Below are 57,671 nucleotides of genomic sequence, written 5' to 3' on the forward strand. Positions count from 1 at the left end.
ATCTAAGATTTCCGATGCAGAACTGATGGAGCGGATTGTTCCCTTAAAATTTCCAATGTTTGTTAAACCCGTAAGTGGAGGGTCCTCTCTTGGCATCACAAAGGTTTCGCAAGAGAGCGAACTTCAAGGTGCGATCGCTGTCGCCTTTCAGTATGACAATAAGATCCTCATAGAGGAAGCAATCAATGGATTCGAAGTTGGTTGCGCTGTCCTTGGCAATGATTCACTTACTATTGGAGAGGTGGATGAGATAGAACTGTCGAATGGGTTTAATGATTATATCGAAAAATACACCCCGAAAACCTCCCAAATTCATATGCCTGCCCGCATTGACGCAGATATGGCTGTGCGGATCAAGCGGACATCTGTCATAATTTATCAGGCGCTGCGATGTTCCGGATTTGCACGGGTAGACCTATTTTTAACACCGGATAGAGATATCATTTTTAATGAAGTCAATACCATTCCCGGGTTTACTTCTCATAGCCGCTATCCCAATATGCTTAAAGGAATTGGTATGACTTTTGATAAAATTGTAGATTCCCTAATAATGCTGGAGATGAGACGATGAGGACACTAACATTAGACCCTAAAGATACTGCGAACCTTAGCAGTATGATTTTAAAAAAAACGAAAAGAATGGAATTTAATTCAAAACAAACACATATGGACAGAGCGTGGATTGAAATCAATTTAACCAACTTAAAACATAATGTGAAAGCCTTAAGTGAGGTTCTTTCAGATGGATGCGAATTGATGGCTGTTGTGAAAGCCAATGCCTATGGGCACGGCGATGTGGAGGTAGCAGCCAATCTAAACCAATTGGGCGTTAAATCTTTCGCTGTTGCCACAATAGACGAGGCTATCCATTTGCGGATGCACGGAATTGAAGGCAATATACTGATTTTAGGTTATACCTCACCGAAGAGGTCTAGAGAAATGCTTTGTTACAATTTGATGCAGACGATAACCGATTATGACCACGCAAAACAGCTTAATGTGTTCGGAAAACTTATACAGGTTCACATCAAAATTGATACTGGTATGCATCGTTTGGGTGAACGCTGCAACAACACGATGGAGATTGATAAAATCCTGGGATGCGAGAATTTGAAGGTTTGTGGAATTTTCACTCATCTATGCGTCGCAGATAGCACAAAAGCAGATGATACTGAATTTACCATAAATCAATTTCATAGTTTTTATGCACTGTTGCATCGGCTTGAGAAACTTGGGCATACATTACCTAAAATTCACATTCAAAGCAGTTATGGAGTCTTGAACTATCCAGAACTCCAATGCGATTATGTCAGAATCGGAGATGCACTATACGGTGCATTAAGTTCGCCCGATAATAAAACAAGAATGCAGATAAATTTGCAACCTGTTCTGGCTTTAAAAGCGAGAATTGTACTCGTAAAAACAATTTATACAGGAGAAAGTGTCAGCTATGGCCGTCAATTTATTGCACAAAGGGAGACCCGCGTTGCCATTCTTCCTATAGGTTTTGCAGATGGCCTGCCGAGAAGCCTTTCCTGTGGAGTGGGTTATGTCTTGATTCACGGCTGCTTTGCACCAACAATTGGCCGGATTTGTATGGATCAACTCATGGTTGATGTCACCGATATTCCTGATGCTCGTAAAAATGAAATTGCTACATTGATTGGTTGTGATGGCCCAGAGAAAATTACAGCACAACAATTAGCTAAAAATGCTGGGACAATTGCCAGTGAACTGCTAAGTCGTTTAGGAGGTCGGTTGAAAAGGGTAATTTTATGAATCTGCAAAAATTTACAAGTAATTACAATTGAAATTAATATAATTATTTAAAAAAAAGGAATAGTATATACCTGTACGTTATAAACAAAGCAAGGATCAAAATGGCTAAGCAGTTTCAGTACACTTAGAAAATAATAATGTATGCATAACATTTATTGATCATGAAAATAATTTTACTTCTGAACCAGAATTTGAACCTATGAAATAATAGGGAAATGCTGAGAATAAGCCCGAGCCGTTATTGATATTCTGTACGGGAATGGGAAGCTTTGGGCGGCCATTTTAATTGTCCCTGTGAGAACTAAAGCGATAAAATTCATAACTAGATTATATGAGGAGAAAAAATAATGCAAATAACACAAATGATAAGAAGAAATAGGCGAAAAAACAAAGGCCTTGTAACAATAAAGAATATTTTAATATTATCCTTAATTATTGGAAGTTTTTCTGGGGGTTATAAGGTATATAATCATTTTTATAATAAAGATGGACAAGCTAGTAGGGTAGAAATAGTTAAGGATGTTGAAGAAACTAAACCTAAAAATGAAGGTAGTACAACGGATAGAGGTCTTATCAAGGGGTCAAATGTGAACGAAAAAGGGGATAAGTATACCTATGATATTTCAAAATTAAAGGGTTTAATGAGTAGTAAGAAAGATGGTAAAAAAATGGTTTTTCTTACTTTTGATGATGGGCCATCTGTCACGGTGACTTCTAAAATATTGGATGTATTAAATGAAGAAGAAGTGAAAGCAACTTTCTTTTTAATTGGGAAAAGCGTAGAAGCTGATGAAAAAAGTAAGCAGATAGTAAAAAGAGCTTTTGAAGATGGTCATGCCTTAGGAAATCATACATATAGCCACGATTTAAAAAAGATATATCCTGGGAATAAGATTGATATAGGAACCTACATGAATGAAGTTAATGAAACCAATGAGGTAATAAGAGGAATTATTGGACAAGATTTTCATACAAGAGTTCTGAGAATGCCAGGTGGATATATGTCTAGAAAACACTATAATGACCCTAATTTGGATGAGTTTAGTACTAGATTAAAGGAAAACAATATGTATGAGATTGATTGGAATGCCTATGATTTTGATTCAGAGGGGAAAAAGAAAACTGCAGATGAAATATTCGAGTTAACAAAAGCATCTATAGGAACTACTGAAAAGGTAGTCCTTTTGATGCATGATACATATGGTAAGGAAGAAACGGCTAAAGCATTACCTAGAATCATAAGGTATTTAAAAGAAAAAGGATATGAATTTAGAACATTGAGATAGGGCTAAAATTCATTTAGTAGCTAAAAAAAAGCTAAGAATAATTATTAATCTTCCGTAGCTTTTTCAATATCTAATAGTCCGCTTATTTTAGTGTACAGAACATCATATCGATTAGCTTCCATGCACCATTAAATAAATCAATAGAGGAATAAATGGAGGTATTATGAATAAACGAGAGAGAATTAAAACAGTCTTTTTATATGGTGTTTTCATTTGTTACATACTTTTATTAAGTAAAATATTGTTGTTATCAAGAATTTCGCATTTGGAGCATAGGTCAATCAATCTCATTCCTTTTTATAGTATAATGCAATATATATCTGGCAGTTCTGCGAATATAAAAGCATTTGCTTTTGGTAATGTGGGTGGCAATATAGTTATTTTTATTCCACTTGGTACATATTTGTCATTATTCAAAAATGATAAAAGAGTAATAACCAATTTGTTGTTTATATTTATAGTGAGTTTGTTTGTTGAAATCATTCAGGGGCTTTTAGGCATTGGAGCATCAGACATTGATGATATATTTCTAAATTGTTTGGGTGGATTGATTGGTATTTTAGGGTATAAGTTTTTATTGTGTATATTACGAGATGAGAAAAAAGTACATACTGCAATCACAATACTATCTGCCATCGGATTACCTTGTATATTATATTATTTATTCATGGTGAGAATGAGATTCTGAATTTCTTTATTGCCTATTCCTTTCTATCATATTAGTTAATGCTGGCATGCCTGTTATATTTTTACATGCAGCATCCAAAAGGTGGATTAAGGACTATTTCATAAAGTATACTTTTTGAAATAGTCCTTAGGCGTTTGTTTTGTGTACCAAAAGTACATCTTATTTATTTCTGACATATTTCAAATGGTGACTACATGTTTTGAAAGACAAACATAGAGTTATAAAATTCATAAAAATGTCGAATAAATCCTATTGAAATTTACATAACCTTGCAGTATACTAAATGTGAAAGCGGTAACATATTTCAGAAAATTGAGTCTTAAGGGTATTTATTTAGAATTTTACAATCGTTTTCCTGAAAGTGAGGATGGCTAAAATGACAGTGACAATAAGTGATATTGCGCAAAAGTCTAAAGTATCACATGCAACAGTGTCAAGAGTGTTAAACAATTCAGGTTATGTAAAAGATGAAACAAGAAAAAAAGTTCAAAAGGTAATAAAAGATCTAAATTATACACCTAGTGCTATAGCTAGAAGCCTATCCAAAAGTAAAACTAATACTATTGGAGTTATAGTTCCTGATATAAACAATTTGTTTTTTGGGGAGATTATTAAAGGTGTAACTGAAATTGCGGATGAACATAATCTAAATATAATTCTTTGTGATACTGATGAGAATAAAGATAAGGAACTAAAAGCTATTAATGTTCTTAAGCAGCAAAGGATTCAAGGACTCCTTATAACTCCAACGTTCTACAAAGATTCAGGTAATAGTGAAAACTTAAATGCTCTTAAAAGCTTAGAAATTCCAATAATTTTAATTGATGGGCATGTTGAGTATCTTGATTTTAGTGGAGTTTTTATAGATCATATAAAAGGGGCTTATGCTGGAACAACTACTTTAATAGAAGCAGGTCACACAAAAATTGCTATAATTACAGGAAATATGAATTCTAGACCTGCAAAAGAACGATTGCTAGGATATGAAAAAGCATTAGAAGCTAATAATATTCCTGTAGCAAAGGAATATATTTTTTATGGTGACTACAAATATGAAACTGCTTATGAAATCACAAAGCAAATATTGAAAATGGATAATAGACCTACTGCTATTTTTGTAAGTAGTAATACCATGATTTTGGGATGCATAAAAGCTTTTTATGAAGAAAAAATAGATGTACCGCGTGATATGGCGATTATTGGGTTTGATAAGCTTGATATGTTAAATATAATAGGGATGAACATTAGTTTTATTAATGGGCCATCTATTGAACTTGGCAGAATTGGTATGAGAATGTTATTAGAATATTTAAATAGTAACAAGCCTACCGAAATTAAAAGAGTAACTATTTTGCCAGAGATTCTCTTAAAAGGATCAGAAAAGTATATAGGAAATAATTTTATAAAAAATAAAGGAGAAGATTAATATGAAAATAGAACAATATATAGACCATACACTATTAAAACAAGAAGCCTGCGAGGACCAAATTATAAAAGTTTGTTCTGAAGCTAAAGAATACGGATTTGCTTCAGTATGTGCTAATGCATATTACGCATCACTTGTAAGAAGAGAATTAGAAGGAAGTAACGTAAAAACTTGTATCGTTGTTGGTTTTCCACTGGGAGCTACAACAAAAGAAGTTAAAGCATTTGAAGCAAAACAAGCAATTGAAAATGGTGCGCAGGAAATAGATATGGTAGTTAATGTTGGTGCTATAAAATCAAACAAGTTTGATGTAGTAAAAGATGAAATTAAAGCAGTAGTTGGTGCTTGTAAAGGATACGCACTAGTAAAGGTAATAATAGAAACTTGTCTTTTAACAGATGCACAAAAAGTTAGGGTATGTCAAATAGCTAAAGAAGCTGGAGCGGACTTCGTAAAAACTTCAACAGGATTTTCAACAGGTGGAGCAACAATTCATGATGTAAAATTAATGAGAGAGACTGTAGGACCAGAAATGGGAGTTAAAGCGTCTGGAGCAGTAAGGACAGCTGAAGATGCAAAAGCTGTTATTGAAGCAGGCGCTAGTAGAGTAGGAGCTAGTAGTTCTATAGCAATAGTCCAGGGATTTAAATAGTCAAATTATAATTATTAAATTTGAAGACATATAAATATATTTAAAATGAATAATTAGGGGTGATTAGTATGAGAATGAATGATTTAATAATAAAAAAAAGAAATGGCAACGAACTTACTACAGAAGAAATTAATTTTTTTGTTGGCGGATATACAGATGGAACTATCCCGGATTATCAAGTTTCAGCATTGCTTATGGCTATATACTTTCAAAAAATGAATAAGAGAGAAACTAAAGATTTAACAATGGCAATGGTGAATAGTGGTGAAACTATTGATTTATCGTCTATTGAAGGTGTAAAGGTTGATAAGCATAGTACTGGTGGTGTAGGTGATACAACTACTTTAATTCTTGGGCCTATTGTTGCAGCAGCAGGCGTGCCAGTTGCTAAGATGTCAGGAAGAGGACTCGGACATACTGGTGGAACTATTGACAAGCTAGAATCTTTTGAAGGCTTCTCAGTTGCCATGTCAATTGAAAAGTTTATGCAAAATGTAAACAAAGCCAAAATTGCTATAGGTGGTCAAACTGCTGATTTAGCACCAGCAGACAAGAAAATATATGCACTTCGTGATGTTACCGGGACTGTTGATAATATGTCTTTAATTGCAGGAAGTATAATGAGTAAAAAAATAGCTTCTGGAGCAGATGCCATAGTACTCGATGTAAAAACAGGTAGTGGTGCATTTATGAAAAATGAGGATGATGCCTTTGAACTTGCAAGAGAGATGGTTGATATAGGAACTAATGTAGGTAGAAATACTATTGGTGTAATAACTGATATGGACCAACCATTAGGTTACGCAGTTGGTAATGCTTTAGAAGTAAAAGAAGCTATAGATACATTAAAAGGTGAAGGTCCAGAAGATCTTACAGAACTTTGTTTAACCTTAGGAGCACATATGCTTGTATTAGGAGGAAAAGCAACGGACGCGCAGCAGGCGAGAAAAGTGCTTGTGGATATTATAAAATCAGGAAAAGGTATCCAGAAATTAAGAGAACTTGTAGTATCACAAGGTGGAAATCCAGCTTACGTAGACGATCCATCTATATTCCCAGTGCCAGCTATTATAGAGCCCATTATATCAATCCATGAAGGCTATGTGAAAGGAATAAAAGCTGACGACATAGGAAAGGCTGCTTTAGTTTTAGGGGCTGGGCGTGAAACTAAAGAAAGCAAAATAGATTTATCAGTGGGAATTGTTCTTCATAAGAAAATCGGAGATTTTGTAAACAAGGGTGAGGCTATTGCAACTGTTTATGCAAGTAGTGTTGAAAAACAAAAATTATCTGTAAAAATGGTATTAGATGCGTATGAAATAGTACAAGAAAAAATAATAGCTAAGTCATTAATCAAAGGTATTGTTACGAAAGACGGTACGACAAGATTTTAACGACATTTCAGAAGGAAAGTCTCCCACATATATAAGTGGGAGTTACATACCCTAACAAATAGAAAACTTCAGTGGGAGTCTAAATCTCCTTCTGAAGTCGTTAATATTGCAGCTCCGCAGGAGATGATTTAATAAAGTAAAGAATAGAGGGGGAATACCCTCTATTCTTTTTTCATTAGAAATTATATGATTTACATTATTTTAGCAGGCTGAGAAAGGTATATATTATGGAAAATGCATTTGAGCAAGCACCAGTAATATATACTTTTTTCTTTTTTTATTTGAGTTAAAGTGCAGTTTAGAGGTACAATGTATATAAGCTGGGGGGAGATATATGATGAATATTCTAATTGTAGAAGATGAACAGGATATTAGAGAATTGCTAGAGATTCATTTATCAAAAGAAGGATATCAAATATTCACAGCAGAAGATGGTATGCAAGCTTTAAATATATTTGAAAATAAAGATATAGATATTGCACTACTTGATGTTATGATTCCGAAAATTGATGGATTTAAGGTTTTAAAAAAGATTAGGGAAACTAGCGAAATACCGGTGATTTTTATTACTGCAAGAGAAGAAGAGTCGGATAAAATCCTTGGTCTTGGACTAGGGGCTGATGATTATGTATTAAAACCTTTTAGTCCCATTGAAATAATTGCACGAGTTAAGGCTCAGCTACGACGGTATTATAAATATTCTAATAAAACTTATAAAACTGGAATAATAATTGGAGAGTTGATGCTAGACAAGGAAAGTTGTATTATTTATAAAAACAATATAGAGATAGTTTTAAATCCAAAGGAATATAGGCTACTTGGGTTTATTTTAGAGAATCCAGGAAAGGTATACACCAAAAAACAGTTATATGAAATAGTTTGGGGTAATACATATTATGGAGATTCTAATACTATTATGGTGCATATAAGCCATATTAGAGAAAAAATTGAAGACGACCCTAAAAATCCTAAATATTTAAAAACAATAAGAGGTATAGGATATAAAATGGAGAAGAACCATGATTAATAGAAATAAATTAAAAAAGATAGCAACATATTTTAAAAGTAAGAAGATGGAAACTCAATTGTTTAAAAATTACATTTTATTTTTGGTTATTATAATTGCAATATTTATGCTAGCCATGGGTGCTTTATTTTTTTACATTTCTATTGATTATGTTGATCCATCAACGGATAAGGCTACAGCACAGTATATGATAAAACAAAATTATAAGGATATTAATGTAACGAATTTTATAAAACATAAGGGATATGTTGAAGTGCTTGATAAAAACCTAGTTATTGTGATGGAAAATGGAAGTAACCATAAAGCAGGATTTAAGTACTCACTAGATTATTATAATGATATGATTACTAATAATTTAAAAGATGGTTATTTTTATTCTAGTAAATATGGAGAAAATAAAGACTTTATTTTAATAACTGCTATGCCTGACAGTATTTTTGACGCATATACCTGGGGGCTTGAACATAAAGATCAAATAGAAGAAGCCGCTAAACCTAAAAACACAAGACATATTTTTTTAAATATATTTCCCTTTATAATATTTATATTTTTAATATCTACAATGGTACTTTATTCTAAACTCACATCAAGGATTTTTGTTAAACCATTAAAAAAACTATTACAAGGGGTTAATACTATAAAAAATGGAGAATATTCAGCGAGAGTTGAAATTAATTCTTTGAATGAAATAGGTCAACTAAAAGATGCATTTAATCTAATGGCTGAAAAAATACAGCAAGAAAAGCTACTAAAGAAAAAAGCGGAACATAACAGGAAGAGGATGATTCTTGATATATCTCATGATTTAAAAAATCCATTAACAAGTATATTGGGGTATTCAGAATTCTTATTAGAAAATGAGGATATCTCGTCAGAAGATAAAAATAAGTTATTAAAAGTTATTAATAATAATAGTAGACGAGCAAATGACTTAATTCAAGATCTTTTTGAATTTTCTCGTGTTGAAAGTACGGAATATAAATTAGATATAGGAAATCATGATGTAGGCGAGTTTTTAAGAGAACTTATTGCCGGGTATGTACCAATGATGGAGCAAAAAGGTGTTCAATATGAATTTGATATTACCGAAGATGAAGTTGAAATACCGTTTGATAGAAAAAATTTAGATAGAGCTATAAGTAACATTATACTAAATAGTATTAAATACAATGGTCCAGGGATTACTATTAGTATCAAGCTGTTAATAGATGATGGCACGGCTGTAATTATTATTGAAGATGATGGAGTAGGAATATCTAAGGAATTTGAAGGAGATATTTTTGAGCCTTTTGTTAGGGTAGACTCTACAAGAAACTCTAAAAATGGTGGTACAGGACTTGGACTTGCAATATCAAAGGCAATAATTGAAAAGCATGGAGGAAGTATATATTTAGGGCGCGATATAGATAAAGGTTGCAAATTTATAATTAAATTAAATTAAAGGGGTACGGAGATAATGCATCGACGACTTCAGAAGGAGATTTATACTCCTTCTGAAGTTTTTTATTTGTTATAGTCCGTAACTCCATCTTATAGAAGAGGAGGACTTTTATTCTAAAATATCGTTAAACTAATTTGTAATATTATATACTTTTTTGTATTAATGATAGCTTTTGTGATAAGATTATATAATTATACATACGAGGAGGAGATTTTTTGGATAGCTCAAAACAATTAGGAGAGGAAAATATAGGTAAATTACTTATGAAGTTTTCAATTCCTGCCATTATAGGGATGCTAGTTAATGGTTTATATAATGTTGTAGATAGAATATTTATAGGAAGAGGAATAGGAAAACTTGCACTATCAGGAGTTACAGTTACATTTCCTATTGCTATTATGATTATGGCGTTTGCAATGCTTGTGGGAATTGGAAGTGCCGCACTTATATCTATTAAACTTGGACAACAAAAAAAAGAAGAGGCAGAACATATCTTAGGAAATGCCTTTACTCTTCTTATTATACTTTCAATTGTAGTAACTATTTTAGGGCTTATATTTTTAGAACCCCTGTTACTTAAAATTGGAGCGAGTAAAGATATATTGCCATATGCTAAGGAATACATAACAATAATACTTATAGGCGGAATATTTCAAAGTGTAGGATTTGGACTGAATAATATAATAAGGTCTGAGGGTAACCCGCGAGCAGCTATGGTTACAATGTTGATTGGGGGAGTATTAAATACAATTTTAGATCCAATTTTCATTTTTGTTTTTCATATGGGAACTAGAGGTGCAGCTATTGCAACTATTCTTTCTCAGGCTGTAAGTATGATATGGGTATTATCCTATTTCTTTGGTGGGAATAGTGTGCTAAAAATACGCTATAAAAATTTAAAATTAGATGCTAAGGTTGTAAAAAGCATTTTTGCTATAGGTATGTCGCCATTTTCAATGCAACTTGCTGCAAGTATAGTGTCTATTATTTCTAATAGAAGTTTAGTTAAATATGGTGGGGACATGGCACTCGGAGCCATGGGAGTTATTATGAGTGTGGTGATGATGGTGTTAATGCCTACTTTTGGAATTAACCAAGGGTGTCAACCAATTATCGGATACAATTATGGATCAAAAAACTATGGACGAGTAAAACATGCCCTAAGATTAGCAATAATCGCAGCTACAACTATTACTACAACTGGATTTATAATTATACAGGTATTTCCAAAACAAATTATAAGTTTGTTTAATAAGGATCCAGAACTAATAGTAATAGGTAGCCATGGCATTAGAATATACCTGTTTATGCTCCCTATAATAGGATTTCAAATAGTTAGTTCGAACTACTTCCAAGCTATAGGTAAAGCTAAAATATCCATATTTTTAGGATTAAGCAGACAAGTAATACTCCTCATACCATTACTATTTATTCTGCCAAGGTTCTTTGGATTAGATGGTGTATGGTTATCGGGACCTAGTTCAGATGCATTAGCTTCAATTATAACAGCCGTGTTTATTTTTGTAGAGATAAGACATTTAAATAAACTACATGCTGAAGGCATGGATGTAATTACATAACAGGGTACGTTAAAATAAATAACAAATATTTTCATGCGCAAAACAAAGTATATATTACGTATAATGCATTGAAATTAGTAGTTCATAGCGAAATGAATGCATTAATAGTAATATATACTTTTTTATTTATTTTTTATTATCAATTTTATTGAGCTTTTTTTCTAGATTTTTTATTCGGGCTTCTATTTTTTTTAATGTCTTACAATAATCTAAAAGGGAGTCATCAATGTGATTATTAGTTTTAAAAATTGCGTACAGTTCTTTTCCTATATCTTTGTAGAGATCTTCCATACTGTTCTCTTCAGAATGGATTTTATATTTAAGTTTTGATATTTCAATAAAATATTCAGACTTGTTTGATATAATATCTAAACTATTGCTTATTGAATCTTTAATTTTGTCCAAATTGGGTGCGGAAGGCATAATATTCCTCCTTTTTATGGGGCAGTCTGAATTTAATGCATAGACTTAATAATATATTATTTAATATAATGTGTATTTGTGACTAAAAAACATGAAGATGTTACATATTTTATTTTGAATTAAGTATAGCAATATCATGACTATGAGAATAGACTAAACTATACAAAGAACAACAGAAATAAGGTGATAAAATCAGAGTATTTCAATTAAAAAATAATAATGAACACCATATAGGTCAGGATATATTTAATATGGAAATTGAAGAATCAAAAAAAATTAATTGTATAATTATCAATAATCCAGTTCAAAGTGATTGTTTATGTATTATAAATCATCTAGTATGTAAATCCGAAGAAAATAAAAATATCGCACATTTAATCATTGCAAATGAGGATAAACAGTTAGAAAATATAACTAACTTTGGTAGTTTAAACATTGGATATGAATACAATATAGCGGAGGCTTACGGAAACTTAGAAATAGATACAGTAAATATTGAAAAAAATCGAGAGGTAGACATGCTAGATGAACATTTTCTAATAATACTTCCTGGAGGTAACATTCATATAAAATTAGAGAACCCTCAAGAAAAAATGATTTTGCAAATAAGTGTCGGTCATCAAGTTATTTAACTTTTTACAAGGCGCATCATCTAAAAAAATAACTAGGGAAGTTACTAGTTATTTTTTTAGATTACTAAATATACGGCTTATATATATAAATTAGTAAATAACATAAAATGTGATATAATTTATAATGAATACATAATAGAAGGAGAGATAAATATATGAATCCAATAGTAACAATTAATATGGAAAATGGAAAAGTAATAAAGGCTGAATTGTTCCCAGAAGTTGCACCTAACACGGTAAATAATTTTATAAGTCTTATAAACAAGGGATTTTATAACGGACTTACTTTTCATAGGGTAATTCCAGGATTTATGATTCAAGGTGGCTGCCCTGAGGGAACAGGTGTTGGTGGACCAGATTATTCAATAAAAGGTGAGTTTTCTTCTAATAAATTTAAAAATGATTTAAAGCATTCAGTTGGTGTTCTATCAATGGCTAGATCTAATGATTCAGATTCAGCAGGAAGCCAGTTTTTTGTTATGGTAGCTAATTCTTATCATTTAGATGGAAGTTATGCAGCTTTTGGAAAAGTAACTGAGGGTATGGAGCATGCTTTAGAAATAGCTAAGGTAGAAAGAGATTTTAGAGATATGCCACGTAAGGTGCAAAGGATAAAAAGCATGAGCGTTGATACTTTAGGAATTGAGTACGATCAGCCAGAAAAAATGTAATAAGAATATTAAATTGTAGGGGGTATATATTGTGGAGCTTATTAATGAAAAACTTATCCTTGCATATGGACTAAACGAGGATGAAGAAGAAAAACTTAATAGTTTACTATCAAAACAAAATATGTTACCTTGCAAAGTAATTGAGAAAAATATGGGCAATGTAACAATTAAAGAAGTATTAGAGAATATAGAAAGTGAAAAAAATAAAATCGAACTACCCCACGAAAAATTACTTCTATTTAATAGTTATAAAGATAAGGAACTGTATGATTTAATTGATAGTATAAGGCAAATTAAAAGCAGTAATACTATACTAGCCGCTGTAACACCAACATCTATAAACTGGACGGTTAATTATCTTATGCAACATCTAATTGAAGAAAGAGAAGCCTATAGAAAAATGGAATAAGGCATGTGGCACAAAATATAAATCTTCTGCAAGATAGCAGGAGATTTATATTTTACGGAAAATTATTCAACTGGAAAGGTGGAGAATTATGAGCAGAGTAGGAGATAGAATTAAAGAGGTAAGAGAATCAAAAGCGATAAGTCAAAAACAATTAGGTAAAAAAATCGGAGTTTCTGAAAATTTTATTAATGAAGTTGAAATGGGAAAAAAGATTATAAATGAGAAATTTTTAGAAAAAATCTCTAAAATCTTAGGGGAAGAAATTGAAGATACATCTGTATCATTTCAAGCCGCTGAGTATGTAGAAGAAAGAAAACCAAAGCTCGAAAGACCTAGCGTGGGAAAAGTAAACGAGGTATGGAATGATGCGTTTAGCTCAGTGTTAAAAGATGTTTCTATTTATAAATATGATTTAGCTAAAGCAATAGGTGTAAAACAAATGCCAATAATATCAAATAAAGTAGAAGGATATGCTCAAGATAAAGTATTGTTTTTAGAAATAGAGAATGACGATATGCTTGGGTTTAGAATTTGTAGTGGGGACATTGCTTTTGCTCATTTGACACATGAAATAGAAAATAATGCTATTTCGCTAGTGGATTACAATGGAGAAAGAGTGTTAAGACAAATAAAAAAATTAGATAGTAATAAAATATTGTTAATAAGCAATAGAGTTTCATTAAGAACAGATACAGTTAAACATAATGACATTAAGATAATTGCAAGGTTAGATAGAGTAGAGTTTAAGGTATAAAATATAGCTTTTATTAAGGAGGGAAGGAGGAGATAAAATGGAACAACTACAAAAGAAGGTAGCGCTACAAGAATGGAAGGATATTATTAAAAGAGGCCTACTGGGACTAAGTATACCATTAATAAGTATGACATATCCAATGTTAAATCAATATAGAGGAGATACTAACGACCTATTTACTTTTGTAGATAAGCTCATCCCCTTTAATAAATTTTTTATATTACCTTATATATCTTGGTATATATTTATAGCAATTTTTGCGACTATCCTATGTATAGTAGATAAAGGAAGGTATCTAAAGCTACTTATAACTTTAAATATAGGTATGATTACATGTTATATAATATATTATTTTTATCCAACCTGTGTTCCAAGGCCCATGATAACAGGAACGGATTTCTTCAGTAATTTGGTTTTAAGCTTATACATGGCTGATAATCCTTATAACTGTTTCCCAAGCATTCATGTTTTAAATTCAGTGTTAGTAGCTTTATATATTTATGAATCGGAAAAGGTTTGTAAATCTATTAAAATGATCTGTGTTACTGCAGCTGTTTTTATAATTCTATCTACTATGTTTATAAAGCAACATTATTTTGTAGATGTGCTTGCAGGCATAATATTCGCTTGTGTATTGTATTTTTCTTTTAAGAATATAAAGTTTGATTTTAATGACATTTCAGAAGGAAAGTCTCCCACTTCTATAGGGGGGAGTCCTATACTGTAATAAAGAAAGAACTTCAGTGGGAGTATAAATCTCCTTCTGAAGTCATTAATCCAGCTCCGCAGGAGATGATTCATAAAGATCAAAGCGCAACCTATATGGAATGATTATATGCTAAAAGGTCCCCATGATTAAAATCATGGGGACCTTTTAGCATTATACTCCGCTTAAATCAAAGTCAGGTACGAAAGTCGAAGATGAGCTTTCGCTTTCTTGAATAAAGCACTTGGTGATGCCTAGGTTTAAGCAGTACTCAATTAGAGCATCATAATGATTAGGGTTTACTTTCTTGTTTATTTCAGGATAATTAATTGCGACTTGCATAGGGGTATATTGATTCATTAAGCTGATATATACTGAATCATTAAAGGTGTTATATATAAAATCTATTATTTTCTTAGAATCAAATAATAAGCCTGGTAGCATAAGGTGCCTAATGATTACTCCCTTTTGAATTATACCATCAGCATCAAATTTGACTTCTCCTACTTGCGAAACCATTTCAGTAATAGCGGCAGAAGCTACAATAAAATAATTAGGCGCTTTTGAATATTTAATAGCATATTTATTGCTACAATATTTTAAGTCTGGTAAATAAACATCAATAAACCCTCGAAGCATTTTAATGGTATCTATATTTTCATAGCCACTTGAATTATAGAGAATAGGAATATTAAGGCCTTTATTTTTAGCAAGTTTCAAGGCTTCTATTATTTGGGGTACATAGTGAGTAGGGGTAACTAAATTTATATTAAGGGCCCCTCTTTCCTGCTGCTCCAAAAAAATTTCACTAAGGCGATAGATAGATACCGTTTTCCCAGCATCTTCATGGCTTATCTTATTATTCTGACAAAATACACATTTCAGATTACAATTGGAAAAGAATACAGTTCCAGAGCCATTTACGCCAGAAATACAGGGCTCTTCCCAGTGATGCAGGGAAGCTTTAGCTATTTTTACATCCTTAGAAGCTCTACAAAAGCCTAATTCTCCACCTAATCTATTAACAAAACATTTCCTAGGACATAAATTGCATTTTTTTAACAATTTTAAAAAATATGAACTATCTAATTCTCTAGTGCCTTTATTAATCATCTTTATCTCCTTGTTTTATAATTTAAATCTTTAGAATATATAAGAACTGTACAGCGCAATATATATAATGTCAATTCTGATTTTTAGAAGTTTTTCTATAAAATAGAATACATTGAATTAAAAAAATAAAACTTATTGCACCGAAGCCAGGATAAAGGACTTTAATTAAAGTTTTAAAGCCAATTTGAGAAATAGGCAAAGATATAATAAGTATTAATATGACCGCTTTTTTATAAGAAATATTAAACTTTTTCTCAAGGGTCTTGCCTACGCTATATATATTAGAAACTTCAGTTGAAAACATTTCACAAAAAATTACACAAAGCAGAAGAATCTGCATTAGTGTGCCAAAACGGTTTGTAATATATAGAAGTGGAATTTCATATTTAAAAATTTGAGGAATGTTTAATAAAAGCATCACATTAACAAAATAGCATAATATGGTTAAAACTATAGCGCCTATTATAACTCCGGGAATAAGAATACGTTTATGCTTTATTTCTTGACTTATTGGGACTAGAACACCACTACAGGATAGCATGTTATAACTGGCATAGAGCACGGCTGAAAAAAACCATTGGACAGGGACAATTTGGGTTTTATAAGAGGGGATTTGTTTTATATAGGAAGCGCTTACTATATCTTTGTAGAATACTAAATACAATACAAATATAGTTACAATGATTGTAGTAAGAGCAGGTACTATAAAGGAATTTATTGTTATTAATCCTTTGGTATCTTTAAGTAAAGTATATAAAGAGATTACAGACATAAGTAAAATTCCTACCCATTTTGAAACACCAAAATATTGATGAAGAAGCGCACCACTTCCAGCTAATATTATGGAGGCTCCACTAATTAAGAAAAAACTTGTAAAAACATCGGTAATTACACCAAAAAAACCGGGGCTTATAAGGGTTATAAGCTCAGTATAGGAGCTTAATTTATGTTTTAGGCTAATAGAAATTATAATAGAACTTATTAAAATATAGATTAAACCACATATGAGGATTCCCCAGAAGCTCATATACCCATAAGTACTGAAAAATTGAGTTATTTCCTGACCGGAAGCAAGGCCTGCACCGACTATTGTTCCGATAAATACAGCTGAAATTTGAAACATTTGACCAATTGTTTTTTTCAAAAAATCTCCCCCACAAAATTATTAAATTAATAGTCATACTTAAATAAGATGCTTGTCTTTCTAAATATATGTGCATTGTTTAATAATAAATGATGATTTTAATAATAAATGATGATTTTATAAATTAAAAATTTATTTAGAGGGAAACTATAATTAGCATAATGAATTTGATTTTATAAATCCTAAGTATAAAAGTAATTATAATTTCCATAATTAAATTAAAATTGGATTAAAGGGAGTGAAAAATTGAAAAAAATTTTAAGTTGTTTATTAATAGCGTGTTGTATTTTGTCTTTTACATCATGTTCAAAAAAAGAGAATAAAGAAAAGCCAAAAGTTAATGCTTTTGAAATTAAAACTGCAACTAATGTAGTTGAGAGTTATATGAATTTTATAATGAAGGAAGATTATGAAAATGGTAAAAAACTATATAGTAAGGAATTATCTGAAAAAGTTTCTAATATGCCAATTAGTGATATGAAGATAAAAGGTTATAAAGTTACAGAAAGTAATGAAGTTGGTAGAAGTGGGGTTTTTAAGGTTAGAGTTACAAGAACATCGATGGATAGCTCTCAGTCATGCCTTGATGAATATTCTATCAGAATTATTAAAGATGGGGCTGAATATAAAATAAGCGAAATAACCAATACACCACAAAATGAAGCTTTTGTGGAGGACATGGGTATTAGATTTAGAGATAAAAAAAATGTAAAAACCAATTTAATTATTGATAAAGCGGGGTTTCCTAAATATGTATATTCGAAAGATGATGGAGCACGATTATATAAAGTAGTGGTGCCTACAAAAGAATTCAGCTCTATAAATTTTAGTTATGAAGGAGATAAACTTGCAGTTAGTACTTATAACAAAAACTCATTTATTGGTATTGTTAACATTGATCAATCTCTAGCAGTTCAGGGAAGTGCTACAAATCCAACTGAGGAGTCCCCGCAAGGTGGAGGATCGGGTGAAGTAGCTAAGGAAAAACCAATTGGAAAGGAATTAATTTCAATAGATTTATTGCTTGATTGTAAAGTAGAATTTATGACCTTCTCCTTAGATGAAAAATTTTTGCTTGTACAGTATAATAAGGAAAAAACGGGCAAATATATTAGGGTTTATAATGTAGATAATGGAGATATGATTCCTGTTAATTTTGAAAAAGACTATCCTGTAGAAAAAGTTCAAATTGTATTTTCTTCTTTTGGTGAGGATACTATGACTTATGAAGTAATGCCTAAACCAAATGTTAACAGTTCGGAAGCAGATATAATTGGTAAATGGAAACTTGATTTAAAGACTTTTACCGTAGATAAATTATAAATAATGCACTGTTCACAGACTATAAGGTATAATTGATATAGGGCTTGAATCTTCAAATAACTAACTAGTCTTGCGACTAGTTAGTTTATTTAAATGGTCTTTAAATAAAGAAAGGATGATATTAGTGCAGAAAATATGGAGTGACAAAAGATATCACAGTTTAAATTATTTTTTAAGGGACAAGTTCGGCAATAAGGTTTTTAAAATTGCTTTGGACGCTGGATTTTCTTGTCCAAATAGAGATGGGACTATTAGTAGTGGAGGGTGTTTGTTTTGTAGCGAAAGGGGCTCAGGAGATTTTGCTGGGAATAGGGATTTTTCTATTACAAAGCAATTTGAAGATATAAAGGTTATGATGAATAAAAAATGGAAAACAGGGAAATACATTGCTTATTTTCAGGCTTATACAAATACTTATGCAAATATCGATGTATTAAGAGGAAAATATGAGGAGGCAGTATCACAAGAAGGAGTAGTGGCTCTTGCTATAGCTACAAGGCCTGACTGTTTAGACGATGCGGTATTAGATCTTATAGAGGAATATTCTAATAGAGTATACACATGGGTAGAACTAGGGCTTCAAACTAGTAGTGATGAAAGCGCAAAAATTATTAATAGGGGATACAAATTATTGAGATTTGAGGAGGCTCTAAGTGAGCTTAATAAAAGAAACATTGATGTGGTGGTGCATACCATTTTTGGACTTCCTGGAGAAAGTAGGGAGGACATGCTAAAAACAATAGACTATGTGGCACATAAAAATATAAAAGGTATAAAAATGCATCTACTTCATCTTATGGAAGATACACCTATGGTTAGCCTTTACAAACAAGAAAAGCTGAAGTTTTTGCAGCAAGATGAGTATATAGATATAATTTGTACGTCAATTACTATGCTTCCACCTAATATGGTTATTCATAGATTAACAGGCGACGCACCAAGGGAGTTACTAATAGGCCCTATGTGGAGTTTGAAAAAATGGGAAGTTTTAAATGGAATAGATAACAGATTAAAGGAATTAGATTTATATCAAGGGAAAAATTTTAAGGATTAGGTTTTGACGACATTTCAGAAGGAAAGTCTCCCACTTTTATGAGTGGGAGTTACATACAATAACAAAGAGAAACTTCAGTGGGAGTATAAATCTCCTTCTGAAGTCGTCAATGTATCTTCTGTGAAGATGTTGCAGCACCGCAGGTGATAATTTAAAAAAGGGTCAGTTGTGTCTTTCTACAAATTAACTTTACAATTTTTGTGTGTTTTGCAAATAGATAAATAGCTTTTAAAGGTTTAATATATATATATAGAAACATATAGGGGGGGTATATATTATGTCAAATTTATCATTAAGACACATATACAAGGTTTATACAGGGAATGTAACAGCGGTTAAAGATTTTAATCTTGAAATAGAAGATAAAGAATTTATAGTTTTTGTAGGACCATCTGGTTGTGGTAAATCAACAACTTTGAGAATGATAGCAGGTCTTGAAGAAATATCACAAGGGGAAATATATATTGGAGATAAATTAGTAAATGATGTGGCACCCAAAGATAGAGATATAGCAATGGTTTTCCAAAACTATGCATTGTACCCTCATATGACTGTATATGATAACATGGCATTTGGATTAAAATTAAGAAAAATGCCAAAGGATCAAATAAAACAAAAGGTTACTGATGTAGCTAAAACCCTTGATATAGAACATTTGCTTGATAGAAAACCAAAGGCATTGTCAGGTGGACAAAGGCAAAGAGTAGCGCTTGGACGAGCTATAGTAAGAAGTCCAAAGGTATTCTTAATGGACGAGCCACTATCGAATTTAGATGCTAAACTTAGAGTTCAAATGAGAACAGAAATAGCAAAACTCCATCATAAACTTCAAACAACTTTTGTATACGTAACGCATGATCAAACAGAAGCTATGACTATGGGGACAAGAATAGTTGTAATGAAAGATGGATTAGTGCAACAAGTAGATACTCCTCATAACATATATGAACATCCAGTTAATATGTTTGTTGCTGGGTTTATAGGAAGTCCTCAAATGAACTTTATGGAAGCTAAGGTTTTAGAAAAAGATGGTGAAGTTGTGCTTTCTTTCGATAATGAAACTATAATATTACCGAAGGATAAGGCAGAAGCTGTAAAAGAAAAAGACTATATAGGCAAAATTGTTATAATGGGAATTAGACCAGAAGATATTGATGACGGTATTGACTTTATTGAAAAAAATAAAAATTCAGTTATAGAAGCCAAAGTTGACGTTACGGAGCTTATGGGTGCGGAGACTAATATTTATTTGTCAAAAGGAAATACAAGTATTGTAGCTAGAGTAAATGGATCGTCCAAAGCTATAGTTGGAGAAAAAATTAAGATTGCTTTAGATACTAATAAAATTCATATATTTGATAAAGAAACGGAGAACACGATAATATAGGGGGAAACGTACTATGTACAATTTTACTGAATTCCTGAAGGATTTAAGTCACTCTTCAAACATACCATTTGATATAGTTACCGAAGATGGGATTGCTTTATATATTAGTGACTTAAATATTGAAAATTCAAATATAACTAACTTTACTATTATGCTTGGACGAGTTAAAGGCATAATAAGTTTAGAGAAGAAGTATGAAAATTGTACATTCTTACTTAAATATGTTATTGAAAATAAATATACACAGCATTTTTTAACTAAAGAACAAGCAGTTATTGATATTTTAGAAAATAGAGAAATTTCTATTGATAATATTAATTACAATTTACCTTTTCTCAAAGATGGGTGTTATATCATATTAATAAGTTCAGATGGAAGTAATTATGAATCTCTCAACATAATAAAACAAATATATGATAAAGAACCAGTTGTAAGTTTAATATATAATGATAGTATTATTGTAATTGGTGACTTTGCTGAAATACAAGAACATACAGAAAGTATAAAGGAATCCATATCATCAGATTTGTATTGTAAATGTTATCTAAGTTATGGAGATAGAGCTTATGATATAAACGAGTTTAAAAAAGCTTATAATGATGCTGTTCAATGTATGCAGCTAGGGAAAAAATTTGATATAAAAGATCATATATTTAGTTATAATAAAATGTTGTTTGAGAAAATCGTCTATAACATAGACATAAAAATTAAGCAGGAACTTTTATATATGTTAAAAGACAAATTCGATGCTTTCGATGGTGAAATGATATCAACTATTGAGCAATTTGTAAATTGTGGTCTTAATATTAGTGATGCTGCTAGGAAACTATATGTTCATAGGAATACCCTGATCTATAGATTGGATAAGATTAAGAAAGAAACAAATTTTGATATTAGGAACTTTAAAGATGCATCTGTATTTCTTATAGCCTTTTTAATATGGAAAGAAAATAAGGAATAGGGCATGGGGAATTTTTTTCTTAGAGTATGCTATAACGAAAAGTATATATTACTGGAATGCGTTCACATCGCTAAGTACTTCTAAAATTTATTTGCATATGCTAAAAATAAAATAAATTGTGAATTACTAAGGCTTGTTCAAACGCATTCTGCGTAATATATACTTTCGTTAGCATTTTCTAAGAAAAAAGAGCTTATCTCAAAAAGAGCAAAAGCGCTGTAATTATAAGTTTTAAAAGAAAGATTAAATTATCATATAAAGACTTCAGAAGGAGATTTATACTCCACTGAAGTTTTCTTTTTTTGCTATGGTAAATAGTGGTATAATGTTTGTAGCAGTTTGGTGGGAATAAAAGCTAATTATTTAAAAATAGTTTATTGAAGGGGGAGATTTTATGGACACAAATTTGACTAAAATTAAAAATGAAATATTAGCATTCTTATTAGCTACTTTTTCAATTACATTTGGTATGGGTCTAATAATGTTTTTTGTTTATAAACATATTGATGCGAGTGGTGTCCAAGCATTTGCTATAGTACAGATGCTTTATCCTGCGTTAGCGGCTATTGGGATAAGAATTTATTATGAAAAAAATAGTATTTCTAAGGGATTGATGGATTTCTTTACGTTCTATATTATTTTTAGTGTTTTATGTATCATTATTTTAGTTGTTGGAGTTTTTGCTTTTCCGGGACATGTATCAATTGTTATAAATACACTAGTAATTATAGCTAGTATATTTGCTTTTACTATAATAATGATTAACAAAGATAATCGTTTTGAAAAAATTAGTATGGTTTTTAAAAAGAACTTTAAGACTGTTATACTATTAGGTTTATTGTATATTGTACTTAAATTAATTATAGTTATGTTTGGTGGACTTGTTGATGGTAATTTATCTGAAATACTAAAAAAGACTATGATGCGTATTGCTTTACTTACTATTATTGTACCAATTGGTGTTGTTTCATCTTTTATAATATTTTTTGGAGAAGAACTGGGATGGAGAGAATACTTACAGCCAAAACTTCAAGTTTTATTTGGTAAAAAACTTGGCGTTATTATATTAGGATTTATATGGGGAATATGGCATTTACCACTTTGCTTTATGTTATATAGCCCATCAACCCCTATTTACTGTGTAATATCTCATATTTTCTATTGTATTCTTCTTGGTATTTTCCTTGGGTTTGTCTATATGAAAACTAGAAACATTTGGTCAGTTATAATTATTCATTTAATTAATAATAGTATGATTATTAATGAGAGTAGTGCCTATGACACAGTAATAACAGCAAAATATTTAGTATTAGGTTTAATATTTTGTGCTATTGTATTCCTACCATTTCTATTTACTAAAGAGTATAAGGGTAAGATGAGTGAGGGATAACGATTAAATCTAGGTATTCTAAAACATTAAGTTGATTAAGAGTAGGGGGGTAAAACATAAATGGATGTAATAAAAAAATTTTGCGTCATAAATAGCTTTACATATAATGGACGAGGTGGGAATGCCGCAGCTGTATTTATTCATCAAGGTGAGTTAGAAGATTATGTTATGCAAAATATTGCTCGTCAACTTAATTTAGTCGAAACGGTGTATATTACCGAAAGTGATGAAGATGGAATAGATTTTGATATTAGATATTTTACTCCAGATAATGAAGTCAAAATTGCAGGTCACCCTACGGTAGCTGCATTTATTGCACTTGAAAAAGCAGGAAAATTAAGTCCAATAATAAAAGAAAAATATTTAATCAAGACAAAAGATGGAATAAAAGAAGTTAATATTGAAGAGCAGTATAATGACATGGTTGTTAAATTGAAACAAGAAACTGTTGAATTTGGGCTAATTATTGAGGAAAAGTATAAAATAGCTAAAGTTTTAGGAATTAATGATGATGACATAATGGATAATTTACCACTACAATGTATAAATACTGGATTAGGCCACTTAGTTGTACCAATAAAATCTTTAGATGGATTAATGAATGTTAAAAGGAACATAAGTCAATTAAAAGATCTATGTAATTTTATTGGTGTAAGAGAGGTGCAAGTGTTTTGTTTTGAAACTAAAGATGACTCATTTAATATTCATACAAGAAATATATGTCCAAGAGAGGGGATTGAAGATGCGGCATGCGGCATTGGAAATGCAGCAGTGGGTGCGTATTTGTTAAAGAATCATTATACTGATAGAAGAAGTATATCAATAAAAGCTGAACAGGGATATATAGTAAAAGTTCCGTGCGCAATTGATATATATGCCTATAGAGAGAATGATGATATTATGGTGAGAGTTGGAGGTACAGGTAAAGTAATAATTAAAGGTGATTTTATTGTAAGTAATATCTAAGTTATTGAGATATTACTTATGATTATCAAGGCATATAATTTAATGGGAAATAATAGTGATATATTTATAGAGATTAACATATTGTTATCACGCCAACTCCGAACTATAAATGGAATGATTTGGGTGGGTTATATGAAAGTTTTTATAAACAATACAAGGGATATACTCTCAAAGAGTTATGCACTATGTTTATAAAGGCAGAACAGCAAATTATTGAAATGATTAACAGTTATACAGATGTCGAATTATTTCAGCAAAGCGAAAGAAAGTGGTCCTCATCAACTCCATATAATCGGTCAATGTGGAAATGGGTTCACATCAATACTGTTGCACCGTTCAAGTCCTTCAGAACAGAAATACGAAAGTGGAAAATATGTAAGGTGAACAAAAGATTATTCATATAATCTGTAATCAAGAAGGGAGAAATAAATATGTTACATACTTATTTACAAAATGGGATATTTGCATTTCATTATTCCATACGTATAGCATTAATTGTTTTCTGTGTATTTAATGGTATAAAATCCTTAGTTAAAAGAAAGCTTGAATTTAAACCACTTGGCATGTTATGCGAGTTCGCATGGATTCTTACAGTTCTTGTGATTTTGAACATCACTGGTATTATCGGTGGTAATTTCGGAACAACCTCAATATCTGATGGAAATGTACAGTTCAGTTTTGTCTTATTTGAAGAAGGATTATCTCCGGCAATTTTGTTAAATATAATACTATTTATCCCTTTTGGGTTCTTTTCAGCGATTGTTTTCAAAAAACTTAGGGATAAATGGATTTATGGAGTTTTAATAGGTCTCACATTCTCAGTAATGATCGAATTTCTCCAAACTTTTACTGGCCGTTTTGTGGAATTAGATGATGTACTAATGAATACAGTCGGAACATTCATAGGGTATGAAATATGGTTTTGGTTGTCAAAATTCAAGCAAAGACAAAAGAAATAAAAATGATTATCGTTGTGGAGACTATGCGTATAATCTTTAGTACGTAGGGTTCGTATTAGATGTCACAAATAATAAAGAGTTATGACGTTTTTATTTATAACGCACATAAATGAACTTTATACGGTTACTTAATCCTAAACTGTTATATAAAATAGTAATATGTACTATAATTATATTAGCGACACATAAGACAAAAAGAATTATTAGAGGAGGAAAAACATATGAAAATAGATATAATAATTTCTGCGGATGATATAAAAAGAGAGAAAATAGCAAATAAAACAGTGGTAGTAATAGATATGCTTAGGGCAACTAGTGTAATAACTACTGCGATGAACAACGGATGCAAAGGCGTAATTCCTGTTTTAACAGTTGACGCGGCAGCTGAGATTGTGCGAAATAGCAAAGAAGAGTTTATGCTTGGTGGAGAGAGGAATGCATTAAAAATAGAAGGGTTTCACTATTCCAATTCTCCATTAGAATACACTAGAGACACTATAGAAGGCAAAACTCTTGTTATGACTACAACTAATGGTACTAAAGCTATAAAAGGCTGCGTGGGTGCAAGCAACATCTTAATAGGGGCAATGATTAATGCTAAGGCTACTGCAAATAGAATAGTATCTTTAAATAATGATGTAGTAATAGTCAATGCTGGAACTTACGGTGAATTTTCTATAGATGATTTCTTATGCAGTGGGTACATAATTGATTGTGTGTTAAAAGAAATAGAAGTAGAACTTTCAGATATTGCTGTAACTTCACATTATATTTATAAGAATAATGAAGATATTCATGGTTTTATAAAATATGCAAGTCACCATAAAAGGATTACAGAGTTAGGATTAGAAGCAGATTTAGAATACTGTTGCAAAAAAGATATTATAGATATTGTTCCAGAATATAAGGATGGGATTATAGTTTAAGAAAATGTTATCAAGAATTTAGGGGGCAATTGGTTGGTGAAAAATAGTTATAAAATTGTGATTTTTAGTTTATTGGTAGTTATGTTAGTTGGATATATTCTAATCAATAAAATTATTGCTAAAAAAAATGAGCCATGTGAATCATCACAAGATAAACTAATTATATCTACTTTTTCCATGGATAATAAAGGTAGTATATTATCCATGGATGTTAAAAGTAAAATTGAGAAATATCTTATAACTGATAGACAGGTATGTATTACTGGTGATTTATATAAGGATAGTTCTAAAATAGTCTATGTAGATGCTTTAAATGATTATGATCCTTGGCAAATTTATTTGCATAATTTAAAGGATAATAAAAATTTCCAAGTTACAGATAATAAGTCTGGAAAAGCTCATCCCAGAGTTTCGGATGATAATTCAATATTTTTTTTAAATGCTCCTCATGGAATAGTTAAGGTTGCTAAAATAAAAATTGAAACAAAATCATATGACATAATTGACAATACTGATTCAGATAGAGAAGTAGATACTTTTAGCATTAAACATAATAATTTGCTTATATCAACCTGTTCGAATAGCTTAAGATTAAATAGTTGGAAAAAAAATGAAGGACAACTAAAACCATTGATTCATACTATTTTTAAAGTAAATTCAAATGGAAATAAATTAAGCAAAATTGCTACGATAAAAGCTTCACTAGTAGATTCGCTTTCATATAATTCTAATTATAAAAAGGTTCTTATCGGTGGTTCTGATATAAATGAAAATCCTGGGGTTGGTATATATGAGTTGTCTTTAGATACAGGGCATTTAACTACTATATTAACAGATAGCACTTTAGCGAATGATAACAATTCAATTGTAAGTAAAATTGCATATCCTGCTTTAGTAGAAATGTCCAAAGATGACAGCCTTGTATATTTTACTGGAGTGCCTAAAAATAGCAAAGAAGTAATGATAAGTGAAATACTCTGCTATCCAACGGCTATATTTAGTTATAATATAAATTCCAAAGAGTTAAAAAACATATTTAATCCTAAAGTTTCAAGTTTTATTTTTGATATGAATATTAAATATTAGTATGGATTTCTCCATAGTGACCTTGCACCAGGGTGCCTTGCACCAGGGTGCTTTGCAATAAGAAGAGCAGAAAAGATTAGAATTTCTTAATGAAATTTCATGTTTCAAGCTCATATTGCAAGCCACACAGGAGAAAGTTCATAGGGCAAACCCTTATTTTTTTAAACTACTTGGAATATGTAGAATTTCAAGTAGTAGGATTCATCAGAATTCCATAGTATTGGATGGTCTGATGCTTGAGTTCTAAACTCAACTTGTCTAAGTGTTCTTTTAGCATCTAATGCTGCATCGGCTATTGTATCTCTAAATATATCAGGGTACATAAAATGAGAGCAAGAGCAAGTTACAAAATATCCGCCCGGTTTAACCAATTTAATACCACGTAGGTTAATTTCCTTATATCCGCGTGTTGCGCCGTCTATAGTAGAACGTGACTTTGAAAAGGCTGGGGGATCAAGTATTACTACGTCATATTGTCTTTTTTCTCTTGACCATTCTCTTAATACATCAAAGGCATTATGGCATTCAAATTTAACAGTACCTGAAAGTCCGTTAAGCTCTGCATTTTTTCTGCAACAATCTACTGCATATTCAGAAATATCTACTCCAAGTACACTTTTAGCCCCAGCTATACCTGCATTAAGCGCAAAGGAACCTGTGTGGGTAAAACAATCCAAAACATCAGCATCTTTGCATAATCTGTGGATAGCTGCTCTGTTTTCCTTTTGATCTAGGAAAAATCCGGTTTTTTGACCATTTGCAATATCTACATAATACTTAACTCCATTTTCAATGATTTCTATATCGGTATCGAAGGGCTCGGTTAAGAATCCTGTTGTTTTCTCCATTCCTTCAAGCTCGCGAACTCTAGCGTCACTTCTTTCATAGACACCCTTTGCACTGTATTCCTGCATTAGTAACTTAACAACTATATCTTTATATTTGTCGATTCCTAGTGCTAAAGATTGAATAACATAATAGTCTTCATACTTATCTATAATCATTCCAGGTACAAAATCTGCTTCTCCAAACAAGAATCTACAGCTAGAAGTATCTATAACGGTTTGTCTATATTTCCATGCAGCGGCAAGTTTTTTTCTGAAAAACTCTTCATCTATTTCTTCGTGAATATCTCTTGTCATTATTCTTATGGCAATTTTAGAAACGTCATTTATGAAACCTTTCCCTATAAACTCCTGTCTAAAATTGTACACCTCAATTATATCTCCATTTTCATATTCACCATCAAAGTTTTCGATTTCATTTGCATATATCCAAAGGTGTCCATTTTCTGAATTTCTGCCTTTACCTTTATATAAGTAAAATTTGCAAGCCATTTTAAATTCCTCCTGTGTTATTTAAGGAGACATAACAATTTATAATTATTATGTCTCTTATATTTTTTATAGTTAAAACAATCTTTAATAAAATATTAAGCTATTTATCTATAGTAGTATACCACACTGAATTAATTTGTAATATAAGATCCATAAAATTGTTTTGACATAAAGACAATTATAAATTACACTAGTATATGTGTCATTTTTCAATGCACACTCGAATTAAGCATATTTAGATAAAATTGGACGTATTTTCTTTGCATGGGAATCTATATACAACATCTAATTATTAAGAACAAATAGATATATAACTAGAAATAGTTTTAAAATTATAAATATATAAAATCATACTATAGTAAGGAGAAATACAAATGAGTAGATTGGTAGTAAAAAATATGAGCCATGGATTTGGTGATAGAGTAATATTTGAAGATGTATCTTTTAGATTACTTAAAGGGGAGCACATAGCACTTATAGGTGCTAACGGAGAGGGTAAATCAACATTTATGAATATTATTACAGGTTCGCTTATGCCAGATGAGGGCGATGTTGAATGGTCAAGTAGCGTAAGAGTGGGATACATGGATCAGCATACGGTTTTGGAAAAGGGAAGAACTATTAGAGAAGTTTTAAGGGATGCTTTTAAATATCTTTTTGACTTAGAAGATGAAATGCTTAGTGTAACAGAAAAAATGGGCGAGGCATCACCTGAGGAACTAGAAAAGTTACTAGATAGAATGGGAACAATACAAGATCAGCTCGATAATAATGGATTTTATGGTATTGATTCTAAGATAGATGAGGTAGCTGTAGGAATTGGACTTAAAGATGTTGGCCTTGAAAATGATGTTGCAGATTTAAGCGGAGGACAAAGGACGAAAATTCTTCTTGCAAAACTTTTATTAGAAGCTCCAGATGTTCTACTACTTGATGAGCCTACTAACTTTTTGGATGAGCAGCATGTAGAGTGGCTTAAGAGATATCTTCAAAATTATGAAAATGCATTTATCTTAATATCTCATGATATTGAATTTCTAGACGGCGTAATTAATATAATATATCATGTGGAAAATAAAAAACTAACTAGATATATAGGTTCATATAACGAATTTTTGAGAGTTCATGATGCTAAAAAGAAGCAAATGGAAGCTGATTATGAAAGACAACAAAAAGAAATTACCAAACTAGAGATTTTTGTTGCTAAAAATAAATCAAGGGCTTCTACAAGTGGTATGGCAAAATCAAGACAAAAGAAATTAGATAAAATTGATAAAATGGAAATTACAAAAGATAAACCAAAGCCGCAATTTGATTTTAAATCTGCAAGAGCTTCAGGGAAGATATTATTTAAAACTGTGGATTTAGTTACTGGATATGATAGTCCATTATCCAAACCATTAAATTTATATATGGAAAGAGGACAAAAGATTGCTTTAGTTGGGGCTAATGGTGTTGGAAAAACAACATTGTTGAAGAGTCTTATGGGTGATATAAAAGCTGTTTCAGGGCATACAAACGTAGGAGATTATCAATATATAGGATACTATGAGCAAGAAATAAAGGGAGTCAATCGAAATAATTGTATTGAAGAATTTTGGCAAGAATTCCCTAGCTTCACTCAGGGTCAGGTAAGATCTGCGCTTGCTAAGTGTGGACTTACTACAAAGCATATTGAAAGTAGAATTACTGTGCTTAGTGGTGGAGAGCAAGCAAAGGTAAGACTTGCGAAACTCCTAAACAGGGAAACTAATATATTGATCTTAGATGAGCCTACCAATCATTTAGATGTAGATGCTAAAGAAGAGCTCAAGAGGGCCCTAAAAGAATATACAGGAAGTATACTTATAGTTTGTCATGAACCAGAATTCTATCAAGATGTAGTAACAGATGTATGGAACTGTGAAGAATGGACAACTAAAATCGTATAATTTACAACAAAAAGAGCTAGAATAATTTCTAGCTCTTTATATATATATCACTTTTTTAAAACTTCTAATCCTAGGTCTAGAATATTTGCAAATAATGATAATGTATTAGTATTTGGAATAACATTATTTTTAACATCTAATAATTTTCCAAGCCCATAACCCGTGCATATGCTAACAGTAGGAAAATCAATTTCACCGAGGTTACAAATAATATCACTTTCGTTTAATTTTATTTTAGTTGTTTCATCAATAGGTTCTAGTATGATATAAAGCCTTGTAGAAGGGTTGTATCTTAGAACTTTTAAAGTATCACTTATTAGTATCTCTTTAGGGTTAGTGTTAATATCATACTTTGAAGTAGATGAAGCAATGTTATTTATAACAAAGTAATAAATATTTCGTTTGTAGTTTACCTTATTTTTAAATTCTTGTAATCTTTCTAAATTCAACTCTATATCTACTGAGATTTCATCATTTTCTAAATTGTTAAAGCTTTCTTTTATGTAAGTTAATTCTTCTTTTCCATCAAGTTCTCTAGCTAGGATATCCATACAGTTATCATAAATATCTTGAAATGAACTAAATGGTAAGGAATATTTTATATTATCTAAGACAAGGTAGACCTTGAATTTAGCAGATTTATTACTACTTTTAGATGAATAATTAACTTCAACTAATAAGAGTTCATGGAGTAGCTCTGTATCAAGTGTTATTTTCTGAATTCCTTTACTAAATTGTAGAATGTAATTCTCATTAGTAGATAAGCTTTGTGTATGTTGATTTATTATATAAGTACTTTTAAAACCAGCTTCAGTAATTTCACCAACTCTCAATGAACTTTTTATTGAAAGTTTTTTTAAATTTATATATGGTCTATTTGTACATAGGTTGCTTTTAGATATTATTCTCATATTAAACCCCTTTAGTTCTAACAAGATTGTTAGTTTGATTTATAAATTATAACATAATTAGCATTCTGAAAATGATAAAACTAATTACTGATGGAAATAAAGATTAATTTTAAAAGGCATATATTTTATGGATATATGCCTTTTGTTTTTTAAGTAGGAATCTCCTCTTGGTGACTAACAGTGTCGTCCAGGGTAATTATGTTATCTTTTTTTATCCATCCTTTATTATTAATGGTGGTCTGAGAGTTTATAGATACTTCATACCATGAAATATCAAAAATATCAGCGGAATCTTGAATCTCTACGGTCGTACTTTTAACTATATTAGATAGAACAGGTGAAATTTCAATAGGACTTAAATACAAACTACAACTCTCTTTTATAGTTCCGCTTTTAAAAAGAGGTAGTTTGTATTTTATTACAATAGGACCCTCAGCACAACGTGAAGTTTCAATTTTTGATTTGAGTTCTCTATTTTGCCTAGAGATAACCTTTAGCTGGGTTTTTTGAGTTGATAATTTTTGGTCCATAATATAACAATAAATACCAAAGCATATCAAAAGAATAGAAAAAAGAAAAATGAGCAATAGTATCTCTCCTTGTAAATTACTTCTTTTAGATAATGATATATTAATATGATAGAGTTTAATCGGCAAGTTTGTGCATATGTTAAATAGTTATATTTATTCTTAGTATATTCTATTCGATAGAAAACAAAAACATTCACAAAAAAACTCATGTATACACATGAGTCTTAAATCGCTGTAGTTAACTCGTTATATCCTATTATATACATATCTGCATGATTAACAATATCGTCCCTTTGTTCTTTGGAGAAATCATCATAGACACCGACTACTCTCATTCCGGCGGATTTTGCACCTTTAACTGCAGGAAGTATATCTTCAAATACAATGCATTCCTCTGGGATTACGCCTAATTTTTCAGCGGCAAGTAAATATACATCGGGAAAGTCTTTCCCGCGAGATACTTCATCAGTTAGAGTTATGCAGTCAAAATAATGGTAGATATTATTAGCATGTAGTGCAGCTTCTAACAAAAATTTACTATTACTTGTAGCGAGACCGATTTTAATATTCAGGGTTTTAAGTAAAGATAAAAACTCAACTACACCGGGCTTTAGTTTTACATTATTAAGATACTCCTCATGGGCATAATCGTTCCATTCATTTTTAATTTCGTCTATAGTATCTAATATACCGAAATTATTTTTAAAATATGCCGCAGTCTCATTGAAGCTAAGGTGCTCTATTTGGGTTTTTAGATTTTTAGGTAAATCTATATTTCTGCTTCTAAAATAATTTTTATCTATTCTATCCCAAACCCACATAGAGTCTATTAGGGTTCCGTCTAAATCGAAAATTGCAGCTTTAATATTTTTTAGCATTTAATCACCTCTTATATAAGTATAACAGGTCGAAATGTAATTAAATACTAGGATTTAAAATTAAAAAAATCTGTAAGTAAGAAAAGAACAAGTACTTCCGATAAAAATACCCATAATAACATCGGTAGGATAATGAACGCCTATGTAAATTCTAGAAATTCCTACACAACAAGCTATGGGTATAGTTATAAACCCAAATATAGGGAAATATAAAGCTATTATTATAGCTAATGAAAATGCACCAGTAGTATGACCTGACGGAAAGGAGTATTTATCTATGCCTATTTTTTTTATGTTCAAGTTTGGAACTGTTATAAAAGGTCTTAATCTAGTAACGCTTACTTTGAGAATCTTACCAATGCCAGTGCTGATTGTTATAGAAATCATAGCTTTAATAGCTATGGTGTGAACAATAGTACTATTAAATAGAAAAGCAAGGGTACAGAATATAAACATAAAAGAAAAAGAACCTAAGTAAGTCATAATTGGCATTATAATATCTAAAAACCTACACTTCCAAGAATTATTTATAATTCTAAGCAGGCTAATATCTTTATCGCTTATATATTCAAGTAATCCTTTCATAAAACCCCCCTTTGAATGCAAAAAAATATATTAATTACTGAGTATTATACCATATTTTAATTTGCATTTATATTGCAAAATATTATCTAAAATTCTCTGTTGAATATTTTGGTTTTGTTTTTATCTTTAAAATCATCAACAGTATTAATTCCAATTCTACTTAGAATTTCGTTCATACAATCACTATCTAAGGAAGTTTTAATTTTTGAACTTTCTGCAAACTTATCCACTCTACGTTTTCCGCAGCTTGCGTCAATCAAAGCTTTAGGCCCTCCAACACAACCACCAACACAACCCATACCTTCTATAAAATTTGCATTAACCTCTACATTTTGAGCTTTAGTAAGTAGTTTTTTACATTCTTTTACACCGTTTCCTTGAATAGCGTTTAATAAATGATATTTTTCAGGAAATAATTTTTCTATAACGTCTCCAATTGCTATAGATACTCCTCCTGTCCTAGCGTAAAGCCTGCCGCCTCTGGAAGCATACTCACTGGATACAGCTTGTGGAAGTTTTTCTGGGTCGATGTTTAATATATCAAAAATATCCTTAAGTTCTGAGAATGTAAGAACAAAATCAATATCACCTAAAAGGTCTTTTTCCTTAGCTTCACCCTTTTTTGCAATGCAGGGACCTATAAAGACTACTTTGCAGTTAGGGTTTAATTTCTTCAAAATTCTACCACAGGCAATCATAGGAGATACAGAGGGAGATACATACTTCACTAAATCGTGGTAAATCTTTTTTACCATCCCTACCCACATAGGACAACAGCAAGAGGTGATCATTAAATCTTCTTTTGTTTTAATGTGCTCATCAAATTCTACGGATTCTTTCAATGTAAGCATATCCGCAAAAAAAGCAACTTCAACCATATCTGTAAACCCCATTTTTTTAAAAGCGGTTCTAAGATTATTTATATTAACATTTTCTCCAAATTGACCAGTAATGGCAGGGGCTACAGCTGCTATTACTTTCGAATCTCCTCTTAATAAATTTAAAAGAGGAATAAACTCTACCTTGTCCATTAAGGCACCATTCGGACATGCTTCTACGCAAAAACCACAGTCTGTGCATTTATCATTGTCAATATAAGTAGTATTACTTTTATTATCTATTAATATGGCATCAAAAGGGCAGGAAGATTGACATTTTGTCTTTCCAGGCTTATCTGTACAATCCATAGTGCAGCCTTTGATTTTATTTACAATTTTATAATTTGATTCATAAGAAAGGATAGCTTTATTTAAATCATCTATGTAATTATGAGAAAAGTCTACTTCAACTCCGCAAAGTGAGGAAATTACGGAGCTTAACTCAGTTTTATTAATATTATCCTTAGACAGTAATTCCTGTACTTTGTTTTCAAAATTATCTTCATAATAGGATTTAGCTAGGGATTTAAAAATTTCATTATACATTTTATTCAAAATAATCACTCCTAAGTTGTTATTAGATATGTAATGACTTTAGCATATTATCTACAAAAAATAATAAAATAGTAGGCTATTATCTATTTTGTCAAAAATGATGAGTTTTATACATACTAACGAATAAAAATTTATAATAAAAAAAGAGTTGTCATTAGACAACTCTTTTTGGTCGGGGTGACAGGGATTGAACCTGCGACCTCATGGTCCCAAACCACGCGCGCTCCCAGCTGCGCTACACCCCGAAGACAACTTAATTATACAAAACAAATGCATAAATGTCAACAAAATTGGTAAATATTTTTGAAAATATAAAACATGAAATATGTAAATTATAAATTCTACTTGCTGACAACACTAGTTATTATATAAAACAAATGCATAAATGTCAACAGTTTATTTTTGTTTTATATAACTGGATCTTGCCACAATTTTCTGAAAACATTATTGCATTTAAAATTTTTATAGATTACAATTAAGTTCAAATTGTAATCTATAAAAATTAATAATCTCACATAAATAGAGGTGCAGATAAAGAGGTAATTTTTAAGTGATAAGGATATATATGAGTTAGGGGGACCGAAATGTATAAATATATAATACAAGGCTTACTCTTAGGTTTCGCATACGTAGCACCCATTGGTACACAAAACATATTTGTAATAAATACGGCTATACGCAAAAGTAGACTAAGGTCATATCAAGTTGCATTTATTACTATATTTTTTGATATATCACTTGCGCTTTCATGCTTTTTAGGTGTAGGGGCGCTTATGGAAAGGTTTAAACTTTTAAAGATACTTATTCTTTTACTAGGTAGTGTAGCAGTAATCTACATTGGAGTAGGTCTCGTGAGACAAGTACCACAAGTTGAATCGGGAGAAACTGTGGATGTGAATAAATCATTTATAAAAATAGTATGGACATGTTTTGCAGTAACCTGGCTAAATCCCCAGGCTCTAGTTGATGGTTCCTTATTATTGGGTGGGATGAGAGCTTCACTTCCAGTAAACATGTCAAGCTACTTTATTATAGGAGTATGCTTAGCGTCCTTCATTTGGTTTACCTCATTAGCAACTATTATTTCGCTATTTAAAGGGAAGTTTAACATTAAAGTTATTAAAATAATAAACTTAGTATGTGGTATAGTCATAATATTATATGGATTTAAATTAGCATATTCTTTTGTTAAATTAATTATTTAGGGAATGTGTAAAAGAAGAGAGCGGCTTTTAGGATGATATAAAAACAATATTATCCTAAAAGCTGCTTTATATTTATTTATTTTTGACATTTTTTTCTTTATCACCGGCGCCTCTAGTAGGTACAGTAGACATAACAAAACCTACAAGGATTGATAATAAGGCAGGAGCTAGTATGTTAATATATACTATATATCGTGTTTTGTATAAAACTAGAGCTATGAGAGATGTTACTAGTGCTGTAGATACAAAAATAATAATTACGAATTTTGCGAAAGAACTCATGAATTTCTCATACAATCGGTGACGAGTTGGCCCACTTATAATACTTCTAAATAGAAAATATGAAGCAAAGATTATTACGACATCTACTATAGCTGAAACTAGAAAATTTTTCATTATATATACCTCCAAAACATTTTTTCATATCTAGTGTTACCAAAGACTAATGTTTATACGCAATATAATTATAAATATTGAAATTTAAATATGAGTGTTTACATTAGTAGATTATTTTGGTAGTACAAAATTTAGTTGCTTTAAAATGTAAAAAAATGAAAAATACAATGAGGGATATTATGTTGAAAATTACAGAAATAGTTTTTTGAAATATATAGATGGTTTTAGGATTATTAGATAAAGGTAATATTGTGACCGGTAGAGAATATATAATTGATAAAGATACTTATGAAATAGCCTAATACTAATATCTTTTATTGGAGGTGCCATATGATTTATGAAAAAAGCAATTTGAAAATAATAGGCGATTTCGCAATAAAGGAAATACAAAAGGATGAATATAACGTTGATTTAATAATCGAAGTGGAGTATCGGTGCGTAAATTTATATTTTGAAAATCTGCCTAAGTACATAAAGTCTAGAATACAATTTCCATCTGTTAAAAGTATATTTATTAGATTTTGTAATATAGAAGATAATAATATATGTACAGTGCATTTTTTAAGTGATAGTGGAATCCATTCCACTATGGCAAATTTTGAAATAGATTATAGTGAAATATATATTGAAGTAACAGATAAAGAATTTTTCGTGGAGCTGAAAATACACAAATAGTATCTTAGGAGGGAAGCAATTGAAAGAAATTAAATTTAGTAGAGTAACAAAAAAAATGGCTATGAAGCAAGGTGCATTCAGCATTTTAATGAGCTTTGCATTATTAATAGGAGTCATAGGATCATTTGTTCGTGGAAGAACTGGAATTGCGGGAATATTTCTAATGGTGACATTTGTATCTATAGGATTTTCAATATCTTTTATTATAAAACTTAGAAAACTAGAAAATTTAAATTATTTAAAATTTGAAAAGGATAGATTTGAACTTAATAGTAACTTTGCGTCAAAGGGGAAGACTATTATGTTTAATGATATAAGTAAGGTTGCAATAACAAAAAAATATATTGCAATAAAAGTAGGTAAAAAGCCATATAATATCCTTCTTCAACATATTGAACCTGAAAGCGTTAAGGCAGTAGAACAACTTTTCATGAGATATAATAGAAAGTAAAAAAGCTCATATCCTTATTTTAGTATAAGGATATGAGCTTTAATTTTTTTAATTTATGTAGATTAAATAAGCCCCTCCATAACAATGACCGATTTACCCCCAACCTTTACTGTTAAGTTTTCTTTGCTTCCTTCTAATCTTACGATTATTTTACTAGGTCTATTCATATAGTAGCCTTGTTCACAGATTATAGTTATATTATCTTCAAATTTAAGCACATCATTTTTTACTAGATAGGCACCAAGTGCCCCATTAGAAGTTCCTGTGGCAGATTCTTCATTTATGCCAGCAGCGGGACCAAAGTTTCTACAAGATAGAGTGGAGGAGTCTTCTTCAGTTTCAAGCGTAAAGGCATGTACCCCAATAATATTTAGATTATTACTATATTCAGTTAATCTAGTATAGTTTGGATTTAGGGATTTTAATGCAGACAAACTTTTGACCGGAAGCATAATGTCTGTAAGGCCGGTAGATACAGCTTGAGGAATGAGGCTATACCCGGATATTCCTATATCACGTGCATTGATACCCATGATTTGTGCAAGTTCATATGTATTTGCAACATCAAAAACAAATTTGGGTTTAGCTTGAGTCATCATTACACTATCGATTTTATTATCTTTAAAATAAAGTTCAACTGGTAAAATACCGGCCTTTGTTTTTTGTTTTACAATTTTAACATTATCAGTTCCAGTAATAATACCTTTTGAAGCTAAAGAAAAAAAAGAACCAATTGTAGCATGACCACATAAGTCTACTTCTTGGGTAGGTGTAAAAAATCTTACCTCATAATCTGCTTCCTCATCTTTCATAGGAAAAACAAAGGCAGTTTCCGATAAATTCATTTCTCGGGCGATATTTAACATATCGGTATAATTTAATCCAATAGCGTTAGGTACTACACCGGCTGGATTACCACCGAAGGGCAGATCTGAGAAGGCATTTACTTGGTAAATAACTTTTTTCATAAAGAACACATTCCTTTCTAAGGTTAATTTTAAATAAATTTTCAGGATTACACTCCTAATATAGTGGTTGTAGACAAACACATAAATAAAAAATAAGCCTACATCTGAAAGACGTAGACTTAAGCCTTAAGTATTATGGATTATTTTATAATTTCATAAAAATACTTTAGATAAATATAAACAATTATTTTAGGTACATTTCTCCTATTTTAACGATGTCTCCTGCACCCATTGTAAGAAGAATATCTCCTTCTTTTAAATTATTGTTAAGATGATCAACAATTTCATCAAAGCTATGAAGATTTATGCAATTTACACTTTTCTCTCTTATTCTATCTCCAAGCATATTTGAACTTATTACTCCAGTATCTTTTTCCCTGGCAGCATAAATATCTGCTAGTATTAAATTATCCATATCATAAAAAGAATCTGAAAAATCTTCAAATAAGCTTAATGTTCTTGAATAAGTATGGGGTTGGAAAACACAATAAATTTTATTATGAGGATAATTTTTTGTAGCACTTAAAGTTGCTTTAATTTCTGTAGGATGGTGGGCATAATCGTCAATAACAGTTACGCCATTTTTAATCCCCTTTAACTCAAATCTCCTATGTGTACCCTTGAAACTAGAAAGGCCGCGCGTAATTGAGTTTTCAGAAAAATTAAGGATTAGTGCGGTGCCTATACTTGCAAGAGCATTTAGAACATTATGCTGCCCGGGTACATTAAGATTTATTTGAAATAGTCTGTGACCCTCTTTGTATACATCAAAGGTGGCACAACCTAATTCATTATAACTAATATCTTTTGCCTTAAGCATTCCGTTATTTATTCCGTAAGTAAGTATGCTACAGTTGTAATTATGATTATGGAGAATAGTTTTAACATTTTCATCTTCCACATTCGCAACTAAATAACCTTCTTTTGGTATAATATTAATGAATTTTATGAAGGTATCTTTAATGTGATTTATGTCTTTATAGTAATCTAGGTGATCCGCATCTATGTTTAATATTGTTCCTATATAGGGAAAAAACTTTAAGAATGATGCTTTATACTCACAGGCTTCTGTAATAAAATAGTCGCTATTTCCAGCTAAAACATTACCTCCGATAGCATCTAATTCTCCACCCACGAGTATTGTAGGGTCTACATCCTCTTTTAAAATGATGTGGGCAAGCATTGAAGTGGTAGTAGTCTTACCATGTGTACCCGCTACTGCAACATTATATTTGTGACCTTTCATAATTTGACCTAAAAATTCAGCCCTATCTATTAAAGGAATGTTTAACTCTTTAGCCTTAATGTATTCTGGATTTTCAGGAGAAATAGCAGCAGTGTAAACTACTAAGTCTGCAGTATTTATGTTATCACCATTATGGCCTATATAAATTTGAACACCTTTTTCTTTAAGTTTGCTTGTGATATGTGATGAATTCATATCAGACCCAGAGACTGTATAGTTGTTTTTTATGAGTATTTCAGCAAGACCACTCATACTTATACCACCGATTCCTATGAAATGAACTTTTTTGTTTTTATCTCTTATAAAATCAAAAGACATTATATCAACTCCTTAAAAATGATTATGACTATTTAGTATATGCAAATCGCATTAGTATTGATTATAACAAATAAATGTATATATGTACGTCTTAATTATATACAAAAATACAAAAAAACTAAACACATTATAGAATAATATTTTTTGAAAATGCCTTGCATCAAATTATAAAGCTTAAAAGCTGTCAACAAGTTTTTGCACGTAAAGTAACTAAATCTCTTGAAATTAGCTATTAGGCATTGTAATAAAGATAAAAAAGATTTACAATTAAAATACGAATGATAGTAAGAATTTTACAAAGTAAAATTCGTAAAATAAAGATATGGGTGAGATATTATGAATAAATATAGTAGAAATCAAAGAGTTACAGGTATTACTAAAATATTAACAGAAAATCCTAATAAGACAATTAATCTAAAGATGTTTACGGAATTATTTAATGCAGCTAAATCCACAATTAGCGAAGATATTGTTATTGTCCGTGAAACTTTAAGTGAGTTATCTATGGGAAGAGTGGAATCGGTGGCAGGCGCAGCTGGTGGAGTGAAATATATTTGCGGGGTCTCAAGGCAAGAAGGTATAACATTTGCAGAAAAATTATGTGAAATTTTAACACAGAAGGACAGGGTGATACCAGGAAATTTTATATATATGACTGATATTATGTATAATCCAGAAATAGTGCACAAAGCAGGAGTAATCCTTGCATCTGCTTTTAGTGAGTTAGACATAGACTATGTTGTAACAGTCGAGACTAAAGGGATACCACTTGCGTATGAAGTGGCAAAAATGCTTGGCGTTCAATTAGTTATTGTAAGGCATGATCCGAAGGTTACTGAGGGCAGTACTGTTAGTATCAACTATGTATCTGGATCTAGTAACAGAATTCAAACTATGTCTCTTTCAAGAAAGTCTATAAAAAAACAGAGCAAATGTATTTTTATAGATGACTTTATGAAAGCTGGAGGAACTGCAACAGGTATAATTAATTTGCTTAAAGAATTCGAAAGTAAACTTTTAGGTATTGGAGTTCTTGTTGATAATATTCAAAGCGGTCATAAATTAATAGCAGAATACATATCGATTATTCAGTTTAAAGGAATAAACGAGGAAGGTAACTCTGAGTTAACTCCATCAAAAAACTTTGAAAAAGTGTAATATTCAAAAGATTTAATTTTTATTTACAATTTAAGAAGGAAAAACCCAAGTTATAGAGAAATAGTATAACTATAACGCAACTTGGAGGTGGAGTGTATGGAAATCACAGACGTTAGAATTAGGAAAATAGCTACAGAGGGGAAAATGAAGGCGATTATATCAATAACTTTTGACAATGAATTTGTTGTTCATGATATTAAAGTGATAGAAGGGCAAAGTGGACTTTTTATTGCTATGCCAAGTAGGAAAACTCCAGATGGGGAATTCAAGGACATAGCACACCCAATAAATACTCAAACAAGAGAGAAGATTCAATCAGCTATATTGGATGAGTATGAAAAAGTAAAAAATGAAAAACCAGTAGAAGAGGTAGAAGAAAATTTAGAAGTATAAAAAAGGGGGTTACCCCTTTTTATTTTATAAAGAAAATATTAAAAACGGCCAAGGTTGGTTGCAATTAAATGTTATATAAAATATAATATAAGAAGTGTTTTAATTGAAGAAAAGATAAAATAAAATGTGTGAATATGTCGAATTAATATATAAAGAGGTGTTTAATTTGTATAAATGCGCTATAATATTAGCTGCAGGTCAAGGAAAAAGAATGAATTCTAATATGCCTAAGGTTGTACATAAGGTTTGTGGTAAAGAAATGATAAACCATGTTATTGACATTATGAGAAAGGCAGATATTGAAATGGTTGATGTGGTAATTGGAAAAGGAGCCGCGCAGGTTAAAAAAGTATCAGAAGATAGAAAAATTAATTACTCCGTCCAAGAAGATCAGTTAGGCACAGGACATGCAGTAATGTGTGCTAAAGAGTTCCTAAGTGGGAATGAAGGTACGGTAGCAATATTTGTTGGAGATGGTCCACTAATTACTGAATGTACAGTTAGGAGACTATTAGATTATCATGAAAAAGGTGATTTTAAAGCGACTATATTAACTTCAAGTATGGCTGAGCCTGCAAAGTATGGTAGAATAATTAGGGATGAAAATGGTGAGGTTAAAAAAATTGTTGAGTTTAAAGATTGTACAAAAGAAGAAGTATTAGTTAAAGAAGTAAATTCTGGAATGTATTGCTTTAGCATAAAAGAATTACTTAATAGTTTAGATAGATTAAATAATAATAATGCACAAGAGGAATACTATTTAACAGATGTTATTAGTATATTAAAGGAGCAAGGGTTTAAGGTTGGAGCTTTTGATGTGCCAGTTGAAGAAATTACTGCAGTTAATTCAAAGGTAGAGCTTGCAGATGCAGAGGCCATTATGAGAAAAAGAATAAATAGAAAACATATGGAAAATGGAGTTACAATAATTGACCCTAATAATACATACATAGATTCAGAAGTTATAATAGGAAAAGATACTACTATATATCCAGGGAATATTTTGCAGGGTAAGACTATTCTTAAAGAAGAGTGTGTTCTTTACCCTAATAATAGAATTGCGGATAGCATTATAGGAAACGGAGTTTCAGTTCAAAGTTCTGTTGTAATTGAAAGCCAGATAGGCGATCAAACTACTGTTGGACCTTTTGCGTACATTAGACCAGAAAGCAATATAGGTAAACATGCTAGGATAGGAGATTTTGTTGAAATTAAAAAATCAACTATTGGAGATAATACAAAGGTATCTCATCTTACTTATATTGGTGATGCAGAGGTAGGAAGTGGATGTAATTTTGGCTGCGGAACTGTAGTTGTAAATTATGATGGAAAAGCAAAATACAAAACTATAATAGGCAATAATACGTTTATAGGATGCAACACTAACCTAGTAGCACCTGTAAAGGTTAATGATAACGCGTACATTGCGGCTGGTTCTACAATTACAAATGAGGTGCCTAAAAATGCTTTGGCAATAGCTAGAGCAAGGCAAAAAAATATTGAAAATTGGGTAGTGAAATCAGGACACAGCAAATAAAATAACAAGCATACAATCAATAAGTAAATTATAAAGGGAGGTGTAAAACTGATTTTTTCAGCAGAATGTGTATATAAAAACTACTAAACGCGCATTGAATGGTATGTAAGATTTTAATGTGAGAGTATTAACCCTAGTAGTTGAGTCTCGTGATGCTGACGTTCTATTTAGTGTATAGAATGAAAATTTATATGAATTGTATTAAAATATGATTTGTGATGATTTTAGGAATCAGAACTACATATGATAAACCACGGAAAGAATATTAAAATTTTTACGGGCAACTCAAATCCTAAATTAGCCGCAGATATAGCTGACATACTAGGATTACCAATTGGAGCTTCAGAAGTAGGAACTTTTAGTGATGGAGAAATATCTGTTAATATACATGAAACTGTCAGGGGCGCAGATGTATTTGTTGTTCAATCGACTAATGCACCAGTAAACGATAATTTAATGGAATTACTTATTATGATTGATGCATTTAAGAGAGCTTCAGCAGGAAGAATAACTGCGGTTATACCATATTATGGGTATGCAAGGCAGGATAGAAAAGCAAAAGCTAGAGATCCAATTACAGCAAAACTTGTGGCAGATATTATAACAACCGCAGGAGCAGATAGAGTACTGACTATGGATTTACACGCAGCTCAAATACAAGGATATTTTAATATTCCTGTTGATAATATGACTGGGACACCTATACTTGCAAAATACTACATCAAGAACGGATTTAAAGATAGGGACGATGTAGTTGTAGTTGCACCAGATCTTGGAAGCGTTGCTAGGTCAAGAAAATTTGCAGATAAGCTACATGCATCAATAGCGATAATTGATAAGAGAAGACCAAAAGCTAATGTTGCAGAAATTATGAATGTTATAGGTGATATTAAGGGGAAAACTTGTATCATGATGGATGACATGATAGACACTGCGGGAACAATAACTAATGGAGCGAATGCTTTAGTTAAACTCGGAGCAAAAGATGTTTATGCTTGTTGCAGTCATGGCGTATTATCAGGGCCTGCTATTCAAAGAATAAATGATTCGGTAATAAAAGAATTGATAATATTAAATACAATTGATATGCCAGAAGGTAAACAATGCGAAAAATTCACTACATTATCTGTAGCGCCAATTTTGGCGGAGGCTATAAAGCGAATATATGAGGATGTTTCGGTAAGTAAATTATTCGAGGAAGATTCCAGTTTATAATACATATTTTAAAATAGTGATGCTCTATTATTTTTATAATTGGGCATCGCTATTTTTTTATAATCTGGATTTACATAATAATGGGATAGTAAGTATACTATATAGACTCAGTACTTATGTAGAATGTTTAAATTATTATGGGAAGTGGTGAATAATTTGTAACATTTAATAAAAACTAATAACTTATCATTAAAGTATGATAAATTATTAATAAGATAAATTAGCATGTTGACTAGTTATTTTTCAAAGATGAATGATAGAAAAAAATAGAGGGAAAAAATAGAGGAAATAATTTGGAGGTACTGATATGGAAGGAACTATAGGGAAAATACTAATAGTTGATGATGATAAAAATATTGCTGAGGTAATTAAAATGTATCTTGAGAATTCAGGATATGCAACAAAAGTAGCATATGATGGCAGGGCTGCACAGGAAGCATTTCTAAGTTATAAACCAGATTTGGTGCTTTTAGACATAATGTTACCGTATATTGATGGAATCGATGTTTTGAAATGGATAAGAAAAGAGAACGAAACACCGGTTATTATGCTTACTGCCAAAGGGGAAACATTTGATAAGGTATTGGGGCTAGAACTTGGAGCGGATGACTATGTAGTTAAGCCTTTTGAGCCAAAAGAAATAATTGCAAGAGTGAAAGCTGTGCTTAGGCGTTATAACTTAGATAAAGGTGGTAAAGAGGTTTTAAATTTTGAGGATCTAGAAATTGATATTAATTCTTATAATGTTACATATAAAGGCTCAGAGGTAAAAATGCCACCTAAAGAATTTGAACTAGTACATTATTTAGCTCTTAATAAGAATAGAGTTTTCACAAGGCAACAACTCTTATGTGAGGTTTGGGGATACGATTATCCAGGAGACTCTAGAACAGTGGATGTGCATGTTAAAAGGGTAAGAGAAAAGCTTCAAGGAGGTCCAAATTGGCAAATTGAGACTGTTTGGGGAGTGGGATACAAATTTGAGGTGAAATAGATGTTTAAAAGAGGGCTGTTTTTTAAGATGTTAGCCACCTATACTATTATAATTTCAATGAGTTTAATAATTATTGCCTCTTTTTTGTCTTATTGGTTCCAAAATTATTTTTTCGAGCAAAGAAAAGAACAATTTTTGGATAAGTCATATATGATACAAGGGCTTGCTATGAAATATATGGCTGGGGATGCTACTTCGGAAAAATTAAATGACGTAATGACAATCATTGCTGAGTATATAAAATCCGATATTTGGCTTACAGATAGCTACGGTTGTGTTTATTTGGTATCTAATAAAGAGCATAAGGAGTTTATGGGAAAACAGGTTTTTGCTGAGCAACTAGATCAGCTTAGGCTTGGGCATACGTTTGAGATTACAGGCCCTTATGCTGGAATATTTGATAACACGGTAAGAGTTTACGGTACGCCAATAAGAACTGAGGCGGGCACTTTTAAGGGAGCTATAATATTATGCAACTCAATTGAAGAATTAAGCCAATCTTTAAAACGTGTTTATGAAATAATTTGGATATCTGCAATTTTTGCAATAATATTCTCTTGTATAGTTATATATTATTTTTCTCAAAAAATAATTATAAAGCCTTTAGCAGAGATTAATTCAGTAGCTAAGAAGATATCTAATGGGGATGTTTATAAGAGGGTTTATTTAAAATCTAATGATGAAATAGGAGAACTCGCTCAATCATTTAATTTTATGGCTGATTCTGTAGAAAAAAACGAGAAAAATAGACGCGAATTCATATCCAATGTATCGCACGAGATTAGATCTCCTATAACATCAATTAAGGGGTTTATTGGTGGGATACTAGATGGGGTAATTCCAGAGGAAAAGGAAAAATACTACTTATCTATTGCCTATGAGGAAATTCAAAGACTAACAAGGCTTGTAAATGACTTATTAGATATGTCTGCAATTGAAGCTGGGGAGTTTAGTTTGAAGATTATGGAAGTGGATATTAATGAAATCATTAGACTTACAGTTATAAAAAATGAAACAAAAATTAAAGAGAAAAAGGTCTCTGTAGATGTATGCTTTGATGAAGATAATTTATTTGTAGCAGGAGACAAAGATAGATTAGTACAAGTGATTACAAATCTATTGGACAATGCAATAAAATATGTAAGTGATGGTGGGAAAATAAAGATTAGTTCAAAATCTAAAGGAAGAAATGCATTAATATCTGTGTTCAATGCTGGTCCGCAAATAGCTGAGGAAGATTTATTGCATATTTGGGATAGATTTTATAAAGCGGATAAATCAAGAACAGCAAAAGATAGTACTGGACTTGGATTATCTATAGTTAGAAATATAATAACTCAATTACAGGGTGATATATGGGTTGAAAATAAGGACAATGGTGTTTATTTTACTTTTACATTAACGAAAGTGAATAATTTATAATGAAATAAAATTTATATAATATAGATATGACCAGTAGGGAGGGGATGATGCTATGGATAATAAGGATAACTATGAATCTTGTAATGAAGTAAGAGATGCTTTGTGGAAGAATGCAGATTTTGGCAAGGACATCTTTAGCGAAATTAAATTTAGAAAAAACAACAAGAAAAATTATTTCAAGACATTTTTAAAAGTAATTAGTTTTATGCTGATAGCAGCCCTATCTGGGGGGATTACAGCCCAGTATATAATTAATAAGGGGAAAGTACCAAAAGTGACTAGTAGCAATTTAAATTCAGGTGTAAGAGAAAACGATAATATTCAAGAGGCAGATGATAATCCTATTTCACAAGTTGCACAAAAGGTAGCACCATCAGTAGTTGGCATTAGTAGTAAAGCAGAAGAATTGTGGGATACACCAGAAGGCAATGGTTCAGGGATTATATTTAAAAGTGATGGATATATTATTACTAATTATCATGTAATTAAAGGTGCGACAAAAATAAAAGTGAAACTGAGCAATGATAATATTTTGAAAGCAACAGTTGTAGGCACGGATGTTATATCTGATTTGGCGGTTATAAAAGTTGAAGCTAGTAACTTGCCTATTGCAAAATTTGGCGATTCATCAAAGGTTAAAATTGGTGATATAGCTATTGCGATTGGTAATCCACTAGGAAAACAGTTTTTAGGAACGGTTACTGCGGGTATTATAAGCGCATTGGATAAAAGAATTAATATTGTTGATAAAAAAACAGGTGAACAAACTATCTATAAAGTAATACAAACTGATGCAGATATAAATCCAGGGAATAGTGGTGGAGCGTTATGCAATATCTATGGAGAAGTTATTGGTATAAATAGTTTGAAAATTGATTCATCCAGTGAAACTTACGGAATGGGGTTTGCTATTAATATAAATGAAGCTAAAGAAGTTATTAATGATTTGATGACTCATGGTAAAGTTATTAGACCACTAAAATAGCTTAATTAAGGTTAATAATATAATCTTAGCAGTTATATAGGTTAGGCATAGCAGACTACTAGTTATTTTTAAAGATAAATCATAACAAAAGAATAAATTATATGGTAATTTTTATGTAAAGTTGTGGATTAAAATACTTTTTTAGTATAATATTATAAATAAGGCATATGAAAAAATAATTATGTGGTAGACATAAGGTTTAAACATAATAATATTTGGGGGTAATAATGTATTTGGTAGTTGGACTAGGAAACCCAGGAAATGAATATAGGTATACAAGACATAATGTAGGATTTGATGTAATAAATTTAATGGCAGAGAAGTATAATACTTCAATTAATAGGATAAAATTTAAAGGAGTATGTGGAGAAATTATCATATCAGGGGAAAAAGTTATTCTTTTAAAACCTAGTACATATATGAATTTAAGTGGAGAAAGTGTGCGCGAAGCAGCTTCTTTTTATAAGATTCCAAATGAAAATATCATCATAATGTATGATGATATTAGTTTGGATGCAGGTAAATTAAGAATACGAAGTAAGGGTAGTGCTGGTGGACATAACGGGATAAAAAGTATTATAGCTAACATGTCGTCCGACATATTTCTAAGAATAAAAATAGGGGTAGGACAACCGGAAAAGGCGCTAATACCTCATGTTTTAGGGCGATTTTCTAAAGAAGACCGGGTGCTTGTAGAAAAGACTTTTGAGGCTAGTATAAAAGCTGTTCAAACGATAATAGCAAAAGGATATACGGAGGCTATGAATCAGTTTAATGGATTTAATGCTTAAATAAAAATATTATTGGAAGATTATCTATATTTATGGAGTGAGTGAGAGGTGTTAACATGAGACTGAGTGGGCTTATGAAGCCTTTGAAAGAGAGTAATCAATTTAAAAGTATACTAAGCAATATAGAAGAGAAAATATATCCAATTGGCGTATATGGACTTTCGGAATCAGCTAAGAACTATTTAGTGAATGGTGTGTACGAGCAATTAGATAAATCTATATTGATTTTAACGCATAGTGATGTAGAGGCTAAAAATATTTACGAAGACTTATCTTTTTATGTAAATGATGTGTACTATTTTCCAACTAGAGAAATGGGATTTTATAATGCGGATGCTGTATCTGGCGACTTGAGATGGGAAAGACTTAAAGTAATGAAAAAAATTACTGAAAGCGGTAAAAAAATAATAATTACTTGTATTGAGGCTTTGGCAGCGACTTATATGCCTATAGATTTGCTCCGAAAATATATTTTCAAATTAGCTGTAGGGGGCAATTTAAATTTAAATGCGTTTTCGGAAGAATTAATTGAATGTGGGTATGAAAGGGTAGAAAGAGTAGACACAAAAGGTCAATTTTCAATAAGGGGAGGAATTATAGATTTATATCCCCCTATTTCTGCGTTACCTTTTAGGATAGAACTCTATGACGACGAAATAGATTCTATAAGGACATTCAATAGTGAAACTCAGAGGAGTATTGATAAGGTATCCGAAATAGATATATTTCCAGCAAAGGAAATGATATTAACCCAGGAAATTAGGGAAAAAGGATATAACAAAATAAAGGAAGACCTAATCAATGTGGTAGGTAGCTTTAACAAGAAAAAAGATAAAGAAATTATAAAAAAAATAACTTCATTAGTTGATATTAATTTGGAATCACTTAAAGAAACGTGGAGTTTTAAAGATGTTGATAGCTATATGCCTTACTTTTATGATAATGTATCTTCTTTTTTAGATTATATGAAGGGATCATTTATAGTGGTTGATGATTCACAAAGGTGCCTAGGTAAACTAGATAGCGTGTATTTCGAATTTGAAGAAAATTACGAGAATTTTTTAAGACGAGGAAGTATACTGCCTAAACAAGCAGAAATTTTAATTGATAAGCAATATATATATGAAGAGTTAGAGAACGTAGAAGTTATTACAATAAACGCTATTGCTAAAAGCACAACAGTGCTTAAGCCAAGGGACATAGTATCTTTTTCTCAAATTACCAATTATGATTACCATGGCCAATTAGACATGCTTATTGAGGATATAAAGGACAAAAAAAGTAAAGGATACAAGATCGTAATTCTTTCTGGTACAAGAACTAGAGGGGAGAAATTAATAGATATACTTAGGGATAGAGGCATTGAAAGTGTCTATAAAGACAGCATTTCTCAAATTGAGTTTGGAGAAGTGGTTGTAACCTTTGGTAATCAATTAAAGGGCTTTGAGTATCCGCAGCTGAAATTATGTGTTATTTCCGATAAAGAGGTTTTTGGTGGATCAAAAAGAAAAGCTACTAGTCGTTCTAGTAAAAAGGGAGTAAGTAAACTTAAAAGCTTTACAGAACTTAAATTGGGAGACTACGTTGTTCACGTAAATCATGGAATAGGCGTATACAAAGGAATTAAGCAATTGGAAGTTCATGGACATAAAAGAGATTACTTGCAACTGAGTTATAATGGTTGTGATAACCTCTATGTTCCGGTAGAACAATTAGATTTAGTACAAAAATATATTGGAAGTGAAGGCAAAGCTCCAAAGATTAGCAAATTAGGTGGGCTAGAATGGGTTAAGGCTAAGAATAAAGTTAAAAACTCTATTGCAGATATTGCAGAGGATTTGGTAAAACTTTATGCAGCAAGGGCTACACTTAAGGGCCACAGATATAGCAAGGATACTGTATGGCAAAAACAGTTTGAAGAAGAATTCCCATTTGAAGAAACTCCAGATCAAATAATAGCAATTGAAGAAATCAAAAAAGATATGGAGTCGGATAAACCAATGGATAGATTGATATGTGGTGACGTTGGGTATGGAAAAACAGAAGTAGCCGTTAGAGCGGCATTTAAAGCGGTTATGGATGGAAAGCAAGTAGCGTTCTTAGTACCAACTACAATACTCGCTGAGCAACATTATAAAAATCTTACCAAAAGATTTTCAGACTTTCCAGTAAAGGTTGAAATGGTAAGTAGATTTAGGACACCTGCTGAGCAAAAAGTTGTCATTAAGGCGACAAAAGAAGGAAACGTAGATATATTAATAGGAACGCACAGAATAATTCAGCAAGATGTAAAATTTAAAGACCTAGGGGTATTGATTATAGATGAGGAACAACGATTTGGGGTTACTCATAAGGAAAAAATAAAAAGTCTAAGAAAAAATATAGACGTGATTACGCTAACAGCTACTCCAATTCCAAGAACATTGCATATGTCGCTTACTGGAGTGCGCGACATAAGTGTAATTGAAACGCCACCAGAGGAGCGGTATCCAATACAAACCTATGTGGTAGAATTTAACGATCAATTAATAAGGGATGCGATGCTGCGAGAACTAAATAGAAAGGGGCAAGTTTTCTTTGTGTACAATAGAGTAGAAACTATCAAAGAAATGGCAGCATTTATAGGAAAGCTAGTTCCTGAAGCTAGAGTGTGTATTGCGCATGGGCAAATGACAGAAAGAGAATTAGAATCTATTATGATAGATTTTATGGAGAACAAGTATGATATATTGATGTGTACAACTATTATTGAGACGGGAATAGATATTCAAAATACAAATACAATTATAATTTACGACGCAGATAAGATGGGACTTTCTCAGCTTTACCAATTAAGAGGTAGGGTTGGTCGATCAAATAGAATAGCTTATGCATATCTTGCTTATAAAAAAGATAAGGTGTTAACAGAGGTTGCTGAAAAAAGACTTAAAGCAATTAAGGATTTTACGGAGCTAGGGTCAGGTTTTAAAATCGCAATGAGAGATCTCGAAATTCGGGGTGCTGGAAATATGATGGGCGGTGCCCAACATGGTCATATGGCTGCGGTAGGCTATGATTTATACTGTAGGATGCTCGAAGACACAGTGAAAAAAATAAGAGGCGATATAGAAATGGAGCCTATTGAAACTTCTGTTGAAATTAAAATAGATGCGTATATTCCTAGTACTTATATTGAAGATGAGTCGCAGAAAATTGAAATTTACAAGAAAATTGCGGCTATTGATTGTAACGAGGATATGGTAGATATACAAGAGGAAATAGAAGATAGGTTTTCAGACATACCATCAAGTGTTGTAAGTCTTATGAATATCGCTTATCTTAGGTGTATATCAAGCAAGGTGGGGATAATAGAAATCAAAGAGGTAAAGGAGGAGATAATATTACAATTTGATAGTAGCGAAAGAATAAATCAAAAATTAGTTAAAGCCTTGATTAGTAAATATAATAGAAGTATTGTATTTAAATTAGGGAATAAGCCTGCCTTTGCATACAAGATTAAAAATTTAAACAAAGAAGAGGTGATTGCAAATCTCATAGAGATTGTGAATCATATAAAAAGTATAGTTGAAATAAAGTAAAATTGTGTTAAAATTAATGGGTATCGTAACAGAGCTTTACACGGCGATATTACATATAGAATGGGGGAAATATAATGAAAAACGTAAAAAAAATAATTGGCGCGGCTTTAATAACTATATTAGCTACATCATTAAATGGTTGTAATATGATTGAAAAAACACCTAAGGGCATTGCTAAAAGTGTAGTTGCGAAGGCTTTCGATGCTAAAATAACTAAAGGACAGGTTGACGAACAATTAGTAGGTGTTATTAAACAATTTGAAACGCAGTATGGAGCAAATTATAAAACTAATGCTGAGGCTATGGCAGAATTAACAAAGCAAAAACAGCAAGTAGTAGAAGGTATGATTACTGAAAAAATTGTGGATTATAAGGCGGAAGAGTTAAAATTAATGCCTACCGAAGCTAAATTAAATGAAGAAACAAATAAGCAATTAGCAGAAATTAAGAAAAGTTTGGGAACAGATGCGAAATATAAAGAGGCTTTAGCACAAACAAGCCTTACAGAAGAATCTCTAAAAGCAAGAATAAAGCCAAGTATTATTCAAGATGCACTATTCACTGAAGTTACAAAAAATGTTAAAGTTACTGAGGCACAGGAAAAAGCATATTACGATGCTAATCCAAACCAGTTTACAGAAAAACCGAATACAATTCATGCAGCTCATATTTTAGTAGCAACAGAACCGGAAGCTATAGCCATTAAGAAACGTTTAGACGCTGGTGAAGATTTTGCGAAAGTCGCAAAAGAAAAAGGTACAGATGGAACTAAGGACAATGGTGGAGATTTAGGAGATGTAGAGTATAATGATGCTCAAATGGATAAAACCTTTATGGCAGCAGCTATTGCTTTGCCAAAAGGTAAAATCTCAGCACCTGTTAAAACTCAATATGGATGGCATATAATAAAGACTATAGAAAAAAAAGAATACCCTGTAAAGAAATTTACAGCTGTTAAGGCAGAAGTAGAAAAAACGCTTATAACACAGGGAAAAGAAAGTGCATGGACAGAGGCTATGACAAAATGGAAAAAAGAAGCGAATATAAAGCAATATCCGAAAAATCTATAGCATTTTAATGACATTTCAGAAGGAAAGTCCCCCACTTCTATAAGTGGGAGTATAAATCTACTTCTGGAGTCGTTAAAATTGCAGCTCCGCAGGAGACGATTTAATGTATAAAGAATACCTTTAATATGGAGGTATTCTTTATTTTTATTTAAACATTTGCAAATGTGCATAAAAATTCAAGTTTAGAAAGATAATAATAAAGCTAGTATATTATATAAAACTTTATATAAGGAGGGAATTATTTAAATGAAAGCAACCGGAATAGTAAGACGTATAGATGATTTGGGAAGGGTTGTTATACCTAAAGAAATAAGAAGAACACTGAGAATACGAGAAGGAGACCCACTGGAAATATTTACTGATAGAGAAGGTGGAGTTATTTTAAAGAAATATTCACCTATAGGTGAATTAAGTGAATTTTCTAGAGAATATGCTGATTCATTACAACAAAACATAGGAAACATAATAATCATATGCGATAAGGACAACATAATATCTGTAAGCGGTTGTCCTAAAAAAGAGTATGTAGATAAAAAAATTAGTAATGAATTAGAAAAAGTAATGGAAAATAGAAAAGCTGCTGTATTAGGTGAAGGTTCAGAAAAAGTTATAGCACTGTACGATGATGAAATGGAAAATAAATACCATGCTCAAGTAATTGCGCCAATAATAACAGAAGGGGATGCAATTGGAGCAGTATTAATAATATCTACAGAACCAGAAACTAAATTTGGAAATTTAGAATTAAAGCTAGCTGAAACTGCAGCCTCTTTTCTAGGAAAACAAATGGAACAATAAACCTAAAAGTATATATTACTCAGCGAAGTGAAACATATTTGCGGTAATATATACTTTTGTTTTTTGAAGTATTAGTAATAATAAGCCCTTAAATCAAATATTCATAATTAGAGAATGTAATTCTTACATACACCACGGGAATATAAGGAGGTTATTATGAAGAAACATTCATTGATAAAGGGGACTATTATACTTGGGATGGCAGGAATATTTGCTAGATTTTTAGGGTTGTTTTTTAGAATTCCAATACAAGCACTTATAAAAGATGAGGGGATGGGATACTACCAGATGTCTTATCCATTGTATATGATGTTTGTAGCAGTAGCTTCAGGTGTGCCCATTGCTATGTCTAAGATTATTGCGGAGATGACCGCTAAAAATGATCAGGAGGGAGCGCACCAAGTCTTAAGACAAACACTTGTTTTAATGATTATATTAGGCGGAGCAGCTACTACACTTATGTTAATGTTTGCAAGGCCTATTATATCAATGCTTAAATGGGATCCTAAATCATATTACTCTTTTTTGGTAATTGCTATAGCTCCAATTTTTGTTTCCGTTATGTGTACTTTTAAAGGCTTCTTTCAAGGGCTACAAAATGTCAGACCTACTGCTGTTTCGCAAATAGTAGAACAGTTTGGAAGAGTTGTCGCTGGAGTTTTATTTGCATATTTATTGTTTCCAAAGGGGATTGAATATGCGGCTGCAGGAGCGGCCCTTGGAACCCTTGTTGGTGCAATTATGGGAAGTATATACTTATTTTTAACTTATACTAAAATGAAAAAAGGGCAGTCAGTAAGGAAAAAAACAAAGCACAAGCATATTTTAGCTGATTTAAGTAAGGCTGCATTACCAATATCTTTGGGTGCTGCAGTGGGGACGGTTATGGCACTGATAGATTCTATGTTAGTACCGCAGCAACTTCTAAAAGCTGGATTTTCGCAAACACAATCCGCCGTAATGTATGGTCAGCTGACTGGGAAGGTATTTACATTGATGAATGTACCTTTGGCTCTTTCAATGGCTCTGTGCACATCTCTAGTGCCTATAATTGCTGAAGCGTTTTATTTAGGAAGAAGTGGGGAACTTATTAAAAGAGTAGATATGGCTGTGAAATTGTCTAATGTTATCTCGCTGCCGTCTTCTTTAGGGATGTTTTTTATGGCTTATCCTATAATGAATTTGGTTTTTATGAAAGATGCGGCCGGATATGAAATACTACAATATATATCAATATGCATACCTTTTGTAATTTTAACGCAAACCAGCACTGCGATACTTCAAGGCGTAGGCAATTATATGAAGCCTGTATACAATTTGGCATTAGGGTGCATCGTAAAGGTTATTATAACGTACGTATTAGTCTCGCTTCCATTTGTAAATATCTATGGGGCAGTTATAGGAACCATTTTAGGATATGTTACAAGTTGTTTATTAAATATGCACGATCTAAAGAGAAATTTAAATATAAAAATCAACAGTGTAGACTCTTTTGTAAAACCAGCTATTGCTGCTATTATAATGATAGTTGCAGTTGTATTTAGTAACGCTAATGTCTATAATTATACAAGGAGCAGTGGATTATCTTGTTTAATATCCATATTAATAGGCGTTATTGTTTATTTAATATTTATTTTTTTGCTTAGAATATTTGAATATGAGGAAATTAAAAAGAAAGTTTTAAAGCAAAAATAAAGGAGTGGAAGCTAATGATTAAAATAGTGGGATTGGGTCCTGGGTCAGTAGAATCACTAACTGTAGGAACACTTGAAATTCTTAAAGGTGGTAAAAAGATTTATTTAAGAACAGAAAAGCACCCTACTGTGGATTACCTAAAATCGATATGTATAAAATTTGAAACCTATGATGATAGATATGAAAAATATAATAGTTTTGATGATGTGTATAGGGCTATTGCAGAAGATCTTATTAAGAAACACGAAATATATGGGGATATCGTATATGGAGTTCCAGGTCACCCGCTTGTGGCAGAAACTTCTGTTAAACTTTTAATAAAGCTTTGTGAAAAAAACAAAATAGATATAGAAATTCTTCCCGCGGTTAGCTTTATAGATGCAGTGATTCAAAGCTTAAAACTAGATCCTATTGAAGGACTAAAAATAATAGATGCCTTTGATATAAAAAATCAAGTTTTAGATAAAAGGGTAGGACTTTTAATAACTCAAGTTTATAACGTTTCTATAGCTTCGGACGTAAAACTTGCTTTGCTTGAGTATTACAAAGATGATATGGAGATTTGTTTTGTTAGAGCTGCAGGTATAAAAGGGTTAGAAAGTATAAGGAAAATTAACTTATATGAATTAGATAGACAAAAGGATATAGACTATCTAACCTCAATTTATATACCAAAAGAATTAGAGGCTACAAAAGATTTTCACGATTTAATTCAAGTTATGGACACATTGAGAGCTGAAAATGGATGTGCATGGGATAGACAGCAAACGCATGAATCTTTGAAAAAATATCTTATTGAGGAATGTTATGAGGTTATAGAAGCCATAGAAGACAATGATGAAGATAATATTATTGAGGAACTAGGTGATGTATTACTACAGGTTGTACTTCATGCACAAATAGGAAAAGAAGAGGGATATTTTAATATAAATGATGTTATTTGCGGCATCACAAATAAGATGATAAACAGGCATCCTCATATTTTTAAAGTTTCAGAAGGTAAAAATAGTAACGAAGTTTTAGAAAGTTGGGAAAATATTAAGAGTGAAGAAAAAGGGTTTAAGAGTTATACGGATACGCTAAAGCATGTTCCGAAAAACCTGCCAGGGTTAATGAGAGCAGAGAAGGTTCAGCAAAAAGCAGCAAAAGTAGGTTTTGACTTTGACTGCGTTGAACTTGCTATGGGAAAGATTCTAGAAGAATTACAGGAAGTGAGAGATGTATATAAAGGTAATAATAGGGTAAAAATAGTAGAAGAAGTGGGAGATTTGGTGTTTTCTACTGTAAATGTTGCTAGACTACTTGACATAGACCCTGAATTTGCAGTAAATTATACTATAGATAAATTTATCAATCGCTTTGCGTACATAGAAGAAAGTGCAAGGAATAAGGATTTAGATTTAAAGAACATGACACTTACTGAGATGGACGAATTATGGAACGAATCTAAAAGACGATAAATTTATTTGTAAATAAAAATTAGACTAAAAGAAGGAATTTCAAAATCAGTGAAGAATATGCTATTTAATAGTATAATCACTACTAAGTAATGTACTCAATAACAAGGAGGCAACAAAAGTGAATAAATCAGAATTAATAACAAGCATATCAGAAAAATCTAATTTAACAAAAAAAGATGCAGAAGCAGCTCTAAAAGGTATTATAGAAAGTATTGAAGAAACATTAGAAAAAGGTGAAAAAGTCCAATTGGTTGGATTCGGAACTTTTGAAACAAGAGCAAGAGCAGCTAGAATGGGTAGAAACCCAAGAACAAAGGAAGAAATTCAAATTGCAGCATCAACGGTTCCAGTATTTAAAGCTGGTAAAGAATTTAAAGATATAGTTAACAAATAATATTATTATGATGTGAAAAACCTGGATGTATATCTAGGTTTTTTATTTTAAAAACTTTGGTTGAATTATTGAATGGGTAAAGAACATTAAAAAGGGGAAGTATAAATGAGATTAGATAAATATTTAAAAGTGTCAAGAAT

The 57,671-nt window shown here is 31.3% G+C and carries 56 protein-coding genes and 1 tRNA gene (2 of these 57 running past the window's edge); 44 read left to right on the forward strand and 13 right to left on the reverse strand.

Annotation, left to right across the window (positions count from 1 at the left end):
* The 10 genes from vanG to KTC94_RS11935 form a co-directional block, all read left to right on the forward strand.
* On the forward strand, nt 1-571 hold the 3' portion of the coding sequence (gene vanG / locus KTC94_RS11890) for a D-alanine--D-serine ligase VanG (RefSeq protein WP_220286261.1). 479 nt of this gene lie to the left of the window's left edge; only the last 571 of its 1,050 coding nucleotides appear in the window; its start codon lies off the left edge, out of view; its stop codon occupies nt 569-571.
* Nucleotides 568-1,779 carry a serine racemase VanT catalytic subunit gene (gene vanT, locus KTC94_RS11895; RefSeq protein WP_220319872.1) on the forward strand — a complete coding sequence of 404 codons (1,212 nt, stop codon included), beginning with the start codon at nt 568-570 and terminating at the stop codon, nt 1,777-1,779. Before vanG ends, vanT begins: the two co-directional genes overlap by 4 nt.
* Nucleotides 1,780-2,126: 347 nt before the next feature.
* Nucleotides 2,127-3,065 carry a polysaccharide deacetylase family protein gene (locus KTC94_RS11900; protein WP_258876411.1) on the forward strand — a complete coding sequence of 313 codons (939 nt, stop codon included), beginning with the start codon at nt 2,127-2,129 and terminating at the stop codon, nt 3,063-3,065.
* A gap of 163 nt (nt 3,066-3,228) precedes the next feature.
* The gene (locus KTC94_RS11905; protein ID WP_220286263.1) at nt 3,229-3,753 is read left to right on the forward strand and encodes a VanZ family protein; all 525 of its coding nucleotides are present in this window, start codon (nt 3,229-3,231) and stop codon (nt 3,751-3,753) included.
* 376 nt (nt 3,754-4,129) lie between these two features.
* On the forward strand, nt 4,130-5,179 hold the full coding sequence (locus KTC94_RS11910) for a LacI family DNA-binding transcriptional regulator (RefSeq protein WP_220319871.1): 1,050 nt from the start codon (nt 4,130-4,132) through the stop codon (nt 5,177-5,179).
* A gap of 1 nt (nt 5,180) precedes the next feature.
* On the forward strand, nt 5,181-5,831 hold the full coding sequence (gene deoC, locus KTC94_RS11915) for a deoxyribose-phosphate aldolase (protein ID WP_220319870.1): 651 nt from the start codon (nt 5,181-5,183) through the stop codon (nt 5,829-5,831).
* 68 nt (nt 5,832-5,899) lie between these two features.
* Nucleotides 5,900-7,225 (forward strand): pyrimidine-nucleoside phosphorylase, encoded by a 1,326-nt coding sequence (locus KTC94_RS11920; RefSeq protein WP_216302050.1) that lies wholly within the window; start codon nt 5,900-5,902, stop codon nt 7,223-7,225.
* Nucleotides 7,226-7,562: 337 nt separating this feature from the next.
* Nucleotides 7,563-8,252, forward strand: coding sequence for a response regulator transcription factor (locus KTC94_RS11925; protein ID WP_216303795.1), 690 nt, complete (start codon nt 7,563-7,565; stop codon nt 8,250-8,252).
* Nucleotides 8,245-9,693, forward strand: a complete 1,449-nt coding sequence (locus KTC94_RS11930; RefSeq protein WP_220286265.1) for a HAMP domain-containing sensor histidine kinase — start codon at nt 8,245-8,247, stop codon at nt 9,691-9,693. The genes KTC94_RS11925 and KTC94_RS11930 overlap by 8 nt, the downstream gene beginning before the upstream one ends.
* A gap of 215 nt (nt 9,694-9,908) precedes the next feature.
* The gene (locus KTC94_RS11935) at nt 9,909-11,273 is read left to right on the forward strand and encodes an MATE family efflux transporter (protein WP_220319869.1); all 1,365 of its coding nucleotides are present in this window, start codon (nt 9,909-9,911) and stop codon (nt 11,271-11,273) included.
* 126 nt (nt 11,274-11,399) lie between these two features.
* On the opposite strand, the gene KTC94_RS11940 is transcribed toward KTC94_RS11935, so the two are convergent.
* Nucleotides 11,400-11,696 carry a zinc ribbon domain-containing protein gene (locus KTC94_RS11940; protein ID WP_165412371.1) on the reverse strand — a complete coding sequence of 99 codons (297 nt, stop codon included), beginning with the start codon at nt 11,694-11,696 and terminating at the stop codon, nt 11,400-11,402.
* 251 nt (nt 11,697-11,947) lie between these two features.
* Between KTC94_RS11940 and KTC94_RS11945 the strand changes: the two genes are divergently transcribed.
* From KTC94_RS11945 to KTC94_RS11965, 5 genes are all read left to right on the forward strand, one after another.
* Entirely contained in the window at nt 11,948-12,328 is a 381-nt protein-coding gene (locus KTC94_RS11945; RefSeq protein WP_216303766.1) for a hypothetical protein, read from the forward strand.
* A gap of 155 nt (nt 12,329-12,483) precedes the next feature.
* Nucleotides 12,484-12,999 carry a peptidylprolyl isomerase gene (locus tag KTC94_RS11950; protein ID WP_216303767.1) on the forward strand — a complete coding sequence of 172 codons (516 nt, stop codon included), beginning with the start codon at nt 12,484-12,486 and terminating at the stop codon, nt 12,997-12,999.
* A gap of 31 nt (nt 13,000-13,030) precedes the next feature.
* Nucleotides 13,031-13,408 (forward strand): DUF3783 domain-containing protein, encoded by a 378-nt coding sequence (locus KTC94_RS11955; RefSeq protein WP_216303768.1) that lies wholly within the window; start codon nt 13,031-13,033, stop codon nt 13,406-13,408.
* 88 nt (nt 13,409-13,496) lie between these two features.
* The gene (locus tag KTC94_RS11960; RefSeq protein ID WP_216303769.1) at nt 13,497-14,162 is read left to right on the forward strand and encodes a helix-turn-helix domain-containing protein; all 666 of its coding nucleotides are present in this window, start codon (nt 13,497-13,499) and stop codon (nt 14,160-14,162) included.
* A 37-nt stretch (nt 14,163-14,199) separates the two neighbouring features.
* Nucleotides 14,200-14,889, forward strand: a complete 690-nt coding sequence (locus KTC94_RS11965) for a phosphatase PAP2 family protein (protein ID WP_216303770.1) — start codon at nt 14,200-14,202, stop codon at nt 14,887-14,889.
* 153 nt (nt 14,890-15,042) lie between these two features.
* Here KTC94_RS11965 and KTC94_RS11970 read toward each other — a convergent pair whose 3' ends face one another.
* Both KTC94_RS11970 and KTC94_RS11975 read right to left on the reverse strand, forming a co-directional pair.
* Nucleotides 15,043-15,981: a radical SAM protein gene (locus tag KTC94_RS11970; RefSeq protein ID WP_220286268.1), complete on the reverse strand. Its 939-nt coding sequence runs from the start codon at nt 15,979-15,981 to the stop codon at nt 15,043-15,045.
* A gap of 70 nt (nt 15,982-16,051) precedes the next feature.
* Nucleotides 16,052-17,104: a transporter gene (locus KTC94_RS11975; protein ID WP_220319894.1), complete on the reverse strand. Its 1,053-nt coding sequence runs from the start codon at nt 17,102-17,104 to the stop codon at nt 16,052-16,054.
* Nucleotides 17,105-17,371: 267 nt separating this feature from the next.
* On the opposite strand from KTC94_RS11975, the gene KTC94_RS11980 reads away from it, so the two are divergent.
* From KTC94_RS11980 to KTC94_RS12025, 10 genes are all read left to right on the forward strand, one after another.
* The gene (locus KTC94_RS11980) at nt 17,372-18,448 is read left to right on the forward strand and encodes a hypothetical protein (protein ID WP_216303771.1); all 1,077 of its coding nucleotides are present in this window, start codon (nt 17,372-17,374) and stop codon (nt 18,446-18,448) included.
* A 115-nt stretch (nt 18,449-18,563) separates the two neighbouring features.
* Nucleotides 18,564-19,502, forward strand: coding sequence for a TIGR01212 family radical SAM protein (locus KTC94_RS11985; RefSeq protein WP_258876410.1), 939 nt, complete (start codon nt 18,564-18,566; stop codon nt 19,500-19,502).
* A gap of 277 nt (nt 19,503-19,779) precedes the next feature.
* Nucleotides 19,780-20,889, forward strand: a complete 1,110-nt coding sequence (locus tag KTC94_RS11990) for an ABC transporter ATP-binding protein (protein WP_216303773.1) — start codon at nt 19,780-19,782, stop codon at nt 20,887-20,889.
* A gap of 13 nt (nt 20,890-20,902) precedes the next feature.
* Nucleotides 20,903-21,850, forward strand: a complete 948-nt coding sequence (locus KTC94_RS11995) for a CdaR family transcriptional regulator (protein WP_216303774.1) — start codon at nt 20,903-20,905, stop codon at nt 21,848-21,850.
* Nucleotides 21,851-22,244: 394 nt separating this feature from the next.
* Entirely contained in the window at nt 22,245-23,240 is a 996-nt protein-coding gene (locus KTC94_RS12000) for a CPBP family intramembrane glutamic endopeptidase (RefSeq protein ID WP_216303775.1), read from the forward strand.
* Between the two features lie 60 nt (nt 23,241-23,300).
* Nucleotides 23,301-24,206 carry a PhzF family phenazine biosynthesis protein gene (locus KTC94_RS12005; protein ID WP_220286271.1) on the forward strand — a complete coding sequence of 302 codons (906 nt, stop codon included), beginning with the start codon at nt 23,301-23,303 and terminating at the stop codon, nt 24,204-24,206.
* 86 nt (nt 24,207-24,292) lie between these two features.
* Nucleotides 24,293-24,610 (forward strand): ClbS/DfsB family four-helix bundle protein, encoded by a 318-nt coding sequence (locus KTC94_RS12010; RefSeq protein ID WP_366510024.1) that lies wholly within the window; start codon nt 24,293-24,295, stop codon nt 24,608-24,610.
* A gap of 27 nt (nt 24,611-24,637) precedes the next feature.
* Nucleotides 24,638-25,165 carry a VanZ family protein gene (locus tag KTC94_RS12015; RefSeq protein WP_216303777.1) on the forward strand — a complete coding sequence of 176 codons (528 nt, stop codon included), beginning with the start codon at nt 24,638-24,640 and terminating at the stop codon, nt 25,163-25,165.
* A gap of 221 nt (nt 25,166-25,386) precedes the next feature.
* On the forward strand, nt 25,387-26,091 hold the full coding sequence (locus tag KTC94_RS12020; RefSeq protein WP_220319867.1) for a 2-phosphosulfolactate phosphatase family protein: 705 nt from the start codon (nt 25,387-25,389) through the stop codon (nt 26,089-26,091).
* Between the two features lie 36 nt (nt 26,092-26,127).
* The gene (locus KTC94_RS12025; protein ID WP_369811904.1) at nt 26,128-27,177 is read left to right on the forward strand and encodes an S-layer protein; all 1,050 of its coding nucleotides are present in this window, start codon (nt 26,128-26,130) and stop codon (nt 27,175-27,177) included.
* Nucleotides 27,178-27,338: 161 nt separating this feature from the next.
* Here KTC94_RS12025 and KTC94_RS12030 read toward each other — a convergent pair whose 3' ends face one another.
* Nucleotides 27,339-28,514 (reverse strand): class I SAM-dependent rRNA methyltransferase, encoded by a 1,176-nt coding sequence (locus KTC94_RS12030; RefSeq protein WP_216303780.1) that lies wholly within the window; start codon nt 28,512-28,514, stop codon nt 27,339-27,341.
* Nucleotides 28,515-28,888: 374 nt separating this feature from the next.
* On the opposite strand from KTC94_RS12030, the gene KTC94_RS12035 reads away from it, so the two are divergent.
* Entirely contained in the window at nt 28,889-30,445 is a 1,557-nt protein-coding gene (locus tag KTC94_RS12035) for an ABC-F family ATP-binding cassette domain-containing protein (protein ID WP_165412355.1), read from the forward strand.
* Nucleotides 30,446-30,492: 47 nt separating this feature from the next.
* On the opposite strand, the gene KTC94_RS12040 is transcribed toward KTC94_RS12035, so the two are convergent.
* The 6 genes from KTC94_RS12040 to KTC94_RS12065 form a co-directional block, all read right to left on the reverse strand.
* Nucleotides 30,493-31,356, reverse strand: coding sequence for a hypothetical protein (locus KTC94_RS12040; RefSeq protein ID WP_220319865.1), 864 nt, complete (start codon nt 31,354-31,356; stop codon nt 30,493-30,495).
* A 149-nt stretch (nt 31,357-31,505) separates the two neighbouring features.
* The gene (locus tag KTC94_RS12045; protein ID WP_216303782.1) at nt 31,506-31,943 is read right to left on the reverse strand and encodes a hypothetical protein; all 438 of its coding nucleotides are present in this window, start codon (nt 31,941-31,943) and stop codon (nt 31,506-31,508) included.
* 167 nt (nt 31,944-32,110) lie between these two features.
* The gene (locus KTC94_RS12050) at nt 32,111-32,764 is read right to left on the reverse strand and encodes an HAD family phosphatase (protein WP_216303783.1); all 654 of its coding nucleotides are present in this window, start codon (nt 32,762-32,764) and stop codon (nt 32,111-32,113) included.
* Nucleotides 32,765-32,824: 60 nt separating this feature from the next.
* Entirely contained in the window at nt 32,825-33,349 is a 525-nt protein-coding gene (locus tag KTC94_RS12055) for a phosphatase PAP2 family protein (RefSeq protein WP_165412351.1), read from the reverse strand.
* Between the two features lie 86 nt (nt 33,350-33,435).
* A complete protein-coding gene (locus KTC94_RS12060; protein ID WP_220319864.1) occupies nt 33,436-34,782 on the reverse strand; it encodes a [Fe-Fe] hydrogenase large subunit C-terminal domain-containing protein in 1,347 nt (448 codons plus the stop codon).
* Between the two features lie 169 nt (nt 34,783-34,951).
* A tRNA-Pro gene (locus KTC94_RS12065) sits at nt 34,952-35,027 on the reverse strand.
* A 339-nt stretch (nt 35,028-35,366) separates the two neighbouring features.
* On the opposite strand from KTC94_RS12065, the gene KTC94_RS12070 reads away from it, so the two are divergent.
* Nucleotides 35,367-35,987 carry a LysE/ArgO family amino acid transporter gene (locus tag KTC94_RS12070; RefSeq protein ID WP_220319863.1) on the forward strand — a complete coding sequence of 207 codons (621 nt, stop codon included), beginning with the start codon at nt 35,367-35,369 and terminating at the stop codon, nt 35,985-35,987.
* A gap of 72 nt (nt 35,988-36,059) precedes the next feature.
* Here the strand turns inward: KTC94_RS12070 and KTC94_RS12075 are convergent, their stop codons facing one another.
* The gene (locus KTC94_RS12075) at nt 36,060-36,383 is read right to left on the reverse strand and encodes a hypothetical protein (RefSeq protein WP_220319862.1); all 324 of its coding nucleotides are present in this window, start codon (nt 36,381-36,383) and stop codon (nt 36,060-36,062) included.
* A gap of 330 nt (nt 36,384-36,713) precedes the next feature.
* Between KTC94_RS12075 and KTC94_RS12080 the strand changes: the two genes are divergently transcribed.
* Both KTC94_RS12080 and KTC94_RS12085 read left to right on the forward strand, forming a co-directional pair.
* Nucleotides 36,714-37,058, forward strand: a complete 345-nt coding sequence (locus KTC94_RS12080; protein ID WP_220319861.1) for a hypothetical protein — start codon at nt 36,714-36,716, stop codon at nt 37,056-37,058.
* Between the two features lie 19 nt (nt 37,059-37,077).
* Nucleotides 37,078-37,509, forward strand: coding sequence for a hypothetical protein (locus KTC94_RS12085; RefSeq protein WP_220286279.1), 432 nt, complete (start codon nt 37,078-37,080; stop codon nt 37,507-37,509).
* 62 nt (nt 37,510-37,571) lie between these two features.
* Here KTC94_RS12085 and KTC94_RS12090 read toward each other — a convergent pair whose 3' ends face one another.
* Complete coding sequence (locus tag KTC94_RS12090) at nt 37,572-38,477, reverse strand: PhzF family phenazine biosynthesis protein (protein WP_216303789.1); 906 nt, start codon at nt 38,475-38,477, stop codon at nt 37,572-37,574.
* A 184-nt stretch (nt 38,478-38,661) separates the two neighbouring features.
* Nucleotides 38,662-40,041: a UDP-N-acetylmuramate--L-alanine ligase gene (gene murC / locus KTC94_RS12095; protein ID WP_216303790.1), complete on the reverse strand. Its 1,380-nt coding sequence runs from the start codon at nt 40,039-40,041 to the stop codon at nt 38,662-38,664.
* 336 nt (nt 40,042-40,377) lie between these two features.
* Here murC and purR point away from each other — a divergent pair, with 336 nt between their 5' ends.
* From purR to KTC94_RS12170, 15 genes are all read left to right on the forward strand, one after another.
* Complete coding sequence (purR, locus tag KTC94_RS12100) at nt 40,378-41,199, forward strand: pur operon repressor (RefSeq protein WP_216303791.1); 822 nt, start codon at nt 40,378-40,380, stop codon at nt 41,197-41,199.
* A 96-nt stretch (nt 41,200-41,295) separates the two neighbouring features.
* Complete coding sequence (gene spoVG, locus KTC94_RS12105; protein WP_165412342.1) at nt 41,296-41,592, forward strand: septation regulator SpoVG; 297 nt, start codon at nt 41,296-41,298, stop codon at nt 41,590-41,592.
* A 166-nt stretch (nt 41,593-41,758) separates the two neighbouring features.
* Nucleotides 41,759-43,129: a bifunctional UDP-N-acetylglucosamine diphosphorylase/glucosamine-1-phosphate N-acetyltransferase GlmU gene (glmU, locus tag KTC94_RS12110; protein WP_216303792.1), complete on the forward strand. Its 1,371-nt coding sequence runs from the start codon at nt 41,759-41,761 to the stop codon at nt 43,127-43,129.
* 243 nt (nt 43,130-43,372) lie between these two features.
* Nucleotides 43,373-44,344 carry a ribose-phosphate pyrophosphokinase gene (locus KTC94_RS12115; RefSeq protein WP_165412340.1) on the forward strand — a complete coding sequence of 324 codons (972 nt, stop codon included), beginning with the start codon at nt 43,373-43,375 and terminating at the stop codon, nt 44,342-44,344.
* Nucleotides 44,345-44,651: 307 nt separating this feature from the next.
* The gene (locus KTC94_RS12120; protein WP_165412339.1) at nt 44,652-45,338 is read left to right on the forward strand and encodes a response regulator transcription factor; all 687 of its coding nucleotides are present in this window, start codon (nt 44,652-44,654) and stop codon (nt 45,336-45,338) included.
* Entirely contained in the window at nt 45,339-46,760 is a 1,422-nt protein-coding gene (locus KTC94_RS12125; RefSeq protein WP_165412338.1) for a HAMP domain-containing sensor histidine kinase, read from the forward strand.
* Nucleotides 46,761-46,812: 52 nt separating this feature from the next.
* Nucleotides 46,813-47,745: a S1C family serine protease gene (locus KTC94_RS12130; RefSeq protein WP_165412337.1), complete on the forward strand. Its 933-nt coding sequence runs from the start codon at nt 46,813-46,815 to the stop codon at nt 47,743-47,745.
* A 227-nt stretch (nt 47,746-47,972) separates the two neighbouring features.
* Complete coding sequence (gene pth, locus KTC94_RS12135; RefSeq protein WP_165412336.1) at nt 47,973-48,536, forward strand: aminoacyl-tRNA hydrolase; 564 nt, start codon at nt 47,973-47,975, stop codon at nt 48,534-48,536.
* Between the two features lie 56 nt (nt 48,537-48,592).
* On the forward strand, nt 48,593-52,114 hold the full coding sequence (mfd, locus tag KTC94_RS12140; protein WP_216303793.1) for a transcription-repair coupling factor: 3,522 nt from the start codon (nt 48,593-48,595) through the stop codon (nt 52,112-52,114).
* A gap of 74 nt (nt 52,115-52,188) precedes the next feature.
* The gene (locus KTC94_RS12145; protein ID WP_220286282.1) at nt 52,189-53,184 is read left to right on the forward strand and encodes a peptidylprolyl isomerase; all 996 of its coding nucleotides are present in this window, start codon (nt 52,189-52,191) and stop codon (nt 53,182-53,184) included.
* Between the two features lie 246 nt (nt 53,185-53,430).
* Nucleotides 53,431-53,982, forward strand: a complete 552-nt coding sequence (spoVT, locus tag KTC94_RS12150; RefSeq protein ID WP_220319860.1) for a stage V sporulation protein T — start codon at nt 53,431-53,433, stop codon at nt 53,980-53,982.
* A 156-nt stretch (nt 53,983-54,138) separates the two neighbouring features.
* A complete protein-coding gene (locus tag KTC94_RS12155; RefSeq protein WP_216304587.1) occupies nt 54,139-55,677 on the forward strand; it encodes a polysaccharide biosynthesis protein in 1,539 nt (512 codons plus the stop codon).
* A 14-nt stretch (nt 55,678-55,691) separates the two neighbouring features.
* Nucleotides 55,692-57,137 carry a nucleoside triphosphate pyrophosphohydrolase gene (gene mazG, locus KTC94_RS12160; RefSeq protein WP_216304588.1) on the forward strand — a complete coding sequence of 482 codons (1,446 nt, stop codon included), beginning with the start codon at nt 55,692-55,694 and terminating at the stop codon, nt 57,135-57,137.
* Nucleotides 57,138-57,255: 118 nt separating this feature from the next.
* Nucleotides 57,256-57,531 (forward strand): HU family DNA-binding protein, encoded by a 276-nt coding sequence (locus KTC94_RS12165; protein ID WP_216304589.1) that lies wholly within the window; start codon nt 57,256-57,258, stop codon nt 57,529-57,531.
* A 105-nt stretch (nt 57,532-57,636) separates the two neighbouring features.
* Nucleotides 57,637-57,671, forward strand: partial view of an RNA-binding S4 domain-containing protein gene (locus tag KTC94_RS12170; RefSeq protein WP_216304590.1) — the 5' portion only. It continues 226 nt past the right edge of the window; only the first 35 of its 261 coding nucleotides appear in the window; it begins with the start codon at nt 57,637-57,639; its stop codon lies beyond the right edge, outside the window.

The organism is Clostridium sp. CM028 (genome assembly GCF_030585565.1).
Classification (GTDB): domain Bacteria; phylum Bacillota; class Clostridia; order Clostridiales; family Clostridiaceae; genus Clostridium_AD; species Clostridium_AD estertheticum_B.

Coding starts and splice junctions, on each gene's coding strand:
- vanT (WP_220319872.1), top strand. CDS start 568: ATGAGGACACTAACATTAGACCCTAAAGATACTGCGAACCTTAGCAGT.
- KTC94_RS11900 (WP_258876411.1), top strand. CDS start 2,127: ATGCAAATAACACAAATGATAAGAAGAAATAGGCGAAAAAACAAAGGC.
- KTC94_RS11905 (WP_220286263.1), top strand. CDS start 3,229: ATGAATAAACGAGAGAGAATTAAAACAGTCTTTTTATATGGTGTTTTC.
- KTC94_RS11910 (WP_220319871.1), top strand. CDS start 4,130: ATGACAGTGACAATAAGTGATATTGCGCAAAAGTCTAAAGTATCACAT.
- deoC (WP_220319870.1), top strand. CDS start 5,181: ATGAAAATAGAACAATATATAGACCATACACTATTAAAACAAGAAGCC.
- KTC94_RS11920 (WP_216302050.1), top strand. CDS start 5,900: ATGAGAATGAATGATTTAATAATAAAAAAAAGAAATGGCAACGAACTT.
- KTC94_RS11925 (WP_216303795.1), top strand. CDS start 7,563: ATGAATATTCTAATTGTAGAAGATGAACAGGATATTAGAGAATTGCTA.
- KTC94_RS11930 (WP_220286265.1), top strand. CDS start 8,245: ATGATTAATAGAAATAAATTAAAAAAGATAGCAACATATTTTAAAAGT.
- KTC94_RS11940 (WP_165412371.1), bottom strand. CDS start 11,696: ATGCCTTCCGCACCCAATTTGGACAAAATTAAAGATTCAATAAGCAAT.
- KTC94_RS11945 (WP_216303766.1), top strand. CDS start 11,948: ATGGAAATTGAAGAATCAAAAAAAATTAATTGTATAATTATCAATAAT.
- KTC94_RS11950 (WP_216303767.1), top strand. CDS start 12,484: ATGAATCCAATAGTAACAATTAATATGGAAAATGGAAAAGTAATAAAG.
- KTC94_RS11960 (WP_216303769.1), top strand. CDS start 13,497: ATGAGCAGAGTAGGAGATAGAATTAAAGAGGTAAGAGAATCAAAAGCG.
- KTC94_RS11965 (WP_216303770.1), top strand. CDS start 14,200: ATGGAACAACTACAAAAGAAGGTAGCGCTACAAGAATGGAAGGATATT.
- KTC94_RS11970 (WP_220286268.1), bottom strand. CDS start 15,981: ATGATTAATAAAGGCACTAGAGAATTAGATAGTTCATATTTTTTAAAA.
- KTC94_RS11975 (WP_220319894.1), bottom strand. CDS start 17,104: ATGTTTCAAATTTCAGCTGTATTTATCGGAACAATAGTCGGTGCAGGC.
- KTC94_RS11985 (WP_258876410.1), top strand. CDS start 18,564: ATGATATTAGTGCAGAAAATATGGAGTGACAAAAGATATCACAGTTTA.
- KTC94_RS11990 (WP_216303773.1), top strand. CDS start 19,780: ATGTCAAATTTATCATTAAGACACATATACAAGGTTTATACAGGGAAT.
- KTC94_RS11995 (WP_216303774.1), top strand. CDS start 20,903: ATGTACAATTTTACTGAATTCCTGAAGGATTTAAGTCACTCTTCAAAC.
- KTC94_RS12000 (WP_216303775.1), top strand. CDS start 22,245: ATGGACACAAATTTGACTAAAATTAAAAATGAAATATTAGCATTCTTA.
- KTC94_RS12005 (WP_220286271.1), top strand. CDS start 23,301: ATGGATGTAATAAAAAAATTTTGCGTCATAAATAGCTTTACATATAAT.
- KTC94_RS12015 (WP_216303777.1), top strand. CDS start 24,638: ATGTTACATACTTATTTACAAAATGGGATATTTGCATTTCATTATTCC.
- KTC94_RS12020 (WP_220319867.1), top strand. CDS start 25,387: ATGAAAATAGATATAATAATTTCTGCGGATGATATAAAAAGAGAGAAA.
- KTC94_RS12030 (WP_216303780.1), bottom strand. CDS start 28,514: ATGGCTTGCAAATTTTACTTATATAAAGGTAAAGGCAGAAATTCAGAA.
- KTC94_RS12035 (WP_165412355.1), top strand. CDS start 28,889: ATGAGTAGATTGGTAGTAAAAAATATGAGCCATGGATTTGGTGATAGA.
- KTC94_RS12040 (WP_220319865.1), bottom strand. CDS start 31,356: ATGAGAATAATATCTAAAAGCAACCTATGTACAAATAGACCATATATA.
- KTC94_RS12050 (WP_216303783.1), bottom strand. CDS start 32,764: ATGCTAAAAAATATTAAAGCTGCAATTTTCGATTTAGACGGAACCCTA.
- KTC94_RS12055 (WP_165412351.1), bottom strand. CDS start 33,349: ATGAAAGGATTACTTGAATATATAAGCGATAAAGATATTAGCCTGCTT.
- KTC94_RS12070 (WP_220319863.1), top strand. CDS start 35,367: ATGTATAAATATATAATACAAGGCTTACTCTTAGGTTTCGCATACGTA.
- KTC94_RS12075 (WP_220319862.1), bottom strand. CDS start 36,383: ATGAAAAATTTTCTAGTTTCAGCTATAGTAGATGTCGTAATAATCTTT.
- KTC94_RS12080 (WP_220319861.1), top strand. CDS start 36,714: ATGATTTATGAAAAAAGCAATTTGAAAATAATAGGCGATTTCGCAATA.
- KTC94_RS12090 (WP_216303789.1), bottom strand. CDS start 38,477: ATGAAAAAAGTTATTTACCAAGTAAATGCCTTCTCAGATCTGCCCTTC.
- murC (WP_216303790.1), bottom strand. CDS start 40,041: ATGTCTTTTGATTTTATAAGAGATAAAAACAAAAAAGTTCATTTCATA.
- purR (WP_216303791.1), top strand. CDS start 40,378: ATGAATAAATATAGTAGAAATCAAAGAGTTACAGGTATTACTAAAATA.
- spoVG (WP_165412342.1), top strand. CDS start 41,296: ATGGAAATCACAGACGTTAGAATTAGGAAAATAGCTACAGAGGGGAAA.
- KTC94_RS12115 (WP_165412340.1), top strand. CDS start 43,373: ATGATAAACCACGGAAAGAATATTAAAATTTTTACGGGCAACTCAAAT.
- KTC94_RS12120 (WP_165412339.1), top strand. CDS start 44,652: ATGGAAGGAACTATAGGGAAAATACTAATAGTTGATGATGATAAAAAT.
- KTC94_RS12125 (WP_165412338.1), top strand. CDS start 45,339: ATGTTTAAAAGAGGGCTGTTTTTTAAGATGTTAGCCACCTATACTATT.
- KTC94_RS12130 (WP_165412337.1), top strand. CDS start 46,813: ATGGATAATAAGGATAACTATGAATCTTGTAATGAAGTAAGAGATGCT.
- pth (WP_165412336.1), top strand. CDS start 47,973: ATGTATTTGGTAGTTGGACTAGGAAACCCAGGAAATGAATATAGGTAT.
- mfd (WP_216303793.1), top strand. CDS start 48,593: ATGAGACTGAGTGGGCTTATGAAGCCTTTGAAAGAGAGTAATCAATTT.
- KTC94_RS12145 (WP_220286282.1), top strand. CDS start 52,189: ATGAAAAACGTAAAAAAAATAATTGGCGCGGCTTTAATAACTATATTA.
- spoVT (WP_220319860.1), top strand. CDS start 53,431: ATGAAAGCAACCGGAATAGTAAGACGTATAGATGATTTGGGAAGGGTT.
- KTC94_RS12155 (WP_216304587.1), top strand. CDS start 54,139: ATGAAGAAACATTCATTGATAAAGGGGACTATTATACTTGGGATGGCA.
- mazG (WP_216304588.1), top strand. CDS start 55,692: ATGATTAAAATAGTGGGATTGGGTCCTGGGTCAGTAGAATCACTAACT.